This is a genomic window from Campylobacter concisus (assembly GCF_001891085.1).
GTDB classification, from domain to species: domain Bacteria; phylum Campylobacterota; class Campylobacteria; order Campylobacterales; family Campylobacteraceae; genus Campylobacter_A; species Campylobacter_A concisus_O.
In genome coordinates, this window is the sequence record NZ_JXUP01000002.1 from 1 (window position 1) to 43,139 (window position 43,139).

The following is a 43,139-nucleotide window of genomic DNA, read 5'->3' on the forward strand; positions in this document are numbered from 1 at the left end:
AGCGCCACCCCGTGGCTCTCGCCAAAGGTTGTTAAGGTTAGTTTTTTACCAAATGTATTCAAAATTTTTCCTATTTTTTGATTTTTTCTAGTGCGATTTTTGCTGCAAGCTGTTGGGCTTGCTTTTTAGAGCTGCCAACGGCACGTGAAATTTCTTTGCCATTTAGTAGCAAGGCTATCTCAAATTCTTTCTTGTGATCAGGACCTGACGTGCCTATGAGTTCGTACGATGGTATGACACCAAGACTAGCCTGAGTGACCTCTTGAAGAGCGGTTTTGTAGTCCTTTTCAAGGTGAGCAAAATCTATTTGCGGATAGCAAAGTTCAAGCAGGGCGATCGAAATTTCTCGCACTTTATCAAGTCCAGCCTCAAGGTAGATAGCGCCCATCACAGCCTCAAATGCGTCGCTTAAAATGCTATCTTTCTCGCGTCCGCCATTGTTCTCTTCAGCCGTGCTTAGCCTTAAAAATTTACCCATTTTTAGATGCCTTGCCATATTTGCAAAGCTTTTTTCATTTACAAGCGCAGCTCTTAGCTTACTCATGTCGCCCTCTGCGATCTTGCTAAATTTTTTAAAAAGATACTCAGCCACCAGCAGATCCATCACCGCATCACCTAAAAATTCGAGTCTTTCGTTATTTAACGCCTGTTTGGTGCTTTTATGCGTTAGCGCCTCTTCTAAAAGTTCAGTTTTTTTAAATTTATATCCAAGATTCTTTTCAAATTCTTCTAAAATTTTCATCTTTCATTCTCATCTTTTATTTTTAATGCCTCATCTCTTGCCATCTGGTCGCATTCCTCGTTTTCAGGGTGTCCAGCGTGCCCCTTAACCCAGCTTGCCACGACTTTGTGAGGCCTTGAAATTTCTAAATACTCCTGCCAAAGCTCTACATTTTTTACATTTTTAAAATTTCTCTTTTGCCAGTTAGAAAGCCACTCATTTATGCTATTTACCACGTATGAGCTATCGGTAAAAAGCCTTACCTCGCAGGGCTCTTTTAGCGCTTTTAGCCCCATTATCGCAGCTTTTAGCTCCATTTGATTATTTGTAGTAAATGCCTCTCCGCCGCTTGCTTTTTTCTGCGCTTCGTTAAATCTCAATATATATGCCCAGCCGCCAGCTCCAGGGTTTCCAAGGCACGAGCCGTCGCTAAAAAGTGTTACTATCTTCACTTGGTTTTTCTGTGATGTGGGATAAAATTTTGACACTTCCTAGTTCGTGGCAGACCGGGCAGCGGTAAAAGTGCATAGGAAATGAGTTTTTGCAGCTCTTGCAAACGTAGTTAAAGCTTAACCCAGCCGCGTCAAATTTAGCGTCTTTTAGTTTTTTGATGACGTTTAGCTCAAAGCCGTAAATTTCACATGGACCTTCTATATCGCCCTTTGCGTAAAAGAGCGATTTATATTTTGGATCGCTTAAATTTATAGGCGTTTTTAGGTTGTAAAGCAGATCGATCACATCTTCAAAACGAGCAAAATCTTTTAAATTTTCTAAATTTTCATTGTGCCTTATGAAAAGTGCTAAGATCATGCGTTTTAAAAGCTCAAAATTTTGGCTAAGGTGGGAGAGAATTTCTACCTTTTCATTAAAGCTTAAATTTCTATCATCAAGCGTGCTAATAGCCTTTATATAGGCCTTTTGATCTTTTACATTTACACCAAGCTCTTCAAGAGAATTTAGCGCATAAAGAGCTTCCTTGTAGTTTTTAAGTTTTTCATCTATCATCGTTAAAAAGCGAAGTGCAAGCACATTTCTTGGGCTTAGTTCAAGCACTTTTTCAAAGACTTCGCTAGCTTTTTTTAAAAATCCAGCCTTAAAATAGACCTCTCCAAGCTCGTTTAGGATAAATTCTTTTTCATTTTTATCTCTAACTTTGCCAAGTGCTATGAGGTAAACACTAATTGATTTTTCAAAATCACCATTTTTAGCAAAAGTTTGCCCTAGCATGCAAAGGCTTTGAGCGTCTATCTCTGGGCTTTGTAGCATCTGCTTATGCTCGCTACTTATGCCATCTTTGCTATCAAATTTTCTTATAAATTTTTCGATTCTTTTTTTCTCATCTTTGCTTGAAAAGATACCCCAAGCATAGCTTAATGCAGCTATCATCAAAATAATGCTAAATAAAATAATAAGGCTAAATATCGGATCTCTGTGCCCAATGAAAAAAATATCCACGCTCATACTTTGTAATAAAATTTTACTTTAATTATAACAAAGCGGTTGTATAATTTTGCTTATGATAGATCCAAAATCCATAGAAAAACTCAAAAATCAAATCGATATCGTTGACATTATAGAACACTTTTTGCCAGTTAAAAAAATGGGTGCAAACTATAAATGCGTCTGCCCATTTCACGACGATAGAAATCCTAGCATGAGCATAAGCCAAAGCAAGCAAATTTTTCACTGTTTTGCTTGCAAGGCTGGTGGAGATGCGATTAAATTTGTAATGGATTATGAGAAATTAACCTATCCAGAAGCCATTGAAAGAATAGCTAGTCTTGTAAATTTTAGCCTCGAATACACAAGCGACAAAGCCCCAACACAAAAAGAAAATAAGCACATTTTGGAAAAGGCAAATGCCTTTTATAGGAGTGAATTTTTCAAGCATGAAGCCGCTGTGAGATATATCTATTCTCGTGGCATAAATGACGCGATGATCGAGAAATTTGAGCTTGGCTGGGCAGGGGAGAGCGCTAGTACCATTAGGCTTTTACAAAATGAAAATATCGAGCCAAAAGAGGCGCTTGAAGTTGGAATCGTAAAGCAAAACGAGAAGGGAATTTATGCTAGTTTTATCGAGCGTATCACATTTCCCATATATGCACATACAGCAAAACTAGTCGGCTTTGGTGGCAGAACGATCTCAGATCATCCTGCAAAATATGTAAATTCTCCACAAAGCATAGTTTTTGACAAGTCAAAGCTGCTTTACGGCTACCACTTAGCCAGACAAAGTATTTTTGAAAAGAAGCAGATCATCATCACAGAGGGATATCTAGATGTTATCATGCTGCACTTTGCAGGCTTTACAAACGCCGTTGCTGTGCTTGGGACTGCACTTACGACTAATCACTTACCACTTTTAAAAAGAGGCGAGATAAGCGTAGTGCTTTGTTTTGATGGTGACTCGGCTGGTATAAATGCCGCTATAAAATCATCTCGTCTTTTAGTGCAAAACGAAATAGATGGAAGCGTTGTAATCATAAAAGATGGTGCAGACCCTGCGGATATGGTATTTGCAGGTAGAAGCGACGAGCTAAAAGAGATGTTTGGCTCTGGGACTGAGCTTGGCGAGTTTTATATCGAGCAAATTGTAAAAAAATATGATATTACACGCCCAGTGCAAAAGCAAAAATGCTTAGAAGAGATAGTGGAATTTACAAATTCTCTAAAGCCAATAATCGCAAAAAGCTACGAATTACTGGTCTCAAATTTACTCAAAATAGAGCTAAATACTTTTAGTCTTCACGGACAAAGATATATAAATAGACAAGATCAAAATTTTACAAATGCTACAACGACAAATAAACAAGTGGCTCAAAAAAAAGATAAAACTGATATTTTGGAATTTAGCGTTTTAAAGAGCATGCTAGCAAATAAAAATTACGAAGCTATCGTTTTAAACGAGCTTGAGGAGAAATTCTTCTTGCATCATAAAGATTATTTTCAGGCTATTTTATTGCCAAATATTGAAGATAATGCGGTGCTTGTTAGAGAAATTTATGTTGATGAAAGCTCAAATGTAGCTTCTAGTGAAGATAGCCTTAAAGAGGCCATTTTAAAGCTAAAACTAAAATACTATGAGAAGTTTCGCGAAGATACTAGAAAATCACAAAAACCAAATAAAATCGAAATAATGCAAAAAATTTCAGAGATCATTAAAGGCTTACACAACAAGCTACAAAAAAATTAGATTTCAAAATTTAACACTTATTCAGCTTTAAATCATAAAACTAAATGTAAAATGTTCAAAGTAATAAATATTTTTAAGATTAGTTTTATTTTTAAGGATTTATTATGATAAATTTTAAAAGATTTGAGGCGAATTTTAATGCTATAAGCAGATTTGGAGCATTAACAGGTGGAGGGCTAACAAGGCTTGCATTTAGCAAAGAAGACTTGGAAGCTAGAAATTTTCTTATAAATTTAATAGAAGAAAATGGCTTTAAACTTAAAATTGACAATGTTGGCAATATTTTTGCCATATATGATGATGGCTGTGAGCCAGGCGAGAAGCCAGTTTGTGTGGGCTCTCACATAGATAGCGTGCCAAATGGTGGCTTTTATGATGGCACGCTTGGCGTTATGGCAGGACTTGAAGCATTAACCTCGATAAAAGAAGCTGGCATTAAACTAAAGCGTCCGCTTTGGCTGATAAATTTTTGCTGTGAAGAGTCAAGCAGGTTTAAGACAGCGACCATTGGCAGCAAGATAATAAGCGGCAAACTTGGTTTGCAAAGGCTTCATGAGCTAAAAGACGAAGATGGCATTTCGCTTTTTGAAGCGATGAGTAAATTTGGACTTGAGCCACAAAATTTAAATGATTCTCTTTTAAAAGAACACTCAATTCATTCATATTTAGAACTTCACATTGAACAAGGCCCAGTGCTTGAGCGAAGCGGCATAAGCGTTGGCATAGTAAGCGGTATCGCCGCTCCTATTAGATTTGAAATTATTATTCATGGTAAGGCAGATCACAGCGGTGCAACGCCGATGAATATGCGTAGTGACGCTTTGCTGGCTGCTTCACACATCATAATTGCTGCCAATAAATTTGCTAAAAACAAAAAAACAGCTGTGGCTACTGTTGGTTACGCACATGCAAAGCCAGGCGTTTTAAATGTCGTACCAGGTGAGGCAAGGCTTGGAGTTGATCTAAGAGATATTGATAAGGCAAGCCTAGAAGAGCTAAATTTAGAGCTTAGAAATTTTATAAAAGAGCTAAGTGGTGAGCTAAAATTTAGTTATGAGATAAGAGAACTAAGCAGTGATGAGCCAGTAAAACTTAGTGAGCATGCTATAAATTTACTAAGCGAAGAGGCTGCTAAACTGGGCATAAAAACGCTTACTTTGCCAAGTGGAGCTGGACACGATGCGATGAATCTAACAAAACTTGCAAGTAGTGTTGGCATGCTTTTTATACCTTGTGTCGGCGGCATTAGTCACAATATAGCAGAAGCTATAAATTTTGATGATGCTTTCAAAGCTACAGAAATTTTAACAAATGCACTAATTAAACTATCAAATGAATAAGGAGAAACCTATGGATAAGATAGCAAATTTGGCTCTTTCTTTAAAAGATGAGCTGATCAAGGATCGCAGGTATTTTCACTCACATCCAGAGACTGGCTGGTTTACATTTTTTACAACCGCTGTGCTAGCAAAGAGGCTTAGCGATCTTGGTTATGAAATAAGCCTTGGTGAAAAAGTCGTTAAAGCCGATGCAAGGCTTGGACTTGGCTCAAAAGAGCAATGCGAAAAAGCAATAGAAAGGGCCAAAAAACTCCTAAGTCCTGAAGAGGCAAAATATCTTCCTTATATGAAAGATGGCTTAACTGGCCTAACTGCTTTTATAGATACGAAAAGGCCTGGTAAATTTACAGCATTTAGATTTGACATTGATAGCGTCGATGTGACAGAGAGCGCAGACGCTGATCACAGACCTTTTAAAGATGGCTTTGGTGCAGATATCGCTGGTATCACGCATGCTTGTGGGCATGATGGTCATATATCGATAGGTCTTGGTGTAGCAAAACTTATAGCTGAAAATTTAGATGAGTTTAACGGTAAATTTAAATTTATCTTCCAAACTGCAGAAGAGGGCACAAGAGGTGCTGTGGCCATGGAAGCCGCTAGTGTGCTTGATGGTGTAGAGTATCTATTGGGCGGTCATATCGGCTTTCAAGCAAAAACCAATAGAGGCATCATCTGTGGAACAAATAAGCTACTTGCAACTTCAAAATTTGACGTGCATATCACAGGTCGTTCAGCTCACGCAGCAGGAGCACCGCAAGATGGCGCAAATGCACTTTTAGCTGCATCTCAAATGGCGTTAAGCATGCATGGCATCACAAGACATGCAAAAGGCGTGACTAGGATAAACGTAGGCGTTTTAAAAGCAGGTGAAGGCAGAAACGTCATCGCTCCAAATGGCTATCTAGCTTGCGAAACAAGGGGCGAAGACACAAATTTAAATGATTTTATGTATGAAAAATGTATGGATATCGTTAAAGGTGTGAGCGAAATTTATAGCGTAGAGAGCAAAGTCGTAAAAACTGGCGGTACAAACGGAGCCGATAGCGACAAAGAAGTAACTGAAATTTTCTATGAAGCAGCAAAAGAGAGTCCATTTATAGATGACGATAAGATCGTAAAAGAGCTTGATTTTGGTGCTTGCGAAGATTTTGCTCATTTTATGAGAGCCTTGCAAGATAGGGGCGCAAAGAGTGGCTATATGATGATCGGCACAAATTTAAAAGCAGGCCATCACAACTGCAAATTTGACTTTGATGAGGAGTGCTTGGTGGCTGGAGTTGATGTCTATCTAAGATCTGCTTACAAACTAAATGGAGTAAAAAAATGAAAAATGCTTTACTAATCAGTGCTTCAAGCTATCAAGATACTGGCTATTTAAGGCACTGCAAAAACTGGGTTAAGGAATTTTTAGGTGAATGCGGCAAGGAAGAAATTTTATTTATCCCTTACGCTGGAGTTAGGCGAACAAATGATGAGTATGAGCAAAAAGTAATTGATAGATTAAAAAATAGCAATATAAAATCAATCCATCACTACGAAGATAAAATTTCAGCTATCAAAAATGCTAGCAGTATCGCAGTTGGCGGCGGAAATACCTTTATGCTGCTTTACACTCTTTATAAGCTAAATTTAGTCGAGCCTATAAAAGAAGCTGTGGCAAATGGCGCAAAATACTTTGGCTGGTCAGCTGGTGCAAACATAGCTGGCAAGACGATGATGACGACAAATGATATGCCTATCATCATGCCAAAGTCCTTTGATAGCTTAAATATCTTCCCATATCAGATCAATCCGCACTTCATAAGTGGCAAGCTAGCAGGTCATAACGGTGAGAGCAGGGAGGAGAGATTGGAGGAATTTTTAATAGCTAATCCAAAAGAGACCATTTACGCACTACCTGAAGGTACGGCTTTACTCATAGAGGATAGCGAGGCCCAGGTCATAGGACACAGTGAAATTTTAAAATTTGAGTATCAAAAAGAGATAGAAAAAATAGAAGTTGGAACTAAATTTAAAATCTAAGCAAGGAGAGAGGTATGGAAACATTTAAGCTAATTGCTGCCATTCTTGGCATCGCAGCTGTTGTAGCACTTCTTGTCTTAAAAAAAGAGACAAGAACGGTGCTAATAGGTATTGGTTTGGTGCTTTGTATAATCGCACTAAAACCTATGGGGGCACTAAGTGCTTTTACTGACTATATGACTAAAGCAGGGCTTATAAAGGCGATTTGTGCAAGTATGGGTTTTGCATTTGTTATGAAATACACAATGTGCGATAAACACCTTGTCGCACTTCTTACAAAGCCACTTAAAAATGTGGGTTTTATATTGATCCCCGCAACAACCGTGCTAACTTATTTTATAAATATCGCTATCCCTTCAGCTGCAGGATGCTCCGCTGCTGTTGGTGCGACACTTATACCGCTTCTAATGGCTTCAGGTATCCGCCCAGCTATGGCTGGTGCTGCTGTTTTTGCGGGTACATTTGGTGGAGTTTTAAGCCCGGGATCGGCTCACAACGTCTATGTAGCTGATCTTGTTAAAAAAACGGTTGAGGGCTACACAGTTCAAGATGTCATAAAAGTACAAATTCCAAGTGCATTTACTGCTCTTGTTATCGTAATGATCGCATTAGTTATTGTTGCGATACTGCTTAAAGACTATCAAAAAAATACAAATTTTACTCTTGAAAGTAGTACCACTAGCGAAGAGAAGCCACTATTTAAAGTAAATTTCATCTACGCCATTATGCCTCTAGTTCCACTTGTTATCTTGGTTATTGGTGGAACAAGTCTTGCGAAAGATTATAGCTTTCTTGCATGGACAAAGATGGGCGTTGCTGAGGCGATGATACTAGGTGCCATCATAGCTATCTTTGCTACGCTTACAAATCCGCAAAAGATCACAAAAGAATTTTTTAACGGAATGGGCCACGCTTATGCTGATGTTATGGGCATCATCATTGCAGCTGGTGTCTTTGTCGCTGGCCTAAAGGCATGTGGAGCCGTTGATGTGGTCATCGCATGGTTAAAAACAGATCAAAGTTACGTTAAATTTGGCGGAACGTTTGTGCCATTTATCATGGGTATAGTTACAGGTTCAGGCGACGCTGCTACATTTGCATTTAACGAAGCTGTCACAACAAATGCCGCTGCACTTGGCTTTGAACAAGATAAGCTTGGTATGGCAGCAGCTATTGCTGGTGCTTTAGGTAGATCGGCTTCTCCAATCGCTGGTGCTGCTATCGTTTGTGCAGGCATTGCGATGGTTAGCCCAGTTGAAATCGCTAAAAGAACATTTTTAGGTATGTTTATCTCTGTTGTGGCGATCGCATTTTTTGTCATCTAAAAGGATTAAAAATGGATATCGTAGAGAGATTTTTAAACTATACAAAATTTAACACCACAACAAATAAAGAAAATGGATTAAAAGGCGTTATGCCTTCTAATCCAACCGAGTATGAGCTGGCTAAGTTTTTAAAAGAAGAGCTTAGCTCGCTAGGCATAAAAGATATCATCTTACAAGACAATGCTATCTTGATAGCAAAAATTCCTGCAAACTGCGAAAATGCTCCAAGTATCGCCTTTTTTGGGCATTTAGATACAAGTAGTGAGCAAAAAAATGATACTAAAGCTAAGATAGTAAAATACACAGGCGGCGACATCTGCCTAAACAAAGAGGAGGGAATTTATCTAAAATTTAGCGATAACCCAGAGCTTAAAAAGTACGTTGGCGACGACATAGTTGTGACTGACGGCACTAGCTTGCTTGGGGCTGATGATAAGGCGGCAATCGCTAGTATCGTAAATATGGCTAGCTTTTTCATGCAAAATCCTGAGGTCAAGCACGGCAAGATCGTGGTCTGCTTTGTGCCTGATGAGGAGCAGGGCTTGCTTGGTGCAAAGGCGCTTGATGTAAATTTACTGGGAGCTGATTTTGGTTACTGCTTAGACTGCTGCGAGATAGGCGAGCTAATATATGAAAACTGGAACGCGGCTGACTGCACAATGGTCTTTAAAGGCGTTTCGGCTCATCCGATGAACGCAAAGGGTAAGCTTGTAAATTCGCTCCTTCTTGCGCATAAATTTATCTCGCTTTTGCCAGGTGGCGAAGTGCCAGAGTGCACCGAGGGCAAGGAGGGCTATTTCTGGGTAAAAGAGCTTAGCGGAAATAGTGCGAAAACGACGCTTAAGATCGACATAAGAGAATTTGACGAGGTGAAATTTCAAAAAAGGCTTGAGTTTTTAAGCGATATGGCAAATTCTTTTAACAAAATTTATGGTGAGCGTTGTGAGATCACGCTAAAAACACGCTATGAAAATGTCTTTAAATTTTTAAAAGATGAAAACTCACTGCCTATAAAATTAGCAAAAGATGCCTTTAGCGAGCTAAATATCACGCCAAACATAAAGCCGATGCGTGGCGGATACGACGGCGCTGCGATCTCTGCAAAGGGCGTGCCAACGCTAAATTTATTCACAGGGGCAAACAACTTTCACTCTATCTTCGAGTACTTGCCAGTTAGCAGCCTAAAAGCCTCAAGCGAAGTCATTAAAAAAATCATAATTAACGCTGCTAAATAAACTTCATAAAAGCCTAGATTTAGTAAATTTAGGCTTTAAATTTTACTTTCAGGACAAAAATGAAGGCTTTAGCTTTGTTTAGCGGAGGGCTTGACAGCATGCTCTCTATGAAAATAATAAGCGATCAAAATATCGAAGTGGTCGCACTTTATATGGATACTGGATTTGGCGTAGATGAAGAAAAACATGAAATTTTAAGACGCCGTGCAGCTTTGGCTGGGGCTAGTTTAAAAGTGGTTGATATGAGAAATGAGTATCTTCGTGATGTACTCTTTAACCCAAAATACGGCTATGGTAAGCAGTTTAACCCTTGTATTGATTGTCACGGATATATGTTTAAAACAGCTCTTAATATGCTAAAAAGTGAAAATGCAAATTTCATCATCACAGGCGAAGTTTTGGGTCAAAGGCCGATGAGTCAGCGAAGAGATGCACTCTTTCAAGTTAAGCGCCTAGCTGATGACGAGGATGATTTGGTGCTTCGTCCGATGTGCGCTAAGCTTTTGCCACCAACAAAGCCAGAGCGCGAGGGCTGGGTCGATAGAGAGAAGCTGCTTGATATAAGCGGGCGCGATAGAAAGCCGCAGCTTGCTTTGGCAAAGGAATTTGGCTTTGAGGACTTTGCAACGCCTGGAGGCGGGTGTTTGCTAACGATCGAGAGCTTTGCTGTGAAGATAAAGGATTATCTAAATTTTGATAAAGAGATGCGAGGTATCGATGTCGTGTGGCTAAAGCTTGGTAGGCATCTGCGCTTACCAGATGGTGCTAAAATGATAATAGGACGTGACGAGAGCGATAATAACGCACTTTTGGCTCATCCAAACGATAAATTTGATCAAGTAAATTTTAAAGAGAGTGATGATATCGTAGGAGCCGTTAGCTTCATAAGCAAAAACGCTAGTAAAGCTGACAAAGAGCTGGCCGCAAGGCTTGCATTAGCTTATACAAAAGCAAGTAGAGAAAATAAATTTGAAGTTAGCATCGCTGGAGAGAAATTTAGTATCACACCTGAGGATAAATCTCTAGCTCAAAATTATTTCGTAAAATAGACGTTTTATCGATTCTTGGTGCTTTTACTTTGTGTTTGTGGGTAAAGATATTTTTTATCTACAAATAAGTTTAAAAATTATATAATCCGAAACTTATTTTAAAGTGTCACGGTAGCTCAGCTGGTTAGAGCGCTGGTCTCATAAGCCGGAGGTCGGGAGTTCAAGTCTCCCCCGTGACACCATAGATACCTAAACTTCGATATTCCTACAATATTATATTGCAGTCACCTTTCATAAAATATAGCTTAATGTTTGTAGCAAAATAAAATTTTATGTAGCAAATTTTTAAGCTCGCAGTAATTTTAACACGTTTTTTGTAAAATTTTAAAAAACAAGTAAAATTTTTTAACGAATCATCTACTATGATATAATCTGTCACTCTACTGGGTTAATTTTTTATCATGACTTAAATAAAATGAGTATTGATGTATAGTAGAAATGGCACTTGTAACTATTGAATATAGGCTAAAAAATATTTTTGATGATTATGATTCGTTCATATCTCCTGGCAATAAAACACAAAAATAGAGATAGACTACATAAGTATTACGAGATCCTGCGTATGGTCAAATATTGGCTCCCATTTATCAAGATAAAAGAGCTTGAGTGTCTAAGGGTGAAATTTGAGAAGTTGCTCAGGAGCTATCTAGAATGCAGTTGATAATTATATAATAGTTTTCATTTATTTTTTAAAAATATACATGTTATTAATAAGACATTTTTATTTTTTATACTCAAAAAAAGTCAGCTTTAGTCTGTAATTTTAAGAGATTTTGTTTAGATTTCTCATATAAATACGAGCATTAAGTAATTTATAAGTATTTTTATGCTATAAAGTCAGGAAAACCACTTGGTATATCGTGCTTCTAAAACAAAAATCAACAATTATTGACCACTTAAACAATCTAGCCATCAAAATATCTTATAATATACACAAATTTAAAAATAAAATATTTTTAACCAAAGGAGGTTAAGATGATTAAAGCCAGTTAAAAGCAGAAGCTCTATTTTAAGTATTTAAAAGAGAGCTTCTGCGATAGGTTATTAGCATTCCTATTGTAATCGTTCTCTACTTTTAAACTACTTAAATAAAAACCTTATCAACAACTACCATATCAAAATAAAAGGCACACTATAGGTATGTCCATTTGGTGAGATGGCTATTACTGTCTCTTGATTTTTTAAATGGCAAAAAGGAGAAAAAATGCCAAATAAAAAAATAATTTTAAATGATTTAAAAATCATTAGAAGAAACAAGAAAAAAGAGGAGATTAAACAAGCTTGTATTGAAGTCTTGTTCGCAGAAAAAGCAACATTCAAAGAATGCAAGTTACTAATCGAAAATCATTATAGCGTAAAGCTATCAAATAAGGAGTTTTCCAAATGGAGGAAAGAGTATGAGGCAACAAATGCCAATCAACCATCTGATGCATGTCATATTCTCGTACCCAACGAAGACGATAAAAAAGATGAGGAACTAAGCAATGGCACTAACAATCAAGAGTAGCGATACAGCAGTTGCGGCAAATGCCGTAATTGCTCTACAAGAACATATCGAAATGGGCAATAAGGCTAGTGAAAATATTAGAAATAATATTGAACTTTTTAATCAAACCGCAGATATCTTTGATAAAAGCTTTAAAGAAAAAATAGAGCTTATAGAGCAAGGAGGTGCTGAACTTACAAATGCAACAAAAGAGATTCAAGACAACTTTCAAAATACTCTAAAAAGTGCAGATAAAACTATATCGAAGATCAACTCATCTTTTAGCTCTTTGATGAAGAATATAATATCTATATTAATTGCCTTTGTATTTATAGAAGTGATCTTCTTTTTTGGCTACTTGTTTTATGATAGCCATAAGACAAATGAAGCCAAATCTGCACTACAAAGCAAGCTAGATAAGGCACTTTATAACATATCTAATCTTCAAGGCTTTATTATCCATATCTACAACCAAGATGGTCAAAAAGCTAGTGAAGATTTTACTAAATGGCTAAACAAAAATGGTGACGGTAATGTTCAGTAGTAAGCAAATTTTTCTAATAGCAAGACACATACAATGTATGACACTTCGTTTTCATACCTTGTATAATCTTGCTCTGCCGAGGGCTACAATGCGAGATATAAGAAGCTTTAAAACGCTTTATCTCGCTATCACATTTTATGAAAGGATATCATATGTCAAAAAATGTCAAGGATAAGGTGCTCTCCGCAAGGATCACTTATCAACAATACGATAAGTTATCTAAAATAGCTCTAGAGTTAGATATGTCAAAATCAGAAATCATTTCCTATCTTATAGATAATGGCACTGTAAATTCTGAATCCATAAAAAAGAAAGAGTTATATCCAACAATCATTACATATTTTGCTAGACCTTTTAATAACATCAATCAAATAGCAAAGAAACTAAATATAGCTTATAAGACTAGTGGCAATATAGATTTAAAAACGATACTGCAGACACAAGAAGAGTTGTACAAAGTTCAATCAGTGCTAACTGAAATTTTAAGCCTAATAAAGAGTAGCTATGATAGTTAAGATCTCAAAGGGAGAAAAAGGCATAGCTGATTATCTAAAAACTGGCAAGAAAAGAGATTCGAAGCTAACTAGAGATGAAAAAGATGATAGATTGCCACTGGCTGGAAATTTAGATCTTATCGAGATGTCTGAAAAGCACCAGAGCAAGAAAAAGAATAAGAAACATAACTACTATCATATATCCTTGTCATTTACTTCAGAGGAGTGGAGCAGACTATATGAAAGTGGCAATATAGATGAGCTTATAATGGATTTTTTGAGGCTAACTTTCCCAAATCACGACATAGATGAGCTACTTTTTTATGCTGAAGCTCATCTGCCTATAATCAAAGAAGAGCCATATATTCCTCGCCCAGAAGGGGCACTAGAAAATAGAACATTAAACAAGAAACATAAAAATGGTGAACCACTAAAAAGAGAGCCTCATGTTCATCTAATAGTCTCTTTTGAAAATATGAAATTTACTCATAGTGTAAAAACCGGTGGAGTTATATATACAAAAGGTGTAGCCAAGCAACAAATAAAAGCTGTTATGGCTAAATCAGCAGAGAAATTTAAAAGAGTAGTTAATGACATCTTATCTAACAAGTATGGATTAAATAATATAGAGCCTTTAAGTATGGATGAAGACCAACTAAAAAAACAATATGAAAGCTTTAAAAGTGCAGCACAAAAGGTTAAGAAAGGCAAAGAAAAAGATACACAGATGAAGATAGAAACAAATGTAGTGATCGAGCCAAAAGCTAATACAAAAGAGCAGGATATAAGTGTTGAAGAGCTGCTAGCTGATGCTAGAAATTCTACAGCTGATTATCTATTAAGAATGATAGAAGAAGATGAGAGTTTCAAAAAAGACTATTATGATAGAGCAAAGAGGCTTAACGCAATGGATATAAGAGAATTTTTGCCTATGATCAATGCAAAATTTAACATTACCGCAAAACCTAAAATAGTAAATGACAAATATAAAGTAAGTGTAGATGAGTTTAAGGGAACTTATAATCTAACTGATCTAATGTGTAAGATAGTCTATAATGGCAGAAAAGGAGCATTATTTCACGTGGTTAATGAGCTAGAGCAAATGCTTATAGAGCTTCAATCCAATAAAAATGAGCCAAAGATAACATTAAGTGTAAGTAGTGACTTTGGCACGCCAAATAAAGACCCAAAAACTCAAGTGTTAAATAGCTGGGAAACGATACAAATAGAGCCATACAATCTAAAATCAATACTTAAAAACTATTCAGCTATATCAGTGGCAGGTTTTAAAGATAAAGGCAAAGAAGCTAGCAGTATTGACAGCATAACTCCTACGCTTATATATGATATAGATAGCTCTAAATTTACTGCAAATGATGCTCAAAATTTACTAAAAAGTAAAGGAATAAAAGGCTTCATATACCCAACCACCTATCAAGCGCCAGACACAAAAGTAGAGAAATTTAAACTCATTATACCCACAACAGATGCTCCAAGCTTAAATGAATATGATGAATACATAAAAGAGATAACAAGAGAGCTTGGGTTATATGACATAGTAAATAACTCCAGCTTGCATCCTAGTAAATTTCACTACACTCCAGTGCCAGGATCTGAAGTTATAAGCATTGGTGGAAAAACTTTTGATAATACAAGAGCCATTGAAGATGCCAGCCTAAAAACAGACATTAATAATATGGATATTAAAGCCATATATGAAGATTTACAAAATCTAAGAAAATATGAGCTTGGTCATGAGCCAAAAGATACCAACTCACATATTAAAAGAGCAAGCTACCAAGCCATATCATCAAAGATTTCTATAAAAGAGCTTGATAGAATACTTTGACAAGAGTACTGTGTTTAAAAAATATAAAGATCATCAAATACTTTTTAATAATAGCGGCAGATACCTATACCTGCCAGAAGAAAACACAGCCTACTCTTTTAGCCAAAATAGACACTATACTCCATATATCTACATTAGAGATAAATTTTATGAAGCAGCCGGAAAGATAAAAACTGGATTTTATGATGATGATCTCATTCAAAAGCTAAGACTTAAACAAAATGAATATGAAGGATTCGTAAAAGCTATCGATGGCCATTTAGATATAAATAGATACTATTTAGCTTTTATAAATAGAACTGAAAACTTTAAAAAATACCTACCAGATATAGTTAAGGTTAACTATCAAGGCCTAATTTATAATATAAAAACCTATATGAAAGATTGGCAAGATATGCAAGGTTTTAATAAGCTAAAGGGGCGTTATAAAACAGATAGTATCTATCTAAATTGTGATTATATATCATTTGGCTCACTAAAAATAATAAAGCAAGAGCTATACGATCAAGGACTTGATAAGAATTTTGGAGTAGAGCAATCAAAACAACCATCGAATATGATAGAGACTAAAGAACAGAGTGTAAAGTCAGGGTATGATAGTTTGGAGAGGTAGGCAAAACAAACATCAGCGAGGTATGAAAGTCTCTTATAAAACTAAACGTATCAGCTAAAAGTCTATATCTTTTTGATTGCTAGCCTTGCGGCAATATATTTCTTCTTTTCTTGTGAATCATACTAGTCTTTAGTCTCTAATCCTTAAATATTTAGGAACATAATACTAATATGCACAAATAAATAAAATTAATCTGATCAGGTAGATATTAATATAGAAACCCAAACAACCATAGTAGGATTTTATTCCCAGCTCTGACTTCTACATCATCGGCAGTCATATAGGAGTTTGGTATGTCCTTTATCTGTTCAAAGCCTTTTTAGTCCCCCCCCCCAATTTCAAATATAACACGATAAAGCCACCTTGTCTGTAATTACTATTTAAACTAGTCGAAGCTTTACTTTGTAAAAAACTATATTAATTTATTTTATTGCCAATTAATATCTATAAAATCGCTCATCTTCCATAAAATCAAATTTCTTTTCTCTATTAATACGACTTTTCAAATCATCAATCATCTCGTTAATAAAAGTCCTGTGTTTTAATAAGTTTGCCGTATTCATCATAGACATTAGTTTTTCATAAAATTCAATATCTCTTTGTATTACGGGCACCCAGCTTCCATGGGCTGTTCTTGAATTTTTCTCAAATTCTAAGCTTTTAAATAACTCGTAATCACTATTTTTTGAAACCATATAGGTGTATAGATGTACCCTAGTATCAATCTCGGCATTTTCAGATTCATCGTTATTAAATTCGCAAAGAAGTCCAGATATAAATATCATCCTTTCTTTATCCAGAAAATATTTATCTATAAATTTCTTAATAATATTTATTGTTTTTTGCGCATCTAATAATGGCGAATGAAATCCCATAAAAAATGATTTTAGAAATTCCCCTTTTCCAAAAATGAATTTCTTATCAGGGATTTTATGTATAGTTTCTATAATTTTTAAAAATATTTCTTCATGGTCTTTTCTATTAAACAGAATAGAAAAATCTGTATTCATATCAATATTAGCGACATAATTACCAAGAGCATTTAATATATTAATTATATATCTGTGTATAAAATCAGAATCATCGTTCAAAAATTTATTTAAAATTGTAGCATCATAATCAAAATCTACAATATCTTTTAGACACATAAAATAGGTTTTTTCTATCAGTTTTTTATCTGTTTTGATATATTCATCTAACATACCAGTAAACTGGTAGAAAAACATCTCAATAGTTATTAAAAATTTGTTATTGCTGATAGCTCTATTACAAAGTACTTTTAATATTTTTAGTGTAATGTCTTTTTTGATATTTTCATACTTTTGCAAATAGTTAAAGTATTGTGGGATATTCGCAATATCGGCACTTTTATACAAATCAAGCAAATTCTTAACATCCGCTTGAGTGATATCGTTTTCGTCTATGGCTGCAAATATCCCAAATTTCCAAAAGTCTTTTGCTTTAAAATTCTGTTTTTCTATAAACTCAAAAGCACCATTTTTGCCCAAAATCTTTATAAGAATATGACGATCTAAATATAATAAAAATGGATTGCCTAGCTTAAAATACTCGCCTAAAACCTCCATAAATAGCCCTGAGTCATCACTTGATAAAATTTCAAGCAACATACTAAAGTTGTTTTTAAAACTATATGTATCGTTATCATCAATTGCATTATAAATTTCTACGCATATATTAAGTAGCTCTAGCCACTTGTCTTTTATTTTATTATTATTTACAAAGTCTATTAGCTTGTTTTTTATATACACCTTGTTTTGTTCAATATCATTGCCTTTAAAATTTTTATAAGGACTTGTACACAACAAATCATCTATACCAAAATAACTATGCTTAAATAGAGTTTGTATACTTTTATCATATGTAATGTTATTTTTATCCAAAAAAGATAAAAAATTTCTTACTATTTTACAATGCTTATAAATCTTTGGATTAAAGTATTTTGTAGCCAAGGCTAATATGTATTTTTTGTCTCGTTCTATTATTTTTGTGCTATTTGAAATATTATTTTTTCTAGAGTATATATTTATAAACATTTTCAAGTCTGTTAAAAAATAATTATTTTTAAAAATCTCATCGAGTCTTTCAAATATAGTTTTTCTAAAATTAATCAAAGCTTGTGTTAGAACAAGAGCATAGTTGTATAAACTTAATGTTCTACCATGATATCTAGCATATTGAAAGTCAGTGCCTAACATCTCGCTGGCAATCCCAATAAAGAGTCTTCTTAGGAGCAAAGTATCGCTATTTTTTGATAGTTCCCAAAGCCTATCCATAACTATCTTTTCTTTTTTGTATCCATATCTATAGCTATTAAGCTCATATCCAAAATCTTTTACCAAAGTATAAATAACTTCATGTATTTTATTTGGCTTTTTATTTAGATACATAACTATTAGATCTATCGCGATCTTTAGATTATTTTCGTCATTACTCCTAGATAGTAAAGAAAGTATATATAGTATAGTATCTGATTTATTATCGCTACTTTTAAAAATATCAATGGTATTTACATCTATATGCTCTTGTTCTAAGTCTTGTATTTCTTCATGTAGTTTTTCTAGTATTTCTGATTCTTTTAGATACCAAAAAATTTCTACAAACTCTATTATTGGATTATCATCATGCCCCACCAACAATGATTTATCTGAATATTCTATCCATAATCTATCTACAGGATCTTTTAGCTCTTTTAAGATTAAATTGATATCAAAAACCGGCACTATTTGATTTAAAACATCTCTTATTTTGCCTGAATGGTTTGGAAAAAAAATTACTATAAAACTACTTATTTTTAGGCTTTTATCCACAAATACAGTCTTATAAAAAAGATAGGATGCTAGTATCTGATCTGATACTTTAATGACACTATTTTCATACATATCAAATATCTCATATCTATGAAGCTTTTCTATTTTATCCCAAATAGCAACAATATCAACCTCAAAGACTTGTTTTATAACTTCCACTTGTTTATCGTTTTGCCTGTCGATCATTCTAAAAAATGCTACTATCGCAACTATTTTTTCAATCTCAATATCACCAAAAATATTTATATCATTATCAGCACTTTTAAAATACTCTTTGTATAAATCATACGTATTATTTACAGCATCAAAAGATCCATTTTGAGCTATTTTACAAGCCATAAAAGCCATTCTTGGATTATTTTGTGAAATCTCTAAAATTTTTTCGTTATGTATAGGATCTATATTTTTAAAATTTCTAGAAATGATTTCACTTACTGAGATATTGTGCATAGATTGTATTTCAATAACTGAGTAACTAATATTGCTTGGAACTTTATCTATAATATCTTTAGCATAGTCTCTAACTGTAGCAACTATTTTAATTTGAGAATTTGTAATTTTTTTGTTAAAAGAGTTAAACAAATATCCAAGTGCTTGATGAATCCTGTTGACATCATCAATAAAAATTAAGAATTTCTCATCTTCAACTTTAAAATACGCCATCAAATCATCGTAAATATTGACACCTCTATTAAAAATGGCCTTAAATTTATACCCATTTTCCTTAGCAAATTTAGGTGCGACCTCTATTGTTAATCTTGTTTTTCCAACTCCGGCTTTTCCTGTTATAAACGTTATTTGGTTATCCTTTAAGGCAAATTCTATATCAGCCACTTCTTTATCTCTACAACACAGCACCGTGTTTAGTGGCGTAGCATAGCCGCCGCTTTCATACTCCGCAACAAAATCGCTCTCGTCTAATATCTGCATAGTATCTACGCTGACGCTAAGAAAATCATATGCTATTTTAGAATAGTTTACATACAAGTCATTTGCTAGACTTGAAATTCCTATAAAAAATAATTTATCTTTTGAATTACAATACTTTTGTAAAATTTCTAATTCATTAGGCTTAATATCGCAATTACAAGCTAGAATAACTTTCTTTATTTTAGAGATACTAATACCAGTTTTTGCTTCATCAAAACATTTTTTTAAATCTTTTAAAAATTTAGACAATATATCCGATTTTTGCGTTGTACATTCTACAAAGATATAATTCCCGTCTTCTAGCGCCACAAAACTATCTGGTGTCCCTGAAATAGGTTTATCTTCGCCTATCTTTGTACCGTTTGAATGAACCATAAAAGAAAACTTTTTGGATAAATATGTGTTTATCAATTTGTGAAATTTTGAAGCATCTATCTGAGATAACTCTTGTTCTATTTGGTTTATTTTACTCATATATAAATCCTAATACAAAAACCCAAACAGCCAAAGTGGAATTTTATTTCCAACTCCTACTTCAATATCATCTGCTGCTATAAATGAATTTGGCATATCCTTAATCTGCTCAAAGCTCTTTTTTGCTCCGCCTACTTCAAAGACAAATTCGCCTATTATATAATCTCCGGCTTTGCCCGAGTAAATTTCAGTAATATTTCCAAGCTGATTGGCAAAGAATGTTTCTCTCACATTTCCTATATCAGGGCTGTTTATATACATTAAATTTGTATTTTCAAGGTAAATTTTGTCTGCCTTATCCATATTTTTTATAGCAAGCTCGTTTTTCATTAAAAGTCTTATAAGTCCAGCACTATCAAGCATAGCAAGATACTCTTTTAGGGTTCTATCGTCTCTTATATCAACAAGCGATTTTAGGCTTGAGTAGTTTGGTTGATACGGGACATTCGTACTTATGGCATGAGTTAAGATCTTTAGCTTTCTTGCCGTATTGCCGTTTAAATTTGGATATATACTTAAAAGATCGCTATCTATCGTAGCTTCTATGCTTTGTTTAAGAGTCTGATAAAAGGTGGTATCATTTGGCATATCGTTATAGTACGGGTAGTAACCCGCCTTTAGATACTCTCTAAAAAGCTTAATGACGGCTAGCTCTTTTTGTTTTAAGGCGTTAATGATGTCAATAGCTATCCCCTGATGATTTGTAAGTAAATTTGTAAGCTCAATAGCTTCTAAATTTATACCATACCTTAGTCCTACATACTCCCTAAAGCTCATTCCGCTCATCTTATAAACGATCGCTCTTCTACTTAGATCATGAGAGCTTTTTAATACTTCAAGAGCAGATGAGCCGGTAGCTACTATGTTTAACTCTTTAAAATTATCATAGGCAAATTTTAATACGGCCGATATATCTTTACTTTTATGAATTTCATCTAGATATAGATGCTTTCCGCCATTTAATACAAACTCTCTTATAATCGAGGTTATATCGTTTGATATCTCTATGTCATCTAGGCTTAGGTAAAGACTATCTTTGTTTTTACTGGCAAGTTGAGCTAACGTAGTTGTTTTACCTATTCCTCTTTGTCCCAGGATAACGATAAGCCTATGAGATAAATCTTTGGAATCTATAAAATATCTTTTAAATTTATGGTTATTTAACCTTATAAGGTCATTGCTCTTTAAAAAAAGTTGATCTAACATGACTTATTCCTAAATTATGTAATACAATACAATTATATCACAAAAATATGTGTAATAAAATACAGATAAGATTATTTTTTAAGTAAAAGCATATTTTATTGCAAATGACTATATACATTTTTATGGAAGAAAGCAACCTTAATAATAGTGCTATTGTGTTCTTTTTGAAATTTAATTTCCTTAATATTAAAGCATTACTTTTAACACCCAACCTTTTTCTCATTGATAAAAATTTATCTCTTTAACTAGATCCTTTAGAATTTAGGGAGTTGCCAGTTTTTGTAGGTTTTTGAAACCTTCGCGAGCCCATTTGTGAAAGCCTATATGTGAAAAAATATCATCTTATAGTTCATATACTCGCCCAAATATCTCAGCATTTTTGTTCTTTTGTATGAGCTTAAATATAGCAGCTGCACTGGCTATGCCATTTTTAGGTCTACCACACATCGTGCGGTATATCCATCTTACGCAGACAAAGCATTGATTTGTCGAGTCATTTAACAAGTGACCTAGCATATCCTTGCGCTTGCTTCTCTTTGCCGGCCTCAAATGACTCTTTTACATGTTTGATCTTTTTCATCACCACTCCTTTTTTGGATGAATTTTAAAGTAAGAAATGGACAAATTTTATTCCTATTTTGCTGGTATGATCTCACAAAAAAGGACTTTAAAACAAAGATCTTTTTGACGATATTATAGAAATAAAACAAATTTTAAAGGCATAGATAATGGTACTATCTAAATCCCTCTACATCCGCGGCCTTCAGTGCGAAAAGAGCCTTTGGCTAAAAAAGAAAAAGCCTGAAGTTTTGCAAGCTCCGGATGACGGCGCACAGGCCGTGTTTGATACGGGCACTTCAGTCGGCGAGCTAGCCTGTGAGCTTTTTAGTGGCGGAGAGAGGATAGAGTATACCAGCGATTTTAGCTCGCAGATGGCAAAAACAAAAGAGCTTATCGAGCACGGCGCAAAGGTCATATATGAGGCTACGTTTTGCTTTGACGGCATACTTGTGATGGTCGATATCCTTCGTATCGGCAAGGACGAGCTTATCATCAACGAAGTAAAGAGCTCAACCTCGGTAAAAGACGTCTATATCGATGATGCGAGCATTCAGTACTACGTCCTTAGCTCGCTTGGCTACAAGGTGAGTGCCGTAAATATCATCCACATAGATAACAGCTACATAAGAGGCGAGAAGCTCGAGCTTGAGAAGTTTTTTCATATCGAAGACGTAACCGAGCAAGTAAAGCAAAAACAAGCGGACATCCCTCAAATTTTAAGTAAATTTGATGAAATTCTTAGCAAAGATGTTGAACCAGAGATTGATATCGGAGTTCAGTGCGCTGACCCATATCTTTGCGATGCTTGGGAGTACTGCTGGCGCGAGCAGCGAGACATACCAGAGTATAGTATTTTTGATATTAGCGGCTTAAGAAGTAAAAAGAGATTCGAGCTTTATAAAAGTGGCGTGATTAAATTTGAAGACATCAAAGAGCTAGATAAATTTAACGCCTCCCAGCAGATCCAAATCCGCTCCGAACTATCCAAGGAGCAGATCATAGATAAAGAGGCTATTAAAGAATTTCTAGAGACACTTAGCTATCCGCTCTATCATCTCGACTTTGAAACATTTCAGCAAGCGGTGCCTGAGTTTATAGGGCTTAGGCCTTACGAGCAGATACCTTTTCAGTTTTCTATCCATAAAGATGACGGCAAGGGAAATTTAGAGCATTTTGAGTTTTTGGCCGAGGCCGGAACCGATCCTAGATATGAGCTAGCTCTAAATTTGATCAAATTTATCCCGCAGGGCGCCTGTATGCTGGCTTATAACATGAGTTTTGAAAAAGGAGTGATAAGACGCCTAGCCAAAATTTATCCGCAAATCTCAAACGAGCTTATGGCTATTTATGACAATATAAAAGACCTCATGGCGCCGTTTGCTAGCAAAAGCTACTACCACCCAAAAATGCAAGGTAGCTACTCGATAAAGTACGTCTTGCCGGCACTTGTGCCTGAGTTTGAGTCGGCATACAAGGATCTAAATTTGATCCATCACGGCGGCGAAGCGATGCAGGCTTATGAAGCTATGGCGCATATGTCAGTAAATGAGCGAGATGCCTATAAAAAGGCACTTTTAGCATACTGTAAGCTAGATACTCTAGCGATGGTTAAGGTTTTAGAAAAACTAAGAAAGATCGTACACTAAGACAAAAAATGCCCAGTTTATTAGATATAATGTTTTAAAAATAAAAGGAAAAAAGTATGAATATAGAAAAACTTGAATCTATGTTAAAACAAATCAAATTTCTAAGCGACAAGTTAGAAGCTAAAAAGTTGCGTGGCAATAACGACTATAACTTATTTTTGGCACTTCTAGATATAAACGATGAGGTTCGGTTACATTCTCGATTTATATATTCGCTTTTAGATACAAGTTCTCCACACTACCAAAAAGAGCTATTTTTAGAGCTTTTTATAAAAGCGTGTGGACTAGATGATTTCGGACTAAATTTACAAACCGCAAAAGTCTATAAAGAGTACGAAAATATAGATATCTATATAACCGACGGCACGAAGCATATTATCTTAGAAAATAAAATAAATGCCGGCGATCAAGAGGCTCAGATAAAAAGATATATAAAAACCGTCCAAAAAGAAAACGACGGCGAGGCTGAAATTTATGTGCTATTTTTATCGCCGCAAGGGCGCGCGCCTAGCGACTATAGTCTGGATGGATTAAAAATCAAAGACAGTAAAATTATAGATGAAAATAGCAACGAAGTGGCTAAATTTAAGGCTGTATCTTATAACAAAGAGATAATGAAATGGCTTGGCTCGTGTCTTGATGAGGCCGGGAATTTGGCAAATTTAGCCGCCGTGATATCGCAATACAAAAACGTCATTGAAAAAATTTATGGAACCTATAAAGGAGTAGAGATGGATACTGAGGAAATAAGTAAGATAATACTAGAGAACTATGATATAGTCGATGAAATAAGAAATAAATACTTTGATATAGCCAATGCAAAGAGACTTAATGAATTTATGTCAAACGTAAAGACTGAGCTTGAAAAAAGATTATCACAAGAATGGTGCGTAGAAATAGAAGAGGCTGATACTAGAAGGTATTTTGAACCTATAAGTTTTTATAAATATAGTTGGGGCAATGACCATATACTAACTTTTACTCTAGAATTTGACAATAGAAACTTTCTAAATCCATATATTGGCCTTGCTTATGATATGGATAAAATAAATAAGGCATACGTTGATAGTATACAAGTTAAAATTTCTAGCGAATGGAATATAGGTGCGAGATTTGCCAGATGGAAATGGCTAAAAAAAGATCAGTTCCTAAGAGAGATAATTATCAATAAGTACAGCGAAACCGAGCTGGTAGATGAGCTAATAAAAATGAAAGACGAGCTAGAGCCATTGGCTGATGAAATCATTAAGTTGGCTATGGTATAAGTCAAACAGTTATTTTTGGATAGATGGGTCGCCTCAATCGCTAATGCCAATTTAAAGAGTTGGCGATTGGTTGACCGACCTTAACTGTATCTATTTCTAAACTATGGCAAAAGCTGTTATATAGATACTTATAGACAAATTCTGTCCATATTTTTATTTATAATAAAAATATAGGAGCAAAAATGAGCGAGCAAGAACTTTGGCAAGAGTATGATGAGCTTTCTTTTTTGGTACAGGCTAAATCAAGCTATGATTACGTAAATAACGCAAATTTTACTAAATATAGCAACACGGAGATGTCAAAAGATTTCTACAGGCAAGCCGTTAAGGCACTAAATAACCCTCATGATGTCGTTACTGAGGCTAAATTTATACTGCAAAATCTAAAAAATGACTTTGGCTGTAACGGCGAATTTATAAAAGAGATATGCTCTCAAATCTTAAATACAGAAATGACGCCATATGAGTATCAAGAGGTGGCTAAAATGATAGAAAACTATAGCTCTATCTCTTGATAAAATGGCTCTTTTGTGCCACTACTTGCTGAGTTGTAAATTTTAACTCCGTTTAAAACGTCCATGTTAGATTTTGGCTCATGAATATGTCCACAAAGGATGATCTTTGCTTTTAAAAGATTATTTTTAATAAGCCTTGCAAGCTCTATATCTCCGTGATCCTTGTCGTTTTTGCTGATGCTCGTATTTGTATTTGCTGGCGGAACGTGGGTCAGTAAGATATCACACTCTGCAAATTTAAGCAGATCATCACATAAGTAAGGCACGCAGCCAAATTTAACACCATTGATAGTTTTTATGGTGTCATCAGAGTATATGGTACTTATGGAATTTAACCAAGATGCTGGCGTATCGTGATTTCCAGAACATACAAACACTGGCTTTTTAAAGTTTTTTAGCCACAAAGTAGTTTGCTCTTTTTCTTGCGCACTTTCTTTGTATAAAAAATCACCGCTAAAACAAAAAATGTCAAATTTGTCTTGAAAGGCTAAAATATAGTCAAAATAGCCAGCACCAAAGTGCAGATCGCTAGCGTGAAAAAGTTTTAGATTATTCATTTATACCGGTTGCCAATATTCTAAATCTAACTGTATCCATATCTAGATTGTTGTCTGTGCTAGTCATAAATATAAAATCTAGCTCAAGCTCAAAAAGTTTACTAGTAATTTCTTCAATGCTGGCAAATGATAAGTTCTCATTCATCTCAACATGCATAAATATTGCATTAGCTTTTGAAATCACGCTTTTTAATCTTTGATTTATTACATTACTAAGTTTAGATATTTTAAAAGTCCCAACAAAGCCATCTATCTTACCATCATAAGACATTATTTTCATTATATCGTGAAAGTCTATAATAACGCCCACCGTTGCTCCTTTAAAAATTTTAGATATTTTAGCCTAGAATTTGGACGTATCTTGTCTTGTTAAATATCTATTTCCTTAAAATAACTTCCTACTTCATCTCTTATTTTATTAGCTAGCTCTTTTGGCTCAAGCACCTTGATAAATGGCAGGTAGTAGTATATGAGCGGTTTTATCTCCATTATGTGGGTAAATTCTATCTCGATCTCGACTGAGCCGTCGCTATCTTGACCAGTTATGCGCTGCTTTGCGTGTGGCTTTCGCTCGAAGTATTTTGCCACTTCTGGCGCTAGCAGTAGCCTTGCTGTTTTTGGCGCTTCTAAATTTGCCCATGCCGAGTTCATCGCCTTTACGCGCTCATCTAGCTCGCTACTTAGTTCAAATTTATCCCCACTTTGCTTTATATCTTTTATGCTCTTTAGGTGAAATTTCTTAAATTTATTGCCCTTTTTGCTATCAAGTAATAGCAGATACCAAAATCCCTCAAAAAGTGCCAGCTTTAGAGGCTTTACAAGAAACTCAAAGCTATTATAAGTGCATGTTATCTCCGCTTTTTCTCTTATAGCATCCTCAAGCGTTTGAAAATTTACAAGATCATCCTCGCTTAGCTTTTCGTTGTTTATGTTTGTAAGTATCGGGTGGTTTAGCTGCTGAGAAATTTGCTCTAAAAGCACGTGAGCCTTGCTGTAAAAATTTGAGCCCATGTTTTTTGCCACGTTATCAAGAATGTTTAACACAACTCTATCATCGCCGTCTAGCCCGTCGTTCGCATCCTCATCGTTTAGGCTCCAGTAATGCCCCTTTTTGACGGCGCCATACTCTCTTAGAGTGTCGTAAAGGTCGCGCTGGATGGTCTTTGAGGTCACTCCAAGCATAGCTTTTAGCTCTTTTATCGTGTGCGGTCTCTCTCTTAGCTTTAAGGCTATTAAATTTATGCGCTCAAATTTGCTGTTTTCTTGTTTTGTTATGATGGGTTTCATTGGGTCTCCTAGTTTGGGGATTATATCCAAATTAGGACTAGAAGATGTCTTTTCTAGCATAATATCTGCCTAAGACCATCTAGTGCGCCACATTTTAGATTTATGCCGATATACTCTGAGATGTAGTTATCTCGTGGGTTTATACGGATAAGCGTTGCTTTTTTTGAGCGTTTGACAAATTTCTCACCAAAATTTCTGATAGTCGGTACCGCAAGCCCAGCTCCTAGCTCTATGATCACAAAGCGGCTATCTTTGTTTTGCTCTAGCCATGCTTCATATCTTTTGTGCTGTGCCAAGGTTCTTTTTGAGTTAAACTCATGATCGTAAAACATCATGATATTTGGGCGGCTCACGCAGCCACACTCAGGGCAAACTGGCATCTTTGTAGCGATAAATTTAGCCTCATCTACCTCTACGCTACTCTCACACATACTCCATATCATCCCATCGTCGTTGTGGATGCACTGGGCGTGATGGATCGAGCCATGAACTTCGTAAATTTTATCCTTGTTAAAGCCAGCCTTGGCAAAGTGTCCATCGACGTTTGAGGTATAGACAAAGTAGTTTTCGTTTTTGCTTTTTACAAGATCTAAAAGCAGCCTAAAGCCCTCGTGAGGCTCTGTATTTTTGTATAAATTTAGCCTATGTCCGTAAAATGCCCAAGCTAGCCTTGGATCATCAAAAAACCACTGCGGATTTGCCATATCTTCAAAGCTTAAATTTTTATCCCTTAAAAGTGGATAGGCTTTCCAAAAACCTAGATCTCCTCTAAAATCAGGCAATCCACTATCCACACCCATGCCAGCACCTGCTGTGATGATGACCGCATCGGCCTCTGCGATGATCTTTTTGATCTTATCTATCTTCTCTTGCATTTTGATCCTTTTAAAGAAATTTTGGTAATTGTAATGAGCTGATCAGACATTTTTGTGTCCGTTGTTTTTAATATATTTACTTTATAAAAAGTGATATAATCGATTATTTTTTTAAAAGGAGACGCAATGAAGGCAAATGAAGGTAATTTTGGATTTATGGAACAAGAAAATAACATAGAAATTCCATTTTTCCAGCGTCCTTATGTTTGGAGCAAGCCACAGTGGGAACAGCTTTTTGAAGATCTTTTTTATAGCTTCAAAGAAAGAAGACCTCACTTTTTAGGTTCAATCATACTGAAGCAATTATCAAGCTCTATGGGAGATGGAAGTCGTAGAAGCTTGATAGATGGACAGCAAAGACTAACTACTTTTTCTATATTAGTTAAATCCATATATGATATGCTGGATGAAGTTAGAATGAATGATTATGCAGGATACTTATATGCAAAGCCAAGAAGTGAAAAAAATCCAAAAATTAAGCACTCACATATAAATAGAGCTTCTTTTGAGTCTATTATAAAAGCAAAAAACTATTTGGAATTTTATGAAGCAAAAAATGAAGACAAACTGATTTCATGCTATAAATATTTTTCTGAAAGATTAAAAAATAGTAATTTAGAAAGCAGTGATATTGTTCGTTTCTTGGACTATATATTAGAGATGAAGTTATGGGTTGTTATAAATTTAGATGAAAATGAAGACGAACAAAAAATATTTGACTCTATAAACTCAGCAGGTTTAGTTTTATCGTCAATGGATATTATCAAAAACGCAATATTTGATAGACTTATAAAGTCTAGCAATATGAGCGAAGAAAAAGCAAAGGAAATATACGATAAGTTCTGGAAAAGTATATTTGAAGGTTCAAATGAACGTTTAAAATTTTGGGAAGAAAAAGCTTCAAGAAGATATAGAAGTGAGATTTTACTTTATGCTTATGCTCTCATAAAAGGCTTTTTTAATATAGAAAAGCATACACAAGATGGACTTAGTATGCTATATAAAGAGTATATAAAAGATAAAAGCCAAGACGAGGTTTTGGATATTATAAAAGAGATAAATTGGTATGCAAATCTTTTTTATGAACTTCCTTGGGCAGATAAGGGCGAAACCTTTAAATTTAGCGATAATGAAAAAAGATTGCTTCATATAATGAGTATATCGGAATATAATATTTTTATACCTCTCGTGTTAAAGCTACGTAGTTTAGAGCTTGATAAAAACGAGTTAGATGGGTGTTATGCTATGCTTGAAAATTTTATAATCAGACACTGGATGTGCGGGAAAGTAACAAATAGTATAAATAAAGTTATTGGTAGGAATATTAAAAATATTAAAGGTAAAGTTGATATGCAAAAATTTATCGCTAACTTTGAAATAACCAACGATGATGAGATAAAGGAGGCATTGTTGGATATAGACAATAAACGTGCCAGTTTAGTGCTATTTTGGATGGAGTTATATAATTGTAGAAGCGAAAAAAATGATATTAGCGAGTTGCAATATACCTATACGCTAGAACATCTTATGCCGCAAACTTGGCAAGAAAACTGGTCAAATATTGGTAAAAATGAGGAAACAGCGAATGAACTAATATATCAAATAGGAAATATGGCACTTCTAAAAAGCAAGTTAAATACTGCTATACAAAACAACAACTGGGATAAAAAAAGAGAAGAGATACAAAAACATGCAATGCTTAAAATAACGCAAGAAGTTATAAAAAATAGAGTTTGGAATAAAAGTAAAATAGAAGAACGCTCAGAAAAAATATTTAATGATTTTCTTGAAATTTGGCAAAATCCAACTATAAATTAACTCTCTAAACTAGAATGGACATTTTTTGTCCATTCTAGTTGCTATAATTTCACATATCGCAAAAAATGTATCGGCGATAAAAATCAAAAAAGGATAATCAATGATCTACGAGCAACTTAAAATCCTCACACAAAACAGCGACAAAAAGGAGCTCTCAAAAGCACTTGGCTACGTTAGAGAGCAAAATTTCACAAGAGCACTTGCAAATTTAGATACAGCAAAGAGCCTTGATGAGTTTATTACAAAGGGGCACTTTGATTGGGCGCACAGCTCAGAAACGCTCATCCTAGCTCTTAGCAAGCATTTTGGTCTTAACATAGACGCTGAGCTTGGCGAGGTGCAAAAACTATACAACGAGCGAGTAAAATTTAGAGGTTCATATATCTACATAGATACAGATTTTAAGCGCAAGAGTGAGCCCATATTTGCCCTTGCTATGGCGCAACACCTAAGATATATTAGCCTAACGCCGTTTTTAGATGAGCTTTGTTTTAAAGCATTAGATGAGCAGCTAAAAGCTATCTCAAAGATCACTAAAAACTACTATCAAAAAACGCAAACTCTGCCTATTTTTGGAGCTATAACTGGTTTTAAGCTCTATTTTTTAGGCAAAAACTACTCGATTGATACGGATGGAAATTTTACAGATAAAGAGATCGCCGAGCAGGTGGCGGTGATTAAATTTTAAAGGACAAAAAATGGGGAAATTTACAAAGGAGTAAAGGCGAAAGCTAAATAGAATAAACGAAAGGCTCTATGATCTTGAGCGCCTGGTTGTGCCACGTGCAAAGCAGATAAACATCTGCGCAAAAGATATAAAAGAGGCATATGATCATTTTTGTGAGCTATTGTTCTCTTTTTACTCAAAAGATAAACTTCTTATGCGATATGGGCAGTTCATGAATCACATAGATGATTACTTTTATACGGAAAATCAAAACGAATTTAGAAACTGGCCCACACATGAGATGTTTGGTGAGTGGCACTGCTGGTTTTACCACTGCTTATATGACCATACGGATCTTAGCTGGGATGAAATTTTAACTATCAACAGGATGGAGGGCAAGCTTCGCTCATACTACGACTATACGCCTATAGATCTTTGCCTAAAAAAGCTAGAGTGCAGCGAGAGAGAAGAGTATATCTCTGATGCCAACAAAGATCAGTGGGAGCAGATAGAGAAGATAAATAAAGCGCTAGCTAGCTATCAAGATATCCTAATAAGAGATGCAAAAATGCTTGAAAACAGGCTAAAAGCAAGGGTTGAGGGTGGATTTATCGAGGATTATGCTATGGAATTTCGTTTGGTCTTTTATTTGCGAGAAGACGATCCAGATTATGATGAAAATGACGACAATTTCTTAGCTATCATCAATGGGCCCATCATCCCTGGCGAAATGAGCAAGCAAAAGAGCCGCTGGACGCAAAACTGTAATGAATATTTTGGTAGCTCTGTCTATTTTGATAAGAAGGCATATTTTTGCTATCTATTTGCAGCTTTTATAAACAACACACATATCTGTAAGATAAAAGATATACTGCGCATAGGCTCTGTTGATATGGCGCTTTGCTGGGATGAATACTATGAAATTTAAAGCAAGATACCATAAGATAAAGATCATAAAAGGAGATGAAGTATGACAAGTCAAACAACAATAAAGTGCCCAAACTGTGGGAGTGAGATAGATATAAATGATGCTTTATATCATCAGTTAGAGGGAAAATATAAAGGTGAATACCTAGCCCAAAATAAGCAGCTTGAAGCTGAACTTGAGGCTAAAAGAAAGGAGCAGGAGGCTTATTTTGAGAGTTTAAGATCAAAAGAGCAACAGCTGCAAGAACAAAAAGAGAAATTTGAGGAAGAGATCAAAAAAGCTACGCAAATACAGCTAAAAATGGAAAGAGCAAGACTTCAAGATGAGCTGAGAAAAGAGATACTTGATGAGCAAAATGAGTCGGTCGCACTTTTACAAAAACAGCTTGAAGAGAAGTCAAATCAAGTAAAAGAGCTAAATGTAGCAAAGGCTCAAATTTTGCAGCTTCAAAGGGAAAAAGAGGAGATGGAGTCTGCCATAACCGCAAAGGCTGAGCTAGCATTAAATGAAAAGCTAAAAGATGAAAAAGAGAAGATACAAAAGGCTGCAGATGAGCAAAATGAGCTTAAATTTAGACAAAAAGAAGAACAGCTAAAACAGCTTCAAGAGCAACTTCAAATAGCCCAAAGAAAGGCCGAGCAAGGCAGCATGCAGCTTCAAGGTGAGGTACAGGAGCTCGCGATAGAAGAGTGGCTGAGGGAAAAATTTCCATTTGATACTATTGATGAGATCAAAAAAGGTGCGAGAGGCGCTGACTGCGTACAGATCGTGCATACAAGGGAATCTCAAAACTGTGGAACGATATATTATGAAAGCAAGAGAACAAAAGAATTCCAAAGGTCTTGGATAGAGAAATTTAAGGCTGACATGAGAGAAAAAGGCGCTGATATCGGTGTCATAGTTACTGATGCTATGCCAAGTGATATGCAAAGGATGGGGCTATACGAAGGTGTTTGGATCTGCACGTTTGAGGAATTTAAAGGCTTAAGTGCTGTTTTAAGAGAACAACTCATAAGGATACACCACGTCTTGATCGCGCAAGAGAACAAAAGCGACAAGATGAGCTTGCTCTATCACTTTTTAACCAGCAATGAATTTAAAATGCAAATAGAAGCGATAGTAGAGGCATTTTCGACCATGCAAAGTGATCTAGATAGCGAAAAGCGCGCGATGCAAAAGATATGGAAGCAAAGAGAGAAACAGATCGAAAAGGTGCTAGATAACACCATAAGTATGTACGGCTCTATAAAGGGCATCGCTGGAAATGCGGTAGCAAACATAAAAGCCCTTGAGCTACCATATAGTGGCGATACGCGGGAGTAAATAAAGAGCGTTTTAAGGCGCTCTTTTTAAATTTATCTTTCACAACAAATTTCTCAAATTTTATATTTATGGACATAAAAATGTCTTTTCTACTAAGTAAAATAACTTCAACAAAAGCAAAAGGAGTTTGTCGTGGAAAAAGAGATTTTTTACGTAGATAGCGAGATATATGAGCTTACGACACTTTGGACACTTCGTACTATTTTTAATCTTGGAGGAGAAAGAGAGTTACTAAGAAGCGGATGTGACGATGTTTTAGATTTTTTGGGTATCGAGTCAAAAGAGCCCAAAGAAGAAGAGATTCAAAATCTTAAAAACAGACTTGAAATTCTTGAAAAAAGTCAAATTTCATGCGAGCTAAAAGATCTTGAACACAATCTAAATTTACTTCAAGAAAATTTAGGTCTAAATAGTACCGAGAGAGATATTTTGAGATTTGTTGCGATCATGTACAACTACGAAGTGATATCTAATGCTTGCAGTTTACTAGGAGATCTAAACAACATACAAGCCACAAAAGCCATCTCAAAGATACTAAATTTACGTTTCAGCGATGTTCAAAAAGCCTTTAGAAAAGATGGAATCTTTGCCAAGACTTCGATTGTAAAGCTAGAAAATAATGTGCATAACCTAAAATTTAAAATTGATGTCATAAACAATAACTTTATGTGTGATTTGTTTGTTAAATGTGAAAGCATGGACGAGATATTTGAAAGCGCGATAAAGCCGTGTAGCAAGACAAATTTGACAACAAAAAATTATCCTCATATAAAAGAAGATATAAAAATTTTGCTCTCGTTTCTAAAAAATGCCGTTAGCAAAAAGCAAAAAGGAGTAAATGTGCTTCTATACGGCTCAGCAGGGACTGGTAAAACCGAGCTTAGTAAAGTGATAGCCAGTGAGCTAAATTTAAAGCTTTATGAAGTAGCTTATGATGACGAATACGGATATGCGACTGAGGATCGAAGGCTAAGGTCATATTGCCTTGCTCAAAACGTATTATCCGCTGGATCAAATTTGCTCATGTATGACGAAGCAGAAGATATATTTAACACAAATAATGACGAAAAACGACAGTATGGTAAAGCCTTTATAAATAGATCTCTCGAGACTAACTACCTGCCTACCATCTGGATAACTAACAATATCCTTGACATGGATGAAGCTGTAGTTAGAAGGTTTAACCTAGCCATAGAGATAGGCATACCTACTGAAGATGTAAGAGCAAAGATCATAAAAAAATATAGTGAAAATTTGATAGATAATAAGCTTGTTAAAAAGCTAGCTAAAAATCGATTTGTAGCGCCAGCAGTCGTTAGTAATGCTAGCTTAGTTGTTTCAAATTTAAACACAAAAGATAAAAATAAAGCTTTTGAGCGAGTGATAAGCAACACTCTAAAAGCACAAGGCTACGATGAGATAGAAAAAGATGAAAAGCCAAGCGCTGATCTGCCAAGCAGCTATGATCCAAATTTCGTAAACTCAGACTGCGATCTAAACGAGCTAATACAAGGCATAAAAGAAAGCAAAAGTGCAAGGATATGCCTTTATGGCGTGCCTGGAACTGGCAAAAGCGCTTATACTAAATTTATCGCTAAAAGCCTTAAAAAGCCGATCATCATCAAAAAAGGAAGCGATCTTTTATCTATGTTTGTAGGAGGAACTGAGAAAAATATAGCACTAGCTTTCAAGGAAGCCAAAGAAAAACATGCTGTGCTAGTCTTTGATGAAGTTGATAGCTTTTTACAAGATAGAAGCATGGCCGCAAGAAGCTGGGAAGTAACCCAAGTGAATGAGATGTTAGTGCAGATGGAGAGCTTTGATGGTATCTTTATCGCTACAACGAATTTGATCAATAATCTAGATAAAGCCTGTCTTAGAAGATTTGATCTAAAGCTTGAGTTTGGATATTTATTGCCAGAGCAAGCGCAAAATTTATTTAAAAAAGAGTGTGCGCTGTTAAAAGTAAAATTTGACGAAAACGCAAGTAAAAAGGTCTCAAACCTAGGCTTGCTAGCGCCTGGAGACTTTGCTAGTGTGAGAAGACAAGCTAAATTTAGACCTATAAAAAATGGCGAAGACTTTTGCCATAGACTTGAGCTAGAAGCCGCACTAAAAAATGAAGAAAAGAGTGTTAAGATAGGGTTTTAGGGATGATCCCTAACGAGGTGTTTTTGTCTGATCTGTCAGACAAAAAGTATCCTCGCCCAGATGAAATACAAGATGGCTTTTTGATAGCAAATACCATATATAGAATATAGATGCAAGCTGGTTTAGGTTATGTTTTTCGTTGTTTATCGATCCGTTTAAGATAAATCAAATAACATATAGTAAAATATTAAGAAGTTATAAAATGAAGCATAATTTTAGAATCTTAAATAACCTTAAATTATAAATCAATCTTTACTATTTATGCTAACAATCTCATCATTTTAAATAGTTTACTACGCTCACCCTTCCCCTCCTTGATAAAAATTTACCTCCTCAACTAGATCCTTTAGAATTTTTGGAGTTACTGGCTCGCCATAAGTGTTCATGGTGATCTTGTATTGTTGTTCGTGCCCTACAAGAGCAGCTATATGTTCAACCCTCTGGCCACTTTGGATGAGCTTGTTTATGAAAGTATGTCTAAATGAGTGAAATGTCCTTGTTTTATCACTATCTTTTATAACTTGAGTATTGATCTTCTTTCTAAAATATTCAGAGAAGTCTTTATTGTCGCAATTAAATAGCCTAACCGCTTTACCACTTTGCTTAGCTAGCTTCTTTTTATTCTCTATAAATTCAAATAACCCAATGCTGCTTAACTTAGAATGGATAGGAACTATCCTTACAGAGTTTCTGGTCTTTAAAGTCTTGCTCTTACCTGTTTTTACATCTACTTTTGTATTTAAACTAAAGCATACTATGTTATATTTTTCGACTATGTCATCCGTGTTTAACTGTATTATCTCATTTAGTCTCATGCCAGAGTAGGCTGCTATATGAGTAACGAAAAATAGCTCATCTTTGCCAATTCTTTGACTTTTGGTATCACCACTTGATCTAATCTTACTCACAATATCCAAAAGTGCATTTACGTCACTATCTTCATAAGGATTTTTATTTGTAACATCATCTTGGTTTAAATTTATTTGTAGATCCACCGCTGGGTTCTTATCTATATAGTCGCTATCGTAGCAGTATTTAAAAAACTCACTAACTCTAACAATATACTTCTTGATGGTTGATTTAGAAATTTTTGGTCTATCTTTTGCCAAAGCTATGATCTCATCTAGGCTCTTATCTTTATAGAGACTATTTTGAGAGAGTTTGGTTGGTAGTTGCAGTAAGACATTTCTAAAATTTAGCAAGTCATCTCTTTTTATCTTTTTGATGTCTAGCTCATCGCCAAATTTCATAGACATTAGCCGTCCTACATGTCTAACAAGACCAAATGTGCTATCACTCCAGTTATTTGAAATACTCGTGTTTGATACATAGTTTTCAAATGCGCTCTTTAGCGTGACGATGCTAGCTTTATTCTCGCTTTTAGTAGATGAGTCTAGCTGTGATTTAAAGCTTCTAGCTCTATTTGAGAAGAGTTTTTGAAAGAAATTTATAGCTTCATTAAAAGTCATGTTACTAGTATCACTTGTATCATCTATCTCAAGGTCTTTAGCCTCAATGTCACTTAAAACTATGCCCTTATCTTCATATTTATCTGCCTTGTATAACTTTACCTGACCACCAAAGTTAGGATCATTTAAATTTCCATACCCAAATTTGAGATCATCACTTAGCTCATTGTCTCCATCTGGTGATAACTCACAACCAAATATTCTTAGGATATCGTTTTGTGTGAGTGCTCCTTTTTGCCTAGCTAGCTCATTTATAGCATCTCTTAGCTCACAAACAGAGTGTTTTAAGGACTTTTTAGTAAAAGGGAGTACTAAATTCTGCTTTTTTAAAGTCTCTATGTAGTCTTGATAGCTATGCAAGTTACTATCTTTAACGCATTTTGTTATCTCGTCTTTAGTATTATCATCTAAATTTGCACTCTTGTGCTTTTTACCAAGTGGCACAAATGTCTGTTGCTTATCATTTAGTAGCTTTTGATTTTTGCACATCTTATATGATATGTGATTTATGTTATCTATCGTTGCCTCAAGCACTCTTTTACCAAGAAGCTTTTTGGTGTGAGAGTCAATGCAAGATAGCTTTTTGCAGATATCATCAACCTCTTTTGATATGACACTAGGCAAGCTATCTTCTTTTAAACTCTGTTTTAAAAACAAATTTAGTGATAGTAGTCCATCTAAATTTATATATCTGCCAAGCATATCATGCTCTTTGATACTTTTGGCCTCCTTGGCTTTTAAAAGCATAAGCACCAAGTGCTCTATAAGTTCGCTGCTCAAATTCATCTTCCATGCCTTTTTGATCGCGTTAAAAATTATAGAGTAGATCTTAGCACGATTTTTTGCTGTATCAAAGCGTTTTGTGAGGAAGGAGGTTATGTATTCGGTTTTATTACCAAAATAGGGCCTCAGATATAGTGGGATGGCTACTCTAAAGTAATATATGCCATTTCGTTTGACTAGATATTGCATCTTTGTTACCTATGCAATATAACTTTGTAGCAAAATGTAGCAGATATCTAGTGTGAAACTGGCTGTGTGCCGTCTTTTTGGTGCTTACACAAGGTTTATTTTTAAACCCTCATAAGCCGGAGGTCGGGAGTTCAAGTCTCCCCCGTGACACCATAGATGTCCTACTTATCGATACTTTAACTGCCCTTTTTGCAGTTTCCCTTTCTTTAAAATTTCCTAAAAGTATGGTACAGTTTTTATAAAAAGCGGTACATTTTTTCAGGATTGATTTATTTTACAAGATGCTTTCTATAAATTTGCTTTTATTTTTGCCCATAGGTAAAATTTTATTTCAAAGCGAGCAAACATAAATTTATCTCGCTTAAATTTTTCGGCACAACTTTTGCTTACTCTTTGAAGCTAAATTTCAAGGAGTAAGCTATGAAAGTCTCTTATAACTCCATCTTAACAAAACAGCACTACCAAAAACAGACAAAAAGCGAAGGCTTTGCAAATTTCTTGCCTAACACTCCAAATATAAATTCGATCAGCCAAACCACTATTCCTAAGAATGACTTTGTTTCATCTAGCAGTATCGACTCTCTTTATCAGGCTAAATTTACTTCACAAGAGGGTTATGGATATAGTGTAGATGCTAAAGGATTTATGGGAGCTGACTTTAACAAAGCAGCAGGCTTGCCACAAGACTTTAAAATTCACAAAAGCACGCTTGATGCGATAGTGCTGCACAATCAAAAACATCCAAACTATACAAATATTTCAATGGATACAAGAAAGGATAATGCTCTGTTCGGAGAGGATAGCTTTGCAAATATCGATCTAGCAGACACAATAAAGCAATACTATAAAATTTTTGATCAAATTTCAGCTGGAGTGATCAGTAAGGGCAAAGAGTTTTACTCAAATGAAGATCTGGCAAAGATGCCAAAGGGCTACTTTTCAAAAGATAAAAAAATAGAGCATTACGAATACTTAATGGGTAGGATGACTAGCGATGAGCTAGATGGGCTAACCGATAGAAGCAATGAAAAGATAACTCATATCTTTAGAACAACTCAAGACGTAGAAAATGCACGCAAGCTAATAAATGATCTAAGCGATATAAATGTAGAAGTCAATGGAAATTTCCTTGACTTTTCTCCAGAAGTGATGACAACTGAGCATACTATCCCTTATATGTGGGTTAGTAGTGCTGGATATGACTTCAAGCCTGATATGTCTGTATATGATAATGAACAAGGCTATACAAAGGAGCAAATCTTTGTAGCATTTTTAAAAAACGAGCAAGGTCTTGTGCTACAAGGTGGCACAACAAGGATAACCGACGAGGCTCTTAATGTGTATAAAAGTTCATTAATACTTACAAAACAAGATAGAAGTGAGATAGGCATACCAAAGGCTTATTATGATGAGATACTATCTGGCAAGAAAGATCTAAAAGATATACTAGCCAGGATTTTAAAGCTTAGAAATTTAGAGCTTAAAAAAGATCAAACGCTTGAGGGACTAGCAAGCAAGATAATGGACGTTTTAAAAGAATTTGATGAGAGGACGAAGACAAGAGAGCTTTAAAAAATATAACATAGTAGGCATTCGCTCTAAGCCCTTTTAGACTATAAACTACTAAACATTTTTTATATTTGCCGATATAAGATATATATTTTAAAAGGATTTAGAATGAATATATCACCAAATTTAGAGCCCATAAATATAAATTTACCCAAAGATATGATCTATTCAAGGGTCCTTCTTGGCGTAGATAGAGTGCAAACTTTAGACAATACAAATTTAAAGTCTGAGCTTAAAGACATCGCTACTAAGCTTATCTCAAATAGCACTTACTCTATCATCCAAAGCGCCAGCACCAGTGGCGTGAAGTCAGAGTATGCTAAAGCAGATAGTGGGACAAACGATGCTTTTTCTTATGTGGATATACAAAGAAGAAACTGGGACAAAAAAGACTTTGAGAACAAATATCTCTTTGGCGAAGATGCCTCAGCGCTAAGGAAAGTGGATCAAACTAGCACCTATTTCTCATCTATAAATTCAAAAACTCCCATTAAGCCCATTGCGGCAGCAGATACTAAATTTACAAATTTAAATGACTACGCCTATGAAAAAACGATAAAAACCTCACTGGGTGACGTGGAGGTCTTTTTGGATCTTTATGACGATAATGACAAACTAGGTATAGGCAAGCTAGATGCAAATGGATTTTTATTTAACTTTGATAGCAACAAGGACGGAGTGATAAATTCTGGTGATAAATACTTTGATAAGCTAAAGGTTAGAGGCTACGACAAAGATGGAAATGAGAAAATTTTCAAACTAAGCGAAGTTGTAAGCGAGATAAACCTTAACGACTTTATCAAAAAAGATATTAGAAATTTAAGCCATGAGGCTATGGACTTTGCTAGCAAGAACACAGTTGATTACAGAGTTAGTTTAAATAACTCAAACCCTTATACTCTATTTTCAGCCGAGTATCGCTACCAAAAGATAGACAAAGAAGAGACTAATAAATTTTTCAAAGACCATGCAGACAAAGACGGCTGGGTAGATCTTAGGGATAATAAGATATTTAACGAAGAGAGCGGCTTAAACAACTTTGCCTATGAGAAAGTTGGCTTTGACGGCAAGAAAAAGCTTAGTGAGTTTAACCCTATCATAAAGCCTTCTGGATCTAAACAAGATGAGAGCTTTTCATACGCAGGCTATCAAAAAGATAGCTTTATGAAATTTTATAACGACTACCAAAAAGAGTCTAGCGCTCATAGCAAAGATGTAGAGTGGATAAGCAAAAATTTAAAAGAAAATGATGTAGAGGATGCAGATGATCTCATCTCAAAGCTAAAAGCCACAAAGTCATCTTATATGATCGCTATGGAGAGTGAGTTTGAAAAAGCAACTGGGCTTGAGTTTAGCCTAGAAAATTTAGAAAGAGTAAAGCATGCTTTTGAGAGTGATACGAGCAAGGCAGCAGCTACACTAAAAGACACAGACAGCGTAATAGCTATGAAGCTAAATAAAAATGGCACGATCACACTTAAATTTGACAGCGGAAGAGAGCTAGAGGTAAAAGAAATTTATAACGACACTGGCAAGCTAATCAGCAAAGATGACAAGGATAGCAAAAGAGCAAGTATAAATTTAGACGCTAAAGCTATGAATGATGTAGAGCTAAATAGACTTGACTTTAAAGATATAGGTATAAAGCAAGATGAGAAGATATCTAGCCTAAAAGAGCTTGGAGCAAAGCTCGTTAAAAACCTCACTGATAAATTTACAAGTAAATTCCTAATCGGACTTGAAAATGGCAAAAGCATCACCACTAAAGAAATTTACAACATCACCTACCTTGAAAACGACCTAAAATTTAAAGAACCATCTAGCAAAGATAGGCTTTATAAAAAGGTAGATACAAGAGTTTAGGAGTAAATTTATGCAGACTAGAAATCCCTGGTGAAATAAATCTTTTCATAAAAAAGACGATATCTTTGGTATGAGTTTGAGCTAAAAGGATCTAAGATGATAAACGCACTTGGTAGCTACCCCTTAAATTTAGAGCAGAACATAAAGGTATCAACCAAAGTTGCCACCAAACAAACCAGCTCAGAGGTTTTAGGCTACAAGGTAGATAAGGATGGCTACTTTACAGATGAGTTTAATAAACAAGCTGGCATCCCAAGTGAATATAAAATTCACTCAAGCACGCTGGAGTCTTTAGTCAATGTTGCAGAGGGGACATCATTTTTTAGTCGCACCTTTAAAAGCATAGATATAGCAAAGACTGCTGGCAATGCCTACAAAATTCTCTGCCAAGTCGTTGGCGAAGACACGCTAAATTCAAAAGATAGCTTTAGCATTGACGAGATAAGAAATTTCCCACAAGGCTTTTCTTATAACCGCCAAAGTATGCAAGTAACTAAGATCCATAACTCCATTTATGACTTTGATGCAGCTGCTTCTAGCTTTAACTACAAAGAGTCAAACAAGCAGATGATAAGCACGCTCTTTTTCAACCCAAGCTTTGATGGCGGAGATGGCATGCAGCCACTAAAGCCAACAACAGATATCTTTAACAACAATAATGGTGGCAAAGAGAGTGTGGGAAGTGGTGTTTTTATCGATCCACACGGCGAAAGATACACAAACAAAGATGGCTCTATAACTAGAGGCGGACTTATAGCAGCCGTTATAAACAACAACCTTGATGTAAGAGAGGGCGAGACAACAGCACAAGGCAAAAGAGAAGGCTATGATAAGAGCATAGATAGTAAAGAATTTAGTAGGGCATTTGAGCTATTTGAGCTTATGGGTGAGATGAAATTTGGACCTGGCTTTATAAATGCTACCGATAACGATATAGCAGGTATGCCTAAATATATGCAAGATCACATTAGATCTAAAAGAGACTTTATCTATATCGACTTACAAAGTGGCTTTGTCAGCACTCCTGAAGATAGACGTAGGGGATATGAAGAAGACGAACTCTCATTTAAAAAGATGATGGAGCGCAATCTAAAAATGTTAAAGCTACTCTTTGGTGAGATAGACAAAGACGGCAAAAAGAGCAAAGACTTTATGGATAGCTTTTTAAAATTTAGCATGCCACCTTTAAATTTAGTAAAAGAGCTAAATGAAAACCCAGCTGGAAAATATCTAGTGGATATGCTTGGTATAAAAAGAGACGTTGATATAAAGGCGTAAGGGGGAGCTTAAAATGATAACTAGCATAAACGGACTTAGCAACACATCGATACAAGAAACCACTATCCAAAAAGAAAATATCCCTAAAGATACCAAAGATGATGAAAAGGCCAAAATAGAAGCTTTATGGTATGGTCCAGTTGGAAAGAGCATAAAAGAGATTATTGACATAGACGAAAATGAAGATAATTGGGTTGCAAAAACGATAAGCAAAATAGATAATATGCTTTCTAAGCGTTACAATACCGAACAAGATCGCAACGCCATGTCGATGAAACAGCCAAAAACTTTAGAAGAAGCAAAAGATCAAGTCCTTATAATGTATTCTGATATATTAAAGGAAAACTCTGTTGATGGCAAGCCAACCATGATGGGCAAACTAATAGGTCTTGGCACAAAAGAAGAGGAGGCTGACCTAAGAGCTTTTATGGATAGCATGTCTTCTCTTTATCCAAATGAAAACAAGGAGTCGCTTAGTCTTTTAGATAGAACCGACCTAAGCATAGATGAATTTAAGACTTTATTTGCCAAAGCAAGAGAAAAAGCTACAAAGGATGTTGAAGAACAAAGAAAGCAGATAATTAAGGAAGAACAAGAATACAATGCAAATTTCGCTAAAGAGCAAAGCGAGAAGAAATTTAAACCTATGCAGGTTAAGAAGAAGTATGAGACCTATGATATAAATAAGGATCAAAAATTTCTCTATGCAAGAGAGCTTTTAAATTTCAAAGAAAAAAGAGGCATAGATGTCTTAGAGCTTATGCAAAAGATAGATAAGAAGCAAATTTTAAATAAGATGGCTTAAATTTAAAGGATATTAGATGATAAACGCACTTGGTAGCTACCCCTTAAATTTAGAGCAGAACATAAAGGTATCAACCAAAGTTGCCACCAAACAAACCAGCTCAGAGGTTTTAGGCTACAAGGTAGATAAGGATGGCTACTTTACAGATGAGTTTAATAAACAAGCTGGCATCCCAAGTGAATATAAAATTCACTCAAAGCACGCTGGAGTCTTTRGTCAATGTTGCAGAGGGGACATCATTTTTAGTCGCACCTTTAAAAGCATAGATATAGCAA

Annotated in this window: 35 protein-coding genes, 1 tRNA gene and 1 pseudogene; 26 read left to right on the forward strand and 11 right to left on the reverse strand. The window is 35.3% G+C overall.

Going from position 1 to position 43,139, the window contains the following annotated elements; translation table 11 throughout:
• Positions 1 to 70: 70 nt before the first annotated feature.
• Genes rnc through TH67_RS01800 form a run of 3 tightly spaced genes read right to left on the reverse strand, consistent with a single transcriptional unit; the run spans position 71 to position 2,182 of the window.
• Complete coding sequence (rnc, locus tag TH67_RS01790) at positions 71 to 742, reverse strand: ribonuclease III (RefSeq protein ID WP_072594098.1); 672 nt, start codon at positions 740 to 742, stop codon at positions 71 to 73.
• Positions 739 to 1,173 carry a ribonuclease HI gene (gene rnhA, locus TH67_RS01795; RefSeq protein ID WP_072594099.1) on the reverse strand — a complete coding sequence of 145 codons (435 nt, stop codon included), beginning with the start codon at positions 1,171 to 1,173 and terminating at the stop codon, positions 739 to 741. Before rnhA ends, rnc begins: the two co-directional genes overlap by 4 nt.
• Complete coding sequence (locus TH67_RS01800) at positions 1,151 to 2,182, reverse strand: tetratricopeptide repeat protein (protein ID WP_257638012.1); 1,032 nt, start codon at positions 2,180 to 2,182, stop codon at positions 1,151 to 1,153. Before TH67_RS01800 ends, rnhA begins: the two co-directional genes overlap by 23 nt.
• Positions 2,183 to 2,237: 55 nt before the next feature.
• Here TH67_RS01800 and dnaG point away from each other — a divergent pair, with 55 nt between their 5' ends.
• The 13 genes from dnaG (at position 2,238) to TH67_RS10550 (ending at position 15,877) form a co-directional block, all read left to right on the forward strand.
• Positions 2,238 to 3,917, forward strand: coding sequence for a DNA primase (gene dnaG / locus TH67_RS01805; protein ID WP_072594101.1), 1,680 nt, complete (start codon positions 2,238 to 2,240; stop codon positions 3,915 to 3,917).
• A 104-nt stretch (positions 3,918 to 4,021) separates the two neighbouring features.
• On the forward strand, positions 4,022 to 5,257 hold the full coding sequence (locus tag TH67_RS01810) for a M20 family metallo-hydrolase (protein WP_072594102.1): 1,236 nt from the start codon (positions 4,022 to 4,024) through the stop codon (positions 5,255 to 5,257).
• 10 nt (positions 5,258 to 5,267) lie between these two features.
• Entirely contained in the window at positions 5,268 to 6,587 is a 1,320-nt protein-coding gene (locus TH67_RS01815) for an amidohydrolase (protein WP_072594103.1), read from the forward strand.
• A complete protein-coding gene (gene pepE, locus TH67_RS01820; RefSeq protein ID WP_072594104.1) occupies positions 6,584 to 7,282 on the forward strand; it encodes a dipeptidase PepE in 699 nt (232 codons plus the stop codon). Before TH67_RS01815 ends, pepE begins: the two co-directional genes overlap by 4 nt.
• A gap of 14 nt (positions 7,283 to 7,296) precedes the next feature.
• Positions 7,297 to 8,607: a C4-dicarboxylate transporter DcuC gene (gene dcuC, locus TH67_RS01825; RefSeq protein WP_072594105.1), complete on the forward strand. Its 1,311-nt coding sequence runs from the start codon at positions 7,297 to 7,299 to the stop codon at positions 8,605 to 8,607.
• Between the two features lie 11 nt (positions 8,608 to 8,618).
• Complete coding sequence (gene pepT, locus TH67_RS01830; protein ID WP_072594106.1) at positions 8,619 to 9,842, forward strand: peptidase T; 1,224 nt, start codon at positions 8,619 to 8,621, stop codon at positions 9,840 to 9,842.
• A 59-nt stretch (positions 9,843 to 9,901) separates the two neighbouring features.
• Complete coding sequence (locus TH67_RS01835) at positions 9,902 to 10,891, forward strand: argininosuccinate synthase domain-containing protein (protein WP_072594107.1); 990 nt, start codon at positions 9,902 to 9,904, stop codon at positions 10,889 to 10,891.
• A 105-nt stretch (positions 10,892 to 10,996) separates the two neighbouring features.
• Positions 10,997 to 11,073: transfer RNA gene (locus tag TH67_RS01840), tRNA-Met, on the forward strand.
• A gap of 1,022 nt (positions 11,074 to 12,095) precedes the next feature.
• Entirely contained in the window at positions 12,096 to 12,398 is a 303-nt protein-coding gene (locus tag TH67_RS01845) for a hypothetical protein (protein ID WP_072594108.1), read from the forward strand.
• Entirely contained in the window at positions 12,376 to 12,921 is a 546-nt protein-coding gene (locus tag TH67_RS01850) for a hypothetical protein (RefSeq protein ID WP_072594109.1), read from the forward strand. The genes TH67_RS01845 and TH67_RS01850 overlap by 23 nt, the downstream gene beginning before the upstream one ends.
• 152 nt (positions 12,922 to 13,073) lie before the next feature.
• The gene (mobC, locus tag TH67_RS01855) at positions 13,074 to 13,436 is read left to right on the forward strand and encodes a plasmid mobilization relaxosome protein MobC (protein ID WP_054195894.1); all 363 of its coding nucleotides are present in this window, start codon (positions 13,074 to 13,076) and stop codon (positions 13,434 to 13,436) included.
• Complete coding sequence (locus tag TH67_RS01860; protein WP_257638013.1) at positions 13,426 to 15,264, forward strand: aminotransferase; 1,839 nt, start codon at positions 13,426 to 13,428, stop codon at positions 15,262 to 15,264. The genes mobC and TH67_RS01860 overlap by 11 nt, the downstream gene beginning before the upstream one ends.
• Positions 15,248 to 15,877 carry a hypothetical protein gene (locus TH67_RS10550; RefSeq protein WP_257638014.1) on the forward strand — a complete coding sequence of 210 codons (630 nt, stop codon included), beginning with the start codon at positions 15,248 to 15,250 and terminating at the stop codon, positions 15,875 to 15,877. The genes TH67_RS01860 and TH67_RS10550 overlap by 17 nt, the downstream gene beginning before the upstream one ends.
• A gap of 437 nt (positions 15,878 to 16,314) precedes the next feature.
• On the opposite strand, the gene TH67_RS01865 is transcribed toward TH67_RS10550, so the two are convergent.
• From TH67_RS01865 to TH67_RS10270, 3 genes are all read right to left on the reverse strand, one after another.
• Entirely contained in the window at positions 16,315 to 20,109 is a 3,795-nt protein-coding gene (locus TH67_RS01865; protein ID WP_072594110.1) for an ATP-binding protein, read from the reverse strand.
• Positions 20,110 to 20,118: 9 nt separating this feature from the next.
• Complete coding sequence (locus TH67_RS01870) at positions 20,119 to 21,315, reverse strand: ATP-binding protein (RefSeq protein WP_072594111.1); 1,197 nt, start codon at positions 21,313 to 21,315, stop codon at positions 20,119 to 20,121.
• 342 nt (positions 21,316 to 21,657) lie between these two features.
• A complete protein-coding gene (locus TH67_RS10270; protein WP_180371712.1) occupies positions 21,658 to 21,831 on the reverse strand; it encodes a hypothetical protein in 174 nt (57 codons plus the stop codon).
• Between the two features lie 212 nt (positions 21,832 to 22,043).
• Here TH67_RS10270 and TH67_RS01875 point away from each other — a divergent pair, with 212 nt between their 5' ends.
• From TH67_RS01875 to TH67_RS01885, 3 genes are all read left to right on the forward strand, one after another.
• On the forward strand, positions 22,044 to 23,522 hold the full coding sequence (locus tag TH67_RS01875; RefSeq protein WP_072594112.1) for a DUF2779 domain-containing protein: 1,479 nt from the start codon (positions 22,044 to 22,046) through the stop codon (positions 23,520 to 23,522).
• A 56-nt stretch (positions 23,523 to 23,578) separates the two neighbouring features.
• Positions 23,579 to 24,787 carry a PDDEXK-like family protein gene (locus TH67_RS01880; protein ID WP_081370895.1) on the forward strand — a complete coding sequence of 403 codons (1,209 nt, stop codon included), beginning with the start codon at positions 23,579 to 23,581 and terminating at the stop codon, positions 24,785 to 24,787.
• Positions 24,788 to 24,969: 182 nt separating this feature from the next.
• Positions 24,970 to 25,302, forward strand: a complete 333-nt coding sequence (locus TH67_RS01885) for a hypothetical protein (protein ID WP_072594113.1) — start codon at positions 24,970 to 24,972, stop codon at positions 25,300 to 25,302.
• Here the strand turns inward: TH67_RS01885 and TH67_RS01890 are convergent.
• From TH67_RS01890 to TH67_RS01905, 4 genes are read right to left on the reverse strand one after another with little or no spacing between them, the layout of a single operon-like run.
• Positions 25,284 to 25,859, reverse strand: coding sequence for a metallophosphoesterase family protein (locus TH67_RS01890; protein WP_072594114.1), 576 nt, complete (start codon positions 25,857 to 25,859; stop codon positions 25,284 to 25,286). The genes TH67_RS01885 and TH67_RS01890 overlap by 19 nt on opposite strands.
• Positions 25,852 to 26,169 carry a hypothetical protein gene (locus TH67_RS01895; protein WP_072594115.1) on the reverse strand — a complete coding sequence of 106 codons (318 nt, stop codon included), beginning with the start codon at positions 26,167 to 26,169 and terminating at the stop codon, positions 25,852 to 25,854. Before TH67_RS01895 ends, TH67_RS01890 begins: the two co-directional genes overlap by 8 nt.
• A 59-nt stretch (positions 26,170 to 26,228) precedes the next feature.
• A complete protein-coding gene (locus tag TH67_RS01900) occupies positions 26,229 to 27,146 on the reverse strand; it encodes a helix-turn-helix transcriptional regulator (protein ID WP_072594116.1) in 918 nt (305 codons plus the stop codon).
• A gap of 53 nt (positions 27,147 to 27,199) precedes the next feature.
• Positions 27,200 to 28,021, reverse strand: coding sequence for an SIR2 family NAD-dependent protein deacylase (locus TH67_RS01905; protein ID WP_072594117.1), 822 nt, complete (start codon positions 28,019 to 28,021; stop codon positions 27,200 to 27,202).
• A gap of 126 nt (positions 28,022 to 28,147) precedes the next feature.
• Here TH67_RS01905 and TH67_RS01910 point away from each other — a divergent pair, with 126 nt between their 5' ends.
• From TH67_RS01910 to TH67_RS01930, 5 genes are all read left to right on the forward strand, one after another.
• Positions 28,148 to 29,839, forward strand: a complete 1,692-nt coding sequence (locus TH67_RS01910) for a DUF262 domain-containing protein (RefSeq protein ID WP_072594118.1) — start codon at positions 28,148 to 28,150, stop codon at positions 29,837 to 29,839.
• Between the two features lie 100 nt (positions 29,840 to 29,939).
• Positions 29,940 to 30,527, forward strand: a complete 588-nt coding sequence (locus TH67_RS01915) for a hypothetical protein (RefSeq protein WP_072594119.1) — start codon at positions 29,940 to 29,942, stop codon at positions 30,525 to 30,527.
• An 88-nt stretch (positions 30,528 to 30,615) separates the two neighbouring features.
• Positions 30,616 to 31,434, forward strand: coding sequence for a hypothetical protein (locus TH67_RS01920; RefSeq protein WP_257638015.1), 819 nt, complete (start codon positions 30,616 to 30,618; stop codon positions 31,432 to 31,434).
• 42 nt (positions 31,435 to 31,476) lie between these two features.
• The gene (locus TH67_RS01925; protein WP_072594120.1) at positions 31,477 to 32,757 is read left to right on the forward strand and encodes a DUF2130 domain-containing protein; all 1,281 of its coding nucleotides are present in this window, start codon (positions 31,477 to 31,479) and stop codon (positions 32,755 to 32,757) included.
• A gap of 132 nt (positions 32,758 to 32,889) precedes the next feature.
• Positions 32,890 to 34,908, forward strand: coding sequence for an AAA family ATPase (locus tag TH67_RS01930; RefSeq protein ID WP_072594121.1), 2,019 nt, complete (start codon positions 32,890 to 32,892; stop codon positions 34,906 to 34,908).
• A gap of 299 nt (positions 34,909 to 35,207) precedes the next feature.
• Here the strand turns inward: TH67_RS01930 and TH67_RS01935 are convergent, their stop codons facing one another.
• On the reverse strand, positions 35,208 to 37,349 hold the full coding sequence (locus TH67_RS01935; protein ID WP_072594122.1) for a tyrosine-type recombinase/integrase: 2,142 nt from the start codon (positions 37,347 to 37,349) through the stop codon (positions 35,208 to 35,210).
• A gap of 420 nt (positions 37,350 to 37,769) precedes the next feature.
• On the opposite strand from TH67_RS01935, the gene TH67_RS01940 reads away from it, so the two are divergent.
• From TH67_RS01940 to TH67_RS01960, 5 genes and pseudogenes are all read left to right on the forward strand, one after another.
• Entirely contained in the window at positions 37,770 to 38,921 is a 1,152-nt protein-coding gene (locus tag TH67_RS01940) for a Cj0814 family flagellar-dependent secreted protein (protein ID WP_072594123.1), read from the forward strand.
• Between the two features lie 105 nt (positions 38,922 to 39,026).
• Positions 39,027 to 40,781, forward strand: coding sequence for a response regulator (locus TH67_RS01945; protein ID WP_072594124.1), 1,755 nt, complete (start codon positions 39,027 to 39,029; stop codon positions 40,779 to 40,781).
• A gap of 96 nt (positions 40,782 to 40,877) precedes the next feature.
• Positions 40,878 to 42,059 (forward strand): Cj0814 family flagellar-dependent secreted protein, encoded by a 1,182-nt coding sequence (locus TH67_RS01950; protein WP_072594125.1) that lies wholly within the window; start codon positions 40,878 to 40,880, stop codon positions 42,057 to 42,059.
• 13 nt (positions 42,060 to 42,072) lie between these two features.
• Entirely contained in the window at positions 42,073 to 42,864 is a 792-nt protein-coding gene (locus TH67_RS01955; RefSeq protein ID WP_009295477.1) for a hypothetical protein, read from the forward strand.
• 16 nt (positions 42,865 to 42,880) lie between these two features.
• A pseudogene (locus TH67_RS01960) lies at positions 42,881 to 43,139 on the forward strand (Cj0814 family flagellar-dependent secreted protein); the annotation flags it as partial.

Excerpts from the sequence above, each read along its gene's own strand:
- TH67_RS01835 (WP_072594107.1), top strand. The coding sequence starts at position 9,902 with ATGAAGGCTTTAGCTTTGTTTAGCGGAGGGCTTGACAGCATGCTCTCT.
- TH67_RS01865 (WP_072594110.1), bottom strand. The coding sequence starts at position 20,109 with ATGAGTAAAATAAACCAAATAGAACAAGAGTTATCTCAGATAGATGCT.
- TH67_RS01905 (WP_072594117.1), bottom strand. The coding sequence starts at position 28,021 with ATGCAAGAGAAGATAGATAAGATCAAAAAGATCATCGCAGAGGCCGAT.
- rnc (WP_072594098.1), bottom strand. The coding sequence starts at position 742 with ATGAAAATTTTAGAAGAATTTGAAAAGAATCTTGGATATAAATTTAAA.
- TH67_RS01870 (WP_072594111.1), bottom strand. The coding sequence starts at position 21,315 with ATGTTAGATCAACTTTTTTTAAAGAGCAATGACCTTATAAGGTTAAAT.
- TH67_RS01925 (WP_072594120.1), top strand. The coding sequence starts at position 31,477 with ATGACAAGTCAAACAACAATAAAGTGCCCAAACTGTGGGAGTGAGATA.
- TH67_RS01915 (WP_072594119.1), top strand. The coding sequence starts at position 29,940 with ATGATCTACGAGCAACTTAAAATCCTCACACAAAACAGCGACAAAAAG.
- TH67_RS01955 (WP_009295477.1), top strand. The coding sequence starts at position 42,073 with ATGATAACTAGCATAAACGGACTTAGCAACACATCGATACAAGAAACC.
- pepE (WP_072594104.1), top strand. The coding sequence starts at position 6,584 with ATGAAAAATGCTTTACTAATCAGTGCTTCAAGCTATCAAGATACTGGC.
- TH67_RS01935 (WP_072594122.1), bottom strand. The coding sequence starts at position 37,349 with ATGCAATATCTAGTCAAACGAAATGGCATATATTACTTTAGAGTAGCC.
- TH67_RS01815 (WP_072594103.1), top strand. The coding sequence starts at position 5,268 with ATGGATAAGATAGCAAATTTGGCTCTTTCTTTAAAAGATGAGCTGATC.
- TH67_RS01800 (WP_257638012.1), bottom strand. The coding sequence starts at position 2,182 with ATGAGCGTGGATATTTTTTTCATTGGGCACAGAGATCCGATATTTAGC.
- dcuC (WP_072594105.1), top strand. The coding sequence starts at position 7,297 with ATGGAAACATTTAAGCTAATTGCTGCCATTCTTGGCATCGCAGCTGTT.
- dnaG (WP_072594101.1), top strand. The coding sequence starts at position 2,238 with ATGATAGATCCAAAATCCATAGAAAAACTCAAAAATCAAATCGATATC.
- TH67_RS01945 (WP_072594124.1), top strand. The coding sequence starts at position 39,027 with ATGAATATATCACCAAATTTAGAGCCCATAAATATAAATTTACCCAAA.
- TH67_RS01885 (WP_072594113.1), top strand. The coding sequence starts at position 24,970 with ATGAGCGAGCAAGAACTTTGGCAAGAGTATGATGAGCTTTCTTTTTTG.
- TH67_RS10270 (WP_180371712.1), bottom strand. The coding sequence starts at position 21,831 with ATGCTAGGTCACTTGTTAAATGACTCGACAAATCAATGCTTTGTCTGC.
- TH67_RS01860 (WP_257638013.1), top strand. The coding sequence starts at position 13,426 with ATGATAGTTAAGATCTCAAAGGGAGAAAAAGGCATAGCTGATTATCTA.
- TH67_RS01940 (WP_072594123.1), top strand. The coding sequence starts at position 37,770 with ATGAAAGTCTCTTATAACTCCATCTTAACAAAACAGCACTACCAAAAA.
- mobC (WP_054195894.1), top strand. The coding sequence starts at position 13,074 with ATGTCAAAAAATGTCAAGGATAAGGTGCTCTCCGCAAGGATCACTTAT.
- TH67_RS01950 (WP_072594125.1), top strand. The coding sequence starts at position 40,878 with ATGATAAACGCACTTGGTAGCTACCCCTTAAATTTAGAGCAGAACATA.
- TH67_RS01845 (WP_072594108.1), top strand. The coding sequence starts at position 12,096 with ATGCCAAATAAAAAAATAATTTTAAATGATTTAAAAATCATTAGAAGA.
- TH67_RS01880 (WP_081370895.1), top strand. The coding sequence starts at position 23,579 with ATGAATATAGAAAAACTTGAATCTATGTTAAAACAAATCAAATTTCTA.
- TH67_RS01900 (WP_072594116.1), bottom strand. The coding sequence starts at position 27,146 with ATGAAACCCATCATAACAAAACAAGAAAACAGCAAATTTGAGCGCATA.
- TH67_RS01850 (WP_072594109.1), top strand. The coding sequence starts at position 12,376 with ATGGCACTAACAATCAAGAGTAGCGATACAGCAGTTGCGGCAAATGCC.
- TH67_RS01890 (WP_072594114.1), bottom strand. The coding sequence starts at position 25,859 with ATGAATAATCTAAAACTTTTTCACGCTAGCGATCTGCACTTTGGTGCT.
- TH67_RS01875 (WP_072594112.1), top strand. The coding sequence starts at position 22,044 with ATGGTACTATCTAAATCCCTCTACATCCGCGGCCTTCAGTGCGAAAAG.
- TH67_RS01810 (WP_072594102.1), top strand. The coding sequence starts at position 4,022 with ATGATAAATTTTAAAAGATTTGAGGCGAATTTTAATGCTATAAGCAGA.
- pepT (WP_072594106.1), top strand. The coding sequence starts at position 8,619 with ATGGATATCGTAGAGAGATTTTTAAACTATACAAAATTTAACACCACA.
- TH67_RS01910 (WP_072594118.1), top strand. The coding sequence starts at position 28,148 with ATGAAGGCAAATGAAGGTAATTTTGGATTTATGGAACAAGAAAATAAC.